The organism is Rheinheimera sp. NSM (genome assembly GCF_052380015.1).
Classification (GTDB): domain Bacteria; phylum Pseudomonadota; class Gammaproteobacteria; order Enterobacterales; family Alteromonadaceae; genus Alishewanella.
This window is the reverse complement of the sequence record NZ_JBQTCI010000001.1, coordinates 632180-689850: the sequence shown is the minus strand read 5'-3', so window position 1 is coordinate 689850 and position 57671 is coordinate 632180. Positions and strand designations below refer to the sequence as shown.

At 51.6% G+C, this 57671-nt stretch carries 58 protein-coding genes (2 of these 58 running past the window's edge); 21 read left to right on the top strand and 37 right to left on the bottom strand.

Annotation, left to right across the window (positions count from 1 at the left end; translation table 11 throughout):
- A protein-coding gene (gorA, locus tag ACTZWV_RS03050) for a glutathione-disulfide reductase (RefSeq protein ID WP_444785118.1) crosses the window boundary here: on the top strand, nt 1-645 show its 3' portion. The gene continues 711 nt to the left of window position 1, outside the view; the window shows 645 of its 1356 coding nt (coding positions 712-1356); its start codon lies beyond the left edge, outside the window; its stop codon occupies nt 643-645.
- On the opposite strand, the gene ACTZWV_RS03045 is transcribed toward gorA, so the two are convergent.
- Genes ACTZWV_RS03045 through ACTZWV_RS03035 form a run of 3 tightly spaced genes read right to left on the bottom strand, consistent with a single transcriptional unit; the run spans nt 632 to nt 3508 of the window.
- Complete coding sequence (locus ACTZWV_RS03045; RefSeq protein ID WP_444785117.1) at nt 632-2041, bottom strand: HAMP domain-containing sensor histidine kinase; 1410 nt, start codon at nt 2039-2041, stop codon at nt 632-634. The genes gorA and ACTZWV_RS03045 overlap by 14 nt on opposite strands.
- Complete coding sequence (locus tag ACTZWV_RS03040) at nt 2019-2696, bottom strand: response regulator transcription factor (RefSeq protein ID WP_444785116.1); 678 nt, start codon at nt 2694-2696, stop codon at nt 2019-2021. The genes ACTZWV_RS03045 and ACTZWV_RS03040 overlap by 23 nt, the downstream gene beginning before the upstream one ends.
- Complete coding sequence (locus tag ACTZWV_RS03035; protein WP_444785115.1) at nt 2696-3508, bottom strand: MipA/OmpV family protein; 813 nt, start codon at nt 3506-3508, stop codon at nt 2696-2698. The genes ACTZWV_RS03040 and ACTZWV_RS03035 overlap by 1 nt, the downstream gene beginning before the upstream one ends.
- Nucleotides 3509-3679: 171 nt before the next feature.
- On the opposite strand from ACTZWV_RS03035, the gene ACTZWV_RS03030 reads away from it, so the two are divergent.
- From ACTZWV_RS03030 to ACTZWV_RS03020, 3 genes are all read left to right on the top strand, one after another.
- Nucleotides 3680-4867, top strand: coding sequence for an efflux RND transporter periplasmic adaptor subunit (locus tag ACTZWV_RS03030; protein WP_444785114.1), 1188 nt, complete (start codon nt 3680-3682; stop codon nt 4865-4867).
- Nucleotides 4868-4880: 13 nt separating this feature from the next.
- Nucleotides 4881-7973 carry an efflux RND transporter permease subunit gene (locus ACTZWV_RS03025; protein WP_444785113.1) on the top strand — a complete coding sequence of 1031 codons (3093 nt, stop codon included), beginning with the start codon at nt 4881-4883 and terminating at the stop codon, nt 7971-7973.
- Between the two features lie 172 nt (nt 7974-8145).
- On the top strand, nt 8146-9117 hold the full coding sequence (locus ACTZWV_RS03020) for a GGDEF domain-containing protein (protein ID WP_444785112.1): 972 nt from the start codon (nt 8146-8148) through the stop codon (nt 9115-9117).
- Nucleotides 9118-9122: 5 nt separating this feature from the next.
- On the opposite strand, the gene ACTZWV_RS03015 is transcribed toward ACTZWV_RS03020, so the two are convergent.
- The 6 genes from ACTZWV_RS03015 to guaB form a co-directional block, all read right to left on the bottom strand.
- On the bottom strand, nt 9123-10118 hold the full coding sequence (locus ACTZWV_RS03015; RefSeq protein ID WP_444785111.1) for an SMP-30/gluconolactonase/LRE family protein: 996 nt from the start codon (nt 10116-10118) through the stop codon (nt 9123-9125).
- 109 nt (nt 10119-10227) lie between these two features.
- Complete coding sequence (map, locus tag ACTZWV_RS03010) at nt 10228-11013, bottom strand: type I methionyl aminopeptidase (protein ID WP_444785110.1); 786 nt, start codon at nt 11011-11013, stop codon at nt 10228-10230.
- Complete coding sequence (locus ACTZWV_RS03005; protein WP_310204840.1) at nt 10994-11212, bottom strand: ParD-like family protein; 219 nt, start codon at nt 11210-11212, stop codon at nt 10994-10996. Before ACTZWV_RS03005 ends, map begins: the two co-directional genes overlap by 20 nt.
- 82 nt (nt 11213-11294) lie before the next feature.
- Nucleotides 11295-11744 carry an SRPBCC family protein gene (locus ACTZWV_RS03000; RefSeq protein WP_444785109.1) on the bottom strand — a complete coding sequence of 150 codons (450 nt, stop codon included), beginning with the start codon at nt 11742-11744 and terminating at the stop codon, nt 11295-11297.
- A gap of 87 nt (nt 11745-11831) precedes the next feature.
- Complete coding sequence (gene guaA, locus ACTZWV_RS02995) at nt 11832-13409, bottom strand: glutamine-hydrolyzing GMP synthase (RefSeq protein ID WP_092789627.1); 1578 nt, start codon at nt 13407-13409, stop codon at nt 11832-11834.
- A 57-nt stretch (nt 13410-13466) separates the two neighbouring features.
- Nucleotides 13467-14936: an IMP dehydrogenase gene (gene guaB, locus ACTZWV_RS02990; protein ID WP_444785108.1), complete on the bottom strand. Its 1470-nt coding sequence runs from the start codon at nt 14934-14936 to the stop codon at nt 13467-13469.
- 140 nt (nt 14937-15076) lie between these two features.
- Between guaB and xseA the strand changes: the two genes are divergently transcribed.
- From xseA to ACTZWV_RS02960, 6 genes are all read left to right on the top strand, one after another.
- Nucleotides 15077-16414: an exodeoxyribonuclease VII large subunit gene (gene xseA, locus ACTZWV_RS02985; RefSeq protein ID WP_444785107.1), complete on the top strand. Its 1338-nt coding sequence runs from the start codon at nt 15077-15079 to the stop codon at nt 16412-16414.
- Nucleotides 16415-16671: 257 nt separating this feature from the next.
- Nucleotides 16672-17073: a DUF4124 domain-containing protein gene (locus ACTZWV_RS02980; RefSeq protein WP_444785106.1), complete on the top strand. Its 402-nt coding sequence runs from the start codon at nt 16672-16674 to the stop codon at nt 17071-17073.
- A gap of 480 nt (nt 17074-17553) precedes the next feature.
- The gene (locus ACTZWV_RS02975; protein ID WP_444785105.1) at nt 17554-18381 is read left to right on the top strand and encodes a MipA/OmpV family protein; all 828 of its coding nucleotides are present in this window, start codon (nt 17554-17556) and stop codon (nt 18379-18381) included.
- Between the two features lie 182 nt (nt 18382-18563).
- Nucleotides 18564-19205, top strand: a complete 642-nt coding sequence (locus ACTZWV_RS02970) for a hypothetical protein (RefSeq protein WP_444785104.1) — start codon at nt 18564-18566, stop codon at nt 19203-19205.
- Nucleotides 19205-19489: a hypothetical protein gene (locus ACTZWV_RS02965; RefSeq protein ID WP_444785103.1), complete on the top strand. Its 285-nt coding sequence runs from the start codon at nt 19205-19207 to the stop codon at nt 19487-19489. The genes ACTZWV_RS02970 and ACTZWV_RS02965 overlap by 1 nt, the downstream gene beginning before the upstream one ends.
- Nucleotides 19486-19875 (top strand): hypothetical protein, encoded by a 390-nt coding sequence (locus ACTZWV_RS02960; protein WP_444785102.1) that lies wholly within the window; start codon nt 19486-19488, stop codon nt 19873-19875. Before ACTZWV_RS02965 ends, ACTZWV_RS02960 begins: the two co-directional genes overlap by 4 nt.
- 218 nt (nt 19876-20093) lie before the next feature.
- Here the strand turns inward: ACTZWV_RS02960 and ACTZWV_RS02955 are convergent, their stop codons facing one another.
- Nucleotides 20094-20855, bottom strand: coding sequence for an abortive infection system antitoxin AbiGi family protein (locus ACTZWV_RS02955; protein ID WP_444785101.1), 762 nt, complete (start codon nt 20853-20855; stop codon nt 20094-20096).
- 241 nt (nt 20856-21096) lie between these two features.
- On the opposite strand from ACTZWV_RS02955, the gene ACTZWV_RS02950 reads away from it, so the two are divergent.
- Both ACTZWV_RS02950 and ACTZWV_RS02945 read left to right on the top strand, forming a co-directional pair.
- Nucleotides 21097-21666 carry a gamma-glutamylcyclotransferase gene (locus tag ACTZWV_RS02950; protein WP_444785100.1) on the top strand — a complete coding sequence of 190 codons (570 nt, stop codon included), beginning with the start codon at nt 21097-21099 and terminating at the stop codon, nt 21664-21666.
- 100 nt (nt 21667-21766) lie between these two features.
- Entirely contained in the window at nt 21767-22555 is a 789-nt protein-coding gene (locus ACTZWV_RS02945; RefSeq protein ID WP_444785099.1) for a ferredoxin--NADP reductase, read from the top strand.
- Nucleotides 22556-22584: 29 nt separating this feature from the next.
- Here the strand turns inward: ACTZWV_RS02945 and ACTZWV_RS02940 are convergent, their stop codons facing one another.
- The 22 genes from ACTZWV_RS02940 to trmJ form a co-directional block, all read right to left on the bottom strand.
- Nucleotides 22585-23469: an ion transporter gene (locus ACTZWV_RS02940; protein WP_444785098.1), complete on the bottom strand. Its 885-nt coding sequence runs from the start codon at nt 23467-23469 to the stop codon at nt 22585-22587.
- A 199-nt stretch (nt 23470-23668) separates the two neighbouring features.
- Nucleotides 23669-25927 (bottom strand): Orn/Lys/Arg family decarboxylase, encoded by a 2259-nt coding sequence (locus tag ACTZWV_RS02935; protein ID WP_444785097.1) that lies wholly within the window; start codon nt 25925-25927, stop codon nt 23669-23671.
- Nucleotides 25928-25938: 11 nt separating this feature from the next.
- Nucleotides 25939-27417 (bottom strand): ribosome biogenesis GTPase Der, encoded by a 1479-nt coding sequence (gene der, locus ACTZWV_RS02930; RefSeq protein WP_444785096.1) that lies wholly within the window; start codon nt 27415-27417, stop codon nt 25939-25941.
- Nucleotides 27418-27489: 72 nt separating this feature from the next.
- Nucleotides 27490-28671, bottom strand: coding sequence for an outer membrane protein assembly factor BamB (bamB, locus tag ACTZWV_RS02925; RefSeq protein ID WP_444785095.1), 1182 nt, complete (start codon nt 28669-28671; stop codon nt 27490-27492).
- A 12-nt stretch (nt 28672-28683) separates the two neighbouring features.
- Nucleotides 28684-29316, bottom strand: a complete 633-nt coding sequence (locus ACTZWV_RS02920; RefSeq protein WP_444785094.1) for a YfgM family protein — start codon at nt 29314-29316, stop codon at nt 28684-28686.
- A 22-nt stretch (nt 29317-29338) separates the two neighbouring features.
- On the bottom strand, nt 29339-30604 hold the full coding sequence (gene hisS, locus ACTZWV_RS02915) for a histidine--tRNA ligase (protein WP_444785093.1): 1266 nt from the start codon (nt 30602-30604) through the stop codon (nt 29339-29341).
- 82 nt (nt 30605-30686) lie between these two features.
- Nucleotides 30687-31790, bottom strand: coding sequence for a flavodoxin-dependent (E)-4-hydroxy-3-methylbut-2-enyl-diphosphate synthase (gene ispG / locus ACTZWV_RS02910; RefSeq protein ID WP_444785092.1), 1104 nt, complete (start codon nt 31788-31790; stop codon nt 30687-30689).
- Between the two features lie 2 nt (nt 31791-31792).
- The gene (locus ACTZWV_RS02905; RefSeq protein WP_444785091.1) at nt 31793-32608 is read right to left on the bottom strand and encodes a RodZ domain-containing protein; all 816 of its coding nucleotides are present in this window, start codon (nt 32606-32608) and stop codon (nt 31793-31795) included.
- Nucleotides 32605-34383, bottom strand: coding sequence for a type IV pilus biogenesis/stability protein PilW (gene pilW, locus ACTZWV_RS02900; protein WP_444785090.1), 1779 nt, complete (start codon nt 34381-34383; stop codon nt 32605-32607). Before pilW ends, ACTZWV_RS02905 begins: the two co-directional genes overlap by 4 nt.
- 18 nt (nt 34384-34401) lie before the next feature.
- The gene (locus ACTZWV_RS02895) at nt 34402-35529 is read right to left on the bottom strand and encodes a bifunctional tRNA (adenosine(37)-C2)-methyltransferase TrmG/ribosomal RNA large subunit methyltransferase RlmN (RefSeq protein ID WP_305552268.1); all 1128 of its coding nucleotides are present in this window, start codon (nt 35527-35529) and stop codon (nt 34402-34404) included.
- A 106-nt stretch (nt 35530-35635) separates the two neighbouring features.
- Nucleotides 35636-36067, bottom strand: coding sequence for a nucleoside-diphosphate kinase (gene ndk / locus ACTZWV_RS02890; protein WP_444785089.1), 432 nt, complete (start codon nt 36065-36067; stop codon nt 35636-35638).
- A 158-nt stretch (nt 36068-36225) separates the two neighbouring features.
- Nucleotides 36226-36639, bottom strand: coding sequence for a phosphate ABC transporter substrate-binding protein (locus tag ACTZWV_RS02885; protein WP_444785088.1), 414 nt, complete (start codon nt 36637-36639; stop codon nt 36226-36228).
- Nucleotides 36640-36648: 9 nt separating this feature from the next.
- Entirely contained in the window at nt 36649-37803 is a 1155-nt protein-coding gene (locus ACTZWV_RS02880; protein ID WP_444785087.1) for a porin, read from the bottom strand.
- A gap of 158 nt (nt 37804-37961) precedes the next feature.
- Nucleotides 37962-38300 (bottom strand): ISC system 2Fe-2S type ferredoxin, encoded by a 339-nt coding sequence (gene fdx / locus ACTZWV_RS02875; RefSeq protein WP_305552264.1) that lies wholly within the window; start codon nt 38298-38300, stop codon nt 37962-37964.
- A gap of 3 nt (nt 38301-38303) precedes the next feature.
- Nucleotides 38304-40157: a Fe-S protein assembly chaperone HscA gene (hscA, locus tag ACTZWV_RS02870; RefSeq protein WP_444785086.1), complete on the bottom strand. Its 1854-nt coding sequence runs from the start codon at nt 40155-40157 to the stop codon at nt 38304-38306.
- A gap of 8 nt (nt 40158-40165) precedes the next feature.
- Nucleotides 40166-40690, bottom strand: coding sequence for a co-chaperone HscB (hscB, locus tag ACTZWV_RS02865; protein WP_444785085.1), 525 nt, complete (start codon nt 40688-40690; stop codon nt 40166-40168).
- Nucleotides 40691-40743: 53 nt separating this feature from the next.
- Nucleotides 40744-41067, bottom strand: coding sequence for an iron-sulfur cluster assembly protein IscA (gene iscA, locus ACTZWV_RS02860; protein WP_173502638.1), 324 nt, complete (start codon nt 41065-41067; stop codon nt 40744-40746).
- 5 nt (nt 41068-41072) lie between these two features.
- Nucleotides 41073-41456, bottom strand: coding sequence for a Fe-S cluster assembly scaffold IscU (gene iscU, locus ACTZWV_RS02855; protein WP_305552261.1), 384 nt, complete (start codon nt 41454-41456; stop codon nt 41073-41075).
- A gap of 30 nt (nt 41457-41486) precedes the next feature.
- Entirely contained in the window at nt 41487-42701 is a 1215-nt protein-coding gene (locus ACTZWV_RS02850) for an IscS subfamily cysteine desulfurase (protein WP_444785084.1), read from the bottom strand.
- A 17-nt stretch (nt 42702-42718) separates the two neighbouring features.
- Nucleotides 42719-43201, bottom strand: a complete 483-nt coding sequence (iscR, locus tag ACTZWV_RS02845; RefSeq protein ID WP_305552259.1) for a Fe-S cluster assembly transcriptional regulator IscR — start codon at nt 43199-43201, stop codon at nt 42719-42721.
- A gap of 104 nt (nt 43202-43305) precedes the next feature.
- The gene (gene cysE / locus ACTZWV_RS02840; protein ID WP_444785083.1) at nt 43306-44115 is read right to left on the bottom strand and encodes a serine O-acetyltransferase; all 810 of its coding nucleotides are present in this window, start codon (nt 44113-44115) and stop codon (nt 43306-43308) included.
- A 3-nt stretch (nt 44116-44118) separates the two neighbouring features.
- Nucleotides 44119-44871 carry a tRNA (cytosine(32)/uridine(32)-2'-O)-methyltransferase TrmJ gene (gene trmJ, locus ACTZWV_RS02835; protein WP_444785082.1) on the bottom strand — a complete coding sequence of 251 codons (753 nt, stop codon included), beginning with the start codon at nt 44869-44871 and terminating at the stop codon, nt 44119-44121.
- 170 nt (nt 44872-45041) lie between these two features.
- Here trmJ and ACTZWV_RS02830 point away from each other — a divergent pair, with 170 nt between their 5' ends.
- The 7 genes from ACTZWV_RS02830 (at nt 45042) to purH (ending at nt 53444) form a co-directional block, all read left to right on the top strand.
- The gene (locus ACTZWV_RS02830; protein WP_444785081.1) at nt 45042-45878 is read left to right on the top strand and encodes a class I SAM-dependent methyltransferase; all 837 of its coding nucleotides are present in this window, start codon (nt 45042-45044) and stop codon (nt 45876-45878) included.
- Nucleotides 45879-45923: 45 nt separating this feature from the next.
- Nucleotides 45924-47210 carry a phosphoribosylamine--glycine ligase gene (gene purD, locus ACTZWV_RS02825; protein WP_444785080.1) on the top strand — a complete coding sequence of 429 codons (1287 nt, stop codon included), beginning with the start codon at nt 45924-45926 and terminating at the stop codon, nt 47208-47210.
- A gap of 5 nt (nt 47211-47215) precedes the next feature.
- Entirely contained in the window at nt 47216-48988 is a 1773-nt protein-coding gene (locus ACTZWV_RS02820) for an ExeM/NucH family extracellular endonuclease (RefSeq protein ID WP_444785079.1), read from the top strand.
- A gap of 134 nt (nt 48989-49122) precedes the next feature.
- Nucleotides 49123-50019 (top strand): phosphoribulokinase, encoded by an 897-nt coding sequence (locus ACTZWV_RS02815; RefSeq protein WP_305552253.1) that lies wholly within the window; start codon nt 49123-49125, stop codon nt 50017-50019.
- 455 nt (nt 50020-50474) lie between these two features.
- Nucleotides 50475-51449, top strand: a complete 975-nt coding sequence (dusB, locus tag ACTZWV_RS02810) for a tRNA dihydrouridine synthase DusB (protein WP_444785639.1) — start codon at nt 50475-50477, stop codon at nt 51447-51449.
- Between the two features lie 17 nt (nt 51450-51466).
- Entirely contained in the window at nt 51467-51757 is a 291-nt protein-coding gene (gene fis, locus ACTZWV_RS02805; protein ID WP_068228306.1) for a DNA-binding transcriptional regulator Fis, read from the top strand.
- 100 nt (nt 51758-51857) lie between these two features.
- On the top strand, nt 51858-53444 hold the full coding sequence (purH, locus tag ACTZWV_RS02800; protein ID WP_444785078.1) for a bifunctional phosphoribosylaminoimidazolecarboxamide formyltransferase/IMP cyclohydrolase: 1587 nt from the start codon (nt 51858-51860) through the stop codon (nt 53442-53444).
- Between the two features lie 59 nt (nt 53445-53503).
- On the opposite strand, the gene ACTZWV_RS02795 is transcribed toward purH, so the two are convergent.
- The 4 genes from ACTZWV_RS02795 to ACTZWV_RS02780 form a co-directional block, all read right to left on the bottom strand.
- Nucleotides 53504-53854, bottom strand: a complete 351-nt coding sequence (locus ACTZWV_RS02795) for a hypothetical protein (protein WP_444785077.1) — start codon at nt 53852-53854, stop codon at nt 53504-53506.
- Between the two features lie 22 nt (nt 53855-53876).
- The gene (locus ACTZWV_RS02790; RefSeq protein WP_444785076.1) at nt 53877-54176 is read right to left on the bottom strand and encodes a HigA family addiction module antitoxin; all 300 of its coding nucleotides are present in this window, start codon (nt 54174-54176) and stop codon (nt 53877-53879) included.
- 34 nt (nt 54177-54210) lie between these two features.
- Entirely contained in the window at nt 54211-54519 is a 309-nt protein-coding gene (locus ACTZWV_RS02785; protein ID WP_331162177.1) for a type II toxin-antitoxin system RelE/ParE family toxin, read from the bottom strand.
- Between the two features lie 65 nt (nt 54520-54584).
- Nucleotides 54585-54992 carry a gamma-glutamylcyclotransferase family protein gene (locus tag ACTZWV_RS02780; protein WP_444785075.1) on the bottom strand — a complete coding sequence of 136 codons (408 nt, stop codon included), beginning with the start codon at nt 54990-54992 and terminating at the stop codon, nt 54585-54587.
- A 268-nt stretch (nt 54993-55260) separates the two neighbouring features.
- Between ACTZWV_RS02780 and ACTZWV_RS02775 the strand changes: the two genes are divergently transcribed.
- The gene (locus tag ACTZWV_RS02775) at nt 55261-56946 is read left to right on the top strand and encodes a serine hydrolase domain-containing protein (RefSeq protein ID WP_444785074.1); all 1686 of its coding nucleotides are present in this window, start codon (nt 55261-55263) and stop codon (nt 56944-56946) included.
- A 7-nt stretch (nt 56947-56953) separates the two neighbouring features.
- Here the strand turns inward: ACTZWV_RS02775 and ACTZWV_RS02770 are convergent, their stop codons facing one another.
- Nucleotides 56954-57436 (bottom strand): SixA phosphatase family protein, encoded by a 483-nt coding sequence (locus ACTZWV_RS02770; protein ID WP_444785073.1) that lies wholly within the window; start codon nt 57434-57436, stop codon nt 56954-56956.
- Between the two features lie 155 nt (nt 57437-57591).
- On the opposite strand from ACTZWV_RS02770, the gene ACTZWV_RS02765 reads away from it, so the two are divergent.
- Nucleotides 57592-57671, top strand: partial view of a sulfite exporter TauE/SafE family protein gene (locus ACTZWV_RS02765; RefSeq protein ID WP_444785072.1) — the start only. It continues 724 nt past the right edge of the window; 80 of the gene's 804 nt are visible here — the first part of the coding sequence; it begins with the start codon at nt 57592-57594; its stop codon lies off the right edge, out of view.

Sequence of the window (57671 nt, the reverse complement as noted above, 5' to 3'; positions counted from 1 at the left end):
GACGGCAGCTTAACGGTGCATTGCGATAACGGCAGCGTATTTACTGACGTGGATTGCCTGATCTGGGCCATTGGCCGCGACCCGGCAACCGATAAACTGAACCTGGCCGCTGCCGGCGTGGCAACCGATAAAGACGGTTATATCCGCACCGACAAATACCAAAATACCAACGTGAACGGCATCTATGCCGTTGGCGATATTACCGGCGAAGCCCAGCTAACCCCGGTAGCGGTAAAAGCCGCCCGCCTGCTGGCCGAACGGCTGTTTAACCCGGCCATGAGCGATGCGCATATGGATTACGCGCTCATTCCTACTGTAGTATTCAGCCACCCGCCAATCGGCACTATTGGTTTAACGGAAGCAGAAGCTATTGCGCAATACGGCGCGGCTAATGTCAAAGTGTACCGCTCAAACTTCGCCGCCATGTATAACGCCATCACTGCACACCGTGCGCTCAGCCGCTTTAAGCTGGTGTGCGCAGGCCCGGAAGAAAAAGTGGTCGGCCTGCACGGCATTGGCGAGGGTATGGACGAAGTGCTGCAAGGCTTTGCCGTAGCAATAAAAATGGGCGCCACCAAGGCCGATTTTGACAACACTGTTGCGCTGCACCCCACCAGCGCAGAAGAGTTTGTTACGCTGCGCTAATTTGCTTACCGGCTTGACTATCACCGTCATTATCAGCAACCAGCTGCAGCCGAAACTGCAGCCCCGGCTGCATTCTGTGTGCAGATAACACCCAGCCATGCGCCAGGGCAATTTCGCGGCAAATAGTCAGGCCCAACCCGGCACCGCTATCCCGCCTGGCTTCTGCGCGCCAGAAGCGGTTAAACAACTGTGGTAATTGCGCTTCACTTACGCCCGGGCCATGGTCGCGCACGTTGATATTGTCGGCGAACACATCTACCGCCACAGTGCTATCTGCCGGTGCATGCTGAATGGCATTTTCCAGCAGGTTTTTCAGCAGGGTAAATAAAGCGCCTTTATCGGCCGGCAATATCAGGCTGGCTATATGCCGCTCCAGGCGCAATTTCACTTGTTGGTTATCAGCCATACGCTGTAAATAGGCGACAACCTCTGCCGCAATCTCGGTGGCGTCAAGCGTTATAAACCTGTAGTTTTGCTGCTCGCTGGCTTCGGCCAGCAGCAATAACTGCTGCACCTGGCGCGACATATAGCGCACATCATGCAGCAGCCAGTTACGCTGCTCTGTTGCCGGCATCAATTCCAGCTGAGCACTGATTAACGCCAGCGGGGTTTTTAACTCATGTGCGGCGGTGGCCAGAAATTCCTGCTGTACCCGATAACCATGCTCCAGCCGTTCAAGGGCCTGATTAAAACTGCTTACCAGCGGTGCAAGCTCGGTAGGCACGCCTTTAACCGGCAGACGAACATCCAGAGAATGAGGAGAAATAGTGGCGGCAGACTGAGAGATATCTTTTAGTGGCCTTAGCGTGTAGCGCAAAGTGATGTAAGCGCATAAACCAAAAGCGAGCAGCAGCACCAGGCTAAACAGGGTAACACCGGTTCCCACCAGCGGCAGCGCAATACGACGATGCATCAGCGTCATAAACCTTGTGCTGGCGATAAGCTGCAAATACCAGACGTTGTCATTGAGCATGACAGGCTCAGTTGCACCATGCATAGTCAAGCCGTCATGCTCAAAATCAAACCGGCCGCGCTCCAGTCTTAGCAGCTCTTTACTCTGAGGCCAGACAGACTCACCGGCCCCCGATTGTAAAACTACGTTACCGGCTTTATCCAGGATCCGGTACGCCGTTTCACGCGGGAAACTTTCAAACAACCATGTCACATCCTCTACCTTCGGCGCAAAGCCAACAGGCGTGCCATCGTCATTGTAGCGGATATCGTCTGCGATCCCGGCCGCTGCATCAGCCAGGTCCATCCTGGCAAGCGTATTATTTTGCAATACCCAAAGCGCAGCCAACACCAGTAGTGTGATGCTCAGCATCATCCCGGCCAGATAAGACAGTAATACCTGCAGTCGCAAACTATTGAAATTAAACATCGTGGCGAAGCGCATAGCCTATACCCCTTATATTTACTATCCGCAGCTGCGAGCCGATAGCCTGCAGTTTTCGCCGGATGCGGTGCAATGCCACATCCAGTGCGTTGGGCGTAACCGCTTCACTAAAGCCCCAGCCGGCGGCTTCAAGTGCACTGTGGCGCACCGATTCATTGCATCTGCGCACCAGTAACAACATAATTTGCAGCTCTGCCGGCGCCAGGATTTCGCATTTATCCCCGCAACACATAAGGCTGTCAGCCGGACGCAGCGTTAAGTCACCGCATTGCGGCTCCAACGCACGTACCTCTGCCGGGCGACGCAGCAGCGCCTTCACCCGCGCCACCATTTCTTCCATGGCAAAAGGTTTGGCCAGATAATCATCGGCACCGGCATCCAGGCCTTCAACCCGATCATTCAGTGCGGTGCGAGCTGTCAATACCAGGCAAGGAACTGTGTTACCACTATCACGTAACCGACGCAACAGCGACAGGCCATCGCCATCCGGCACGCCGCGATCTATCACCAGCGCCTGATACGGCACTTGCTGCAGTGCCACCAGGGCATGATCTATCCGGCTGAACATATCAGCGACTATACCGGCAGGCGCCAGCCCCTCGCATATCAACCGGGCTAAACGCTCGTGATCTTCAAGCAACAGGATACGATTCATCAGAAGCTGTAGCTATAACCGAGAAATACCCGGTTTTCAGTGGAGCGGTCAACCAAAGGGCTGTCTTTTATTTCTGTCGCTAAGCTGGTCAGGCTAACATCCAGAAAAATAATATGCCTTTGCTTAAACATATAGCCGACTCGTGCGCCTGTCTCAATATTCATTCCGGCTTCCCCCTGATAAAATGCCCGCCCTGCGGTCACTTCATTGCTGCGTACACCATAGTAGTAATCTATATGTTTTTTGTCCTGCCAGCTCACCGCTATGCGGGGGGTAAACATATAATGCTGAGCAAAATGCCAGGTTTTCTCTACCGTAAGATTAACTTCGCTGCCTTCACTGTCACCGGACACTTCAGTAACATATTCAGCACTGATATCCGCAATACTGTTTTGCCATTCTGCTTTAAAGCCGGCGCGGAAACCACCATCTCTGTCTGCCATATCATTAAGGATTGGCGCATCACTTTGCTTGTAATCGGTAAAATCGTACTTGCCGATAATACTGAAACTCACGTTATTCGACTCACTAAACTGATAACCCGGTAATTTAACCGCCAGTTCCGGCCCGCTCAGCCGGATGTAGCGGTTTTCATATGACAATATCGGCAACAGCTTATTGTCACGGTCAATACCGGTATAGGCTTTCTGGCTGGTGATAACCGCCACGCCCAAACCCCATGACGACGTGCCGTCATCCGGCTGCTGTGCAGCAACAGTCAAAGGTAAACCGCCAAGCAGCATAACTGCTGTTGCCAGCGTGCGTGTTGCTGTCGCTTCACTATAAGGCAGGGGTGAGATATACGAGCGCATAGATCAGTTCCTTTCAAATGATATTGATGTAAAAGAACTGCCATCATCCATCGCCTGACTTACCTAAAACTTACCGCAACATTTTTTTACTGTTTTTCTGTCAGTAAGTTTGCTGAAAGGCAACTTAACCGACAGTAACGCTGATGCCAGGTAAAATTGAGGAAGCAGAAAATGAAGAGGTCTCACCAGGTTGTTTTCATTGCCGCAGCGCTAGTGGTAGCCGTTACCACCGCAATAATCGTCGCTGCAGACAGCACTGATGCAGTAGCAGATAACACTGCCGTTGCAGCGGCTAAGCCTACACTTAGCGTTACCCTAACCAGGCCGCAAAGGGTTGTATTACCCCTGACTCTGTCGGCCAGTGGCAATATCTGCGCCTGGCAGGAAGCCAGCATTGGCAATGAAACCAATGGCCTGAAACTGGATCAGGTGCTGGTTAATGTTGGTGATATCGTCAAGCGCGGCCAGCTGCTGGCCAGTTTTGCCGCTGATACCGTGCTCTCTGAGCTGGCGCAAAGCCAGGCTGCAGTAGCTGAAGCTGAAGCCTTACTGGCGGAAGCGACAGACGATGTAAAACGCGCTGCAGAGCTGCAAGCCAGCGGTGCGCTGTCGGCACAGCAAATTCAGCAATACAGTACGGCGGAAAAAACCGCTCTGGCCCGGCTGCAGTCAGCCCAAGCCAGCCTGCACAGCCAACAATTACGCCTTGAACAAACCCGGGTGCTGGCACCGGACAACGGCATTATTTCGGCCCGGGATGCCACTGTCGGTGCCGTGCTGCCGCCGGGCCAGCAGCTGTTCCGCCTGATCAGGGGCGGCCGGTTGGAATGGCGGGCTGAAGTGTCTGCAGCAGACCTGGCAAAACTGCAACCGGGCCAGGTTGTTTACGTTACGCCGGTGGGTGGTGAAGCCATTACCGGTTCACTACGCATGGTCGCGCCGGTGGTGGATACCCAAAGCCGTAATGCTTTGGTTTATGTCGACCTGCCTTTGCATCACAGCCTCCGCGCCGGTAGCTTTGCCCGTGGCCGCTTTGAACTTGGCACTGCAGAAGTACTGACTCTGCCGCAAACTGCCGTGCTACTGCGCGATGGTTTCAGCTATGTGATGCAAGTCGGCGAGGATGCGAGAGTCAGACAAACCAAAGTCAGCACCGGGCGGCGCACCGCGGATTTAGTAGAAATCAGCGGCGGTATAACAGCGGCGGACCAAGTGGTGGTAACGGGCGGCGCTTTTCTTGGCGATGGTGATTTAGTGCGGATTGTGCCCCCCCAGCCTGACGCGCAGCCGTCGGCAACAACGGCCAAACTCAGCGCCACAGCAACGGCTTTGGCCGCTCAGTCAGACGACGTGATGTAAACCGGAGTATAAAATGAATTTGAATATCTCTACCCGGGCCATACGCAACCCCACGCCGGTTATCCTGTTGTTTATTCTGCTGACCTTTGCCGGCCTCAGCAGCTTTCGCGCGATGAAAATCCAGGATCTGCCTGATGTTGAATTACCCACTGTTACCGTTAGTTTGTCCTTACCGGGCGCTTCGCCGTCTCAGCTTGAAACCGATGCAGTACGTAAAATAGAAAGCTCTCTGGCTACCATACAGGGCGTTAAACACATTTACAGCAACCTGACCGATGGCGAAGCCGGTATTTCGGTTGAGTTCCGGCTGGAGCGCCCGATACAACAAGCCGTTGATGATGTACGTGATGCGGTGTCGCGCATTCGGGCTGATCTGCCGGCAGACTTGCGCGATCCGGTAGTAAAAAAAGAAGAATTGTCCGGCTCACCTATTCTGACGTACAGTCTTAGTTCTGCGCGGATGGATAACGAAGCCTTGTCGTGGTTTGTCGACAACGATATCAGCAAAACCCTGCTGGCAGTAAAAGGCGTGGGTGCGGTAGCCAGGGTGGGCGGCGTTAACCGCGAAATCCGCGTCGAGCTGGATTTTGCTGCCCTGCTGGCATTCAATACCACTGCCGCCGATATTTCCCGCCAACTACGGCTGGTGCAACAAGAAGCTGCCGGCGGCCGTGCCCATTTTGGCGGCATGGAACAATCGGTAAGAACCCTTGCAACCGTGCAATCGGCAGAAGAATTCGCCGCTATGGAGATCACGTTAACCAATGGCCGTCGTATCCGGCTGGATCAGATAGCCAGCGTATCTGACACTGTGGCAGAGCAGCGTTCTGCCGCTTTTCTGAACGGCGAGCCGGTGGTGGGTTTTGAGATAACCCGCGCTATCGGTTATGGCGAACTTGAAGTGGCCGCAGGGGTAAGGGCTGCTCTGCAACAGCTGCAAGCACAGCAGCCGGATATCAGCATAGCTGAAGTATTTAACCTGATTGACCCGGTAGCAGAGAATTATGCCGGTTCCATGCAGCTATTGTATGAAGGCGCCCTGCTGGCAGTGTTAGTGGTATTGCTGTTTCTGCGCGACTGGCGGGCTACTTTTATCTCTGCGCTGGCACTGCCACTGTCGATCATTCCGACCTTTTTAGTGATCCATCTGATGGGCTTTTCGCTCAATACAGTGACGCTGTTATCGTTATCCCTGGTGATCGGCGTGCTGGTAGATGATGCTATCGTTGAAATAGAAAACATCGAGCGCCATCTGCTGATGGGCAAAACGCCGTTTCAGGCGGCGAAGGAAGCCGCCGATGAAATAGGCCTGGCAGTGGTTGCCACTACCTTTACCTTGATAGCGGTATTTTTACCCACCGCCTTTATGAGCGGCGTAATCGGCAAGTTCTTTGTGCAGTTTGGCTGGACAGCAGCCATAGCGGTACTGTTATCCCTGCTGGTGGCCCGGCTGCTTACGCCAATGATGGCCGCCTATCTGCTGCGCGCCCCTATGCAGAAGCATCAGCTTAAACCGGAACCGGGCTGGATCCGCTACTACCTGAATCTGGCCACCTGGTGCTTACAGCACAAAGGCATAACGCTAAGCGCTGCGGCGGTATTTTTTATCAGCGGCCTTATGCTGGCGATGGCATTGCCCGGTGCCTTTATGCCGGCAGATGATAACCAGCAAACTCAAGTCAGGCTTACTCTGCAGCCCGGCACTAAGCTACAGGATACCGTAGCCCTGGCCGAACAGGCACGGCAACTGCTGCAGCAAAACGTGCAGGTAAAACAAATTTACACCGCTATCGGCAGTGGCAACTCCGGTGCATCAGATGACGGCGGCAGCGCGGCAGCCAGTGTGCGCTCAGCGGTACTTACGCTAACTCTAACCCACCGCAATCAGCGCGCCGGGGTTACCAAACAACAAATTGAACAGCAATTACGCGACACCTTAAGCCCCCTGCCAGGCGCCAGAATTAAAGTGGGCATGGGTGACAGCGAAAACTACCGTTTGGTACTGGCCGGCGAAGACAGCCGTATATTGCAACAACATGCGCTGCAGGTTGAGCGCGAGTTACGGGCAATCCCCGGCATAGGCGCTGTTACCTCCAGCGCCAGCCTGGTGCGGCCGGAGCTGCTGATTAAGCCAGATTTTTCCCGTGCCGCCGACCTTGGCGTTACCTCGTCAGCCATTGCTGATACGCTGCGGGTTGCCACCGCCGGCGACTATGAGCAGGACCTGGCCAAACTCAACCTGAGTGAACGCCAGGTACCGGTAGTGGTGCGCCTGAGCGATATCGCCCGCGAAGATTTCGACACCTTTAAACGCTTACCGGTACCAGGTGCCCGCGGCCCGGTAGCGCTGGAAAATGTCGCCAGCCTGGAAATAAGCAGCGGCCCGGCAGAAATCGCCCGCTTTGACCGGATGCGCAATATCAACTTCGACGTAGAGCTGAATAACCTGCCGCTGGGTGTGGTTGAGCAAGCCGTTATGGCATTACCCGGCCTGCAAAGCCTGCCGCCCGGCGTGTCGCAAACCGCACTGGGCGACGCTGAAATGATGGGCGAGCTGGTCAGCGGCTTCGCTATCGCGATGTTAACCGGGGTGTTTTGTATCTATATGGTGCTGGTACTGCTGCTAAAAGACTTTGTCCAGCCGGTTACCATTCTTGCCGCGCTGATTCTCTCCGTACCGGGCGCCTTTTTGGCGCTGTTTTTAACCAACTCTGCGCTATCGCTACCGGCGATGATTGGCTTAATCATGCTAATGGGCATCGCCACCAAAAACTCCATCCTGCTGATTGATTACATCATCATTGCCAGACGCGATCATCAACTAAACCGTTGGGATGCCATTATCGACGCCTGTCGCAAGCGGGCGCGGCCTATAGTGATGACCACTATTGCCATGGGCGCCGGTATGCTGCCCATAGCTTTAGGTATGGGTGGTGATCCCAGCTTTCGCGCACCGATGGCGATCGTGGTCATTGGCGGCCTTATCACCTCAACCTTTCTCAGCCTGCTGGTCATTCCGGTGGTGTACCTTGTTGTAGATGATGTCGTGCAGTGGCTGAAACCGCGCTTACGCCACTTCTCACCGCTTAATCACCAGCCCGGATAACGGGGCTGCTGCAGATAACGGGCTGATCACGTTGCATCAGCCCTATCCCGCCCGCTAACAGTCTTGTAGCGCTAACGGCTGTACTTGCGGTATCTTTGTTTCGGTTCTTACAACACCTTTGCCCAATGTTGACTAAGCTGATTTGCAGCTGCAACCGTAAACAGGATAAAAAATGGCGTTTATCAATGAGTTACTGAACGGCGACTTTATGCCACATGGCCATTGTTTGCTATGGCGCACAGATTTACTGCTGCTGCATGTGGGTGGCGATACGCTGACATTTATCGCCTATATGCTGATCCCATTGGCCCTGATAAAGCTGGTCAGAGCCAGGGATGATCTGCGTTTTGACTGGATATTTCTGCTGTTTGCCGGTTTTATTTTTTTCTGCGGCGCCACCCATATTCTCGGCATTATCAATGTCTGGCATGGCTACTACTATATTCACGGCATTATTAAGTCGATGACCGGCATTATCTCCATGCTGACGGCGATATTGCTGTGGTACTTGCTGCCGCAGGTGATAAGTTTGCCCGGTAAGCGTGCTATGGAGGCTAAAATTGTCGAGCTGATGCGGGCTGAACATGAACTGGAAGCATCAAACCAGCGGCTGGAAGCTGAGGTAAAAAAGCGCACGGCACAACTGGAAAAAATGGCTACCACCGATGAGCTGACAGAGCTGTTAAACCGGCGCGAAATTATGCGCCTGCTTGAGCTGGAAATTGCCCGCGCTGAGCGTCAGGGCACCGCACTGAGTATTATGATGCTGGACCTGGATCACTTTAAGGCGGTAAACGACAATTTTGGCCATCAGGCCGGCGATCGCGCCTTAAAAAGCGCCGCCGGAACTTTTAAACAACAGATGAGAAAAACTGACTTTATCGGTCGCATTGGTGGCGAGGAGTTTCTGGTTATTTTACCCGACACAGCTATCAGCAGTGCTTACGCTCTGGCAGAGCGCATTCGCTTGACGTTGGAGCAACACACCATTGAAAACCCGTTAACACCAAACTGTACTGCCAGCATAGGGGTAACACAGTGTCGCAGCGCTGACGATCTGCACAGCCTGATCCAGCGTGCCGATGAATCCCTGTATCAGGCAAAATCCAACGGCCGCAATTGTGTGTCTCAGGCGCCGGACTAAAACCGCTACGACCGCAGTTTAATCCGCAGTAAATAACTACTGGCGGTAATATACAGCCAGCTGTTGTCGCTACTTAATGCCACATTGGCCGCCGCGACACCGGTTTGTATTGTGCCCAGGTGTTCGCCCTGCGGCGATAACAGCCAAACCCCGCCCGGCCCGGTGGCCAATAATACGCCTGATGGCAGCACTTTTAAGCCATCGGGTAAGCCGCTGGCGGTTTTGGCTGCTGCTGTAGCATCAAAAAACAACCCTCCCTTGCCCAGGCTGCCATCTTCGTTGACGGCATAGCGCCACCACTGTGCTGCGGCAGGGTCGGAATTGGCGACATACAGCCATTGCTCGTCCGGTGAAAACGCCAGGCCATTGGGGCGCGTTAAATTATCAGCTAATAGCGTGATCTTGCCATCTGCCGCCAACCGGTATACGCCATTTACGCCTTGCTGTTTTTCTGTTGAATCATCGCCGCCTTTTAAGCCATAAGGCGGATCGGTAAAGTAGTAAGCTCCGCTGCTATGCTGCACCAGATCATTCGGGCTGTTTAGCAGCTTGCCGTTAAACTTTGTGACTAAAGTTTGATACTGCGGTACGCCATTGTCGAAGCCATTAAACAGCGCTAAGCGGCGGTCGCCATGCTGCGCCAGTACCAGCTTACTATCGCTATTAAAAATCAGTCCATTGGCGCCTTGCTGCAGGTTGTTCTGTGGATATAAACCGCTATAGCCGGACGGCTGCAAATATACTGTTAAGCCCTGTGCTTTATTCCAGCGGTAAACTTTATTCTCCGGCACATCGGAAAACAGAATATCGCCGCTACCCGGCTCAGCTATTGGCCCTTCGGCCCAGCGAAAGCCGTCGGCCAGTTGCTCCAAGGTGGCATCTGCAGCCACTACCTGTTGCATATCAGGCTTAAGCGTTAATACCGGCTGTGCCGGCAATGGCGGGTTGGCAGCCAGTACAGGGGTAGCCAATAAACACAGTATAAAAGCGGAGCAACGCATAAAAAGTCCATTAAGTCAGGCTAAGTGCTTACAGGCTAGCATTAGTACCCGTTGGAAGAAATGCTCAATTTTGCTGTTGCGGTTATGTTTATTGCTGCAACCAGGCGTGTTACGCCGTAAGCTGCGCTTGTTCTTCCGGCCGCAGTGTCAGCACTTCTGCGCCGTTTTCGGTTACGGCAATGGTGTGTTCCCACTGTGCCGACAGCTTTTTATCGCGGGTTACTACTGTCCAGCCATCTTTTTTGGTTTTTACTTTAGCACTACCCTGGTTCAGCATCGGCTCTATGGTAAATACCATGCCGGGTTTTAACAGCATACCAGTGCCGGCCGCGCCGTAATGCAGTACCTGCGGTGCTTCGTGCATGTCACGGCCTATGCCGTGGCCGCAATATTCGCGCACCACGCTGTAGCCCTTACTGCGGGCAAACTGCTCAATGGCAAAGCCGATATCACCTAAACGAGCGCCGGGTTTTACCGCTTTAATGCCCAGCCACAGCGCGCTATAGCAGTCATCTATCAAGCGGCGTGCCGGCAAGCTTAGCTCACCTATGCCATACATTTTGCTGGAGTCGGCAATAAAGCCGTGTTTTTCCAGCGTAATATCGACATTAATAATATCGCCGTCTTTCAATAGCTGCGTGGCTGATGGCACGCCATGGCATACCACGTCATTTACCGAGGTGTTCAGCACATAGGCAAAACCGTACTGGCCTTTACTGGCCGGCCGCGCCTGCAACTCATCAACTATATAGCGCTCGGCCAACTCATTAATTTGCAAGGTAGACATGCCCGCCACGATGTTGTTATCCAGCATGGCAAACACCTGTGCCAGTAAACGGCCGGCCTCACGTTGCAGCGCCAGCCCGGCGGCGGTTTTAAGCTGAACGGCGCTCATCACTGCCTCCGGCCAGTTTAAACTCTGCCTGCTGTAGCAGCATCTGCACCAACTGCTGATAATTATGCGTGGGATACAGCTCCGCCAGCATGCCCATTTTCAGCCAGAATTCGGCCTGGGCATTAATAGAGCGCGACATAGCGCCGCTGGCTTTACGAATTTCTTCATGCAGTTCATCTGCAATTTTAACAATACCCAAGGTTTTACTCCGCAGCCGGACCGGTGAATATACGAATTATATATAAAGCGCATATCGCCGTAAAGTCGCAGCGGCAGCAGGCTCAGGCTTGCTCAGCTAACAGCTTCAGTTTTTGCAGTGCTTTGGGCCAGGTGTCCTGCATATATTGCTCATACTCAGGCGCTATATCCTGCTCAATACTGACTTCAGTACCGGTTTCTACCGCACGAAAACGGTAGTTTTCATACGCCGGTGCCCAGCTGGTAACATTATCGCTGCTAAAATCATCTTTACCGGCGACAATAAAGCCCAGATGTTTAATCGAGATAAGCTCCAGCGGTTTATGTTCAGCAATAGTCGCCACCATGCCATCACCGGAGGGCGATAAAAACCGTATGGTCTCCCCCTGCTGCCAGCTGCCTTTAAAATACGAGCCTTCGCAAAATGCCGACGTCCAGTTACGGTAACCAACGTCAGACAACATCCGCTGCCACACCGTTTGCACCGGTGCATTAATCACAATACTGAAGTGAAGCTGTTTTACATTACGCATATACAATCCTGAGACCGCTATATTATTGCTGATTAACATAGCAAAAGGCCAGCATTGCGCTGGCCTTTTTTATTTAGCTGGACGGGGTTATTCCCACTCTATCGTCGCCGGTGGTTTACCGCTGATATCGTAAACCACGCGGGATATGCCGTTGATCTCATTGATAATACGGTTAGATACTTTACCCAGCAGCTCGTATGGCAGGTGAGCCCAGTGCGCTGTCATAAAGTCGATGGTTTCTACTGCGCGCAGTGATACTACCCAGTCGTACTTACGCGCATCGCCCATTACGCCTACCGATTTCACCGGCAAGAATACGGCAAAGGCCTGGCTTACTTTGTGGTACAGCTCAGCTTTGTGCAGCTCTTCGATAAAGATCGCATCGGCGCGGCGCAAAATATCGCAGTATTCTTTTTTGATCTCGCCCAGTACGCGCACACCTAAACCCGGGCCCGGGAACGGGTGGCGGTACAGCATGTCGTAGGGCAGGCCGAGCTCTAAACCGACTTTGCGTACTTCGTCTTTAAACAGCTCACGCAGTGGCTCTACCAGGCCCATTTTCATATGTGCCGGTAAGCCGCCAACGTTGTGGTGCGATTTAATCACGTGCGCTTTACCGGTGGCCGAGCCGGCTGACTCGATCACGTCCGGGTAAATAGTACCCTGCGCCAGCCACTTGGCGTTTTCCAGTTTTTGCGCCTGCTCGTCGAACACTTCAACAAACACGCGGCCGATAATTTTGCGCTTGGCTTCCGGCTCGTTTTCACCGGCTAAAGCATCCAGGAAGCGCTGTTCGGCGTCTACTTTGATAATGTTCAGGCCGAAATGGTCACCAAACATATCCATTACCTGCTTGCCCTCGTTTAAGCGCAGCAAGCCGTTGTCAACAAACACGCAGGTCAGGTTTTTACCGATAGCACGGTGCAGCAGCATGGCCACGACCGAGCTATCAACGCCGCCGGACAAGCCTAAAATAACCTGGTCATTACCAATCTGCTGCTTTAAGCGGATGATGGCGTCTTCAATAATCGTCGCTGGTGTCCACAGTTTGTCGCAACCGCAGATATCCACCACGAAGTGCTCCAGCATACGCTGACCCTGGCGGGTGTGGGTAACTTCCGGGTGGAACTGCACACCGTAGAACTGGCGCGCTTCATCTACCATACCGGCATGCGGGCAAGTGGTGGTGCTGGCGCAGGTAATAAAACCGTCCGGCACCTGTACTACTTTATCGCCGTGGCTCATCCACACATCTAACAGCGCATTGCCGCTGCTGCCGACATGATCTTCAATTTTGGCGAATAAATCGTTAGCGGCTACCACTTCTACCTGAGCATAACCAAACTCGCGCATATCCGAGCCCTGCACCTTGCCACCCAGTTGCTCGGCCATGGTTTGCATGCCGTAGCAAATGCCCAGCACAGGTACACCGGCTTCAAACACATATTGTGGCGCCCGTGGTGAGTTGGCTTCGTGTACGCTTTCCGGGCCGCCGGATAAAATAATACCGGTGGGGTTAAAGTCACGAATTTGCGCTTCGGTAACATCCCAGGCCCACAGCTCACAGTAGACGCCAATTTCGCGCACGCGGCGGGCAATCAGCTGGGTATATTGCGAACCAAAATCGAGGATTAAGATGCGGTGGTGATGAATGTTTTTGTTCATAGCGACCTTTAAAAAGTAAAGCGGCTGGGGTGAGCCAGCCGATGAAACCGAAACTGTTTAGCCTAAACGGTAGTTAGGGGCTTCTTTAGTGATCTGCACATCGTGCACGTGCGACTCGCCCATACCGGCTGAAGTTACCCGGACAAACTCCGGCTTGGTGCGCAGCTCGTCGATGGTTGGGCAACCAGTTAAGCCCATGGCGCTACGCAGGCCACCCATTTGCTGGTGAATAATATTTTCCATCGGGCCCTTGTAGGCCACACGGCCTTCGATGCCTTCCGGTACCAGTTTCTCGGCATTATTGCTGCCCTGGAAATAACGGTCTGACGAGCCATTACGCTGCGCCATAGCGCCCAGTGAACCCATACCACGGTAAGATTTGTAATAACGGCCCTGGTACAGCTCAACTTCGCCCGGCGCTTCTTCGGTACCGGCAAACATCGAGCCTACCATCACCAGGTTAGCACCGGCCACTAAGGCTTTGGCGATGTCACCGGAGAAACGGATACCGCCATCGGCAATAATGGTGACATCAGTGCCGGCCACGCCCATCGCTGCTTCAGAAATGGCGGTAATTTGCGGCACACCACAGCCGGTCACAATACGGGTAGTACAGATAGAACCCGGGCCTATGCCCACTTTCACCGCGTTAGCGCCGGCTTCAGCCAGCGCTTTAGCGCCGGCAGCAGTAGCGACGTTACCGGCGACAATTTGTAACTCCGGGTACTGGGCGCGGGTTTGTTTTACCCGGTCAATAACTCCCTGCGAGTGACCGTGCGAGGTATCGATCAGCAGAATATCTACGCCGGCTTCTACCAGCGCAGCAATACGCTCGTCAGTGCCTGGCCCTACGCCTACGGCCGCGCCTACGCGCAAGCGGCCTAACTCGTCTTTACAGGCGTTAGGCTTACTGGCGGCTTTGTAGTAATCGCGTACAGTGATCAGGCCTTTTAATTTAAAGTCGTTGTCGACCACCAGCACTTTTTCAATCCGGTGCTGGTGCATCTTTTTAAAGGCTTCTTCACGCGGCGCCGTTTCCAGCACGGTGACTAAACGCTCACGTGGCGTCATCAGGCTGGAGACAATTTCATTATTGTTGGCTTCAAAGCTCATATCACGGCTGGTTAGCATGCCCACCAGATTATTGCTGGCATCCACCACCGGGAAACCGGAGAAGCCGCACTGCTGTGCTAAGGTCTGCACTTCGCGGATACTCATATCCGGCGTTACCGTTACCGGGTCTGACACCACACCGCTTTCGTACTTTTTAACTTTACGAACGTTAGCGGCCTGCTCTTCGATGGTCATGTTTTTATGAATAAAACCCAAGCCACCTTCCTGCGCCAGCGCTATGGCTAAGCGGGCTTCGGTTACTGTGTCCATAGACGCAGAAACCATAGGAATATTCAGCGTGATGCTTTTAGTCAGTCGGGTGCGTAAATCGGCTGTATGAGGTAGAACACTGGAGTGTGCCGGTACCAATAACACGTCGTCAAAGGTAAGGGCTTCTTGTTTGATCCTGAGCATTGCAACAATCTCGCTGTGGCTGAAAAGATAGGGAATGTTGCGGCGCAATTTTAACGGTTTTGCGTGCGTATCACAAAGCTTTTTTTGTTTTATGTTACTCTAGCGTTTTCGTTGTCAGGCCAGCTGCTGGTACGTTTTTTATGCAAAACCCCGATATCTATAGCGTTTCCCGGTTAAACAGTGAAGTACGCCTTACGCTGGAGCTGCAGTTTCAAACGCTGTGGCTGCAGGGCGAAGTGTCAAACTTTGTCGCTGCCGCCAGCGGCCACTGGTACTTTTCGTTAAAAGACAGCGCCGCCCAGGTAAAATGCGCCATGTTTAAAATGGCTAACCGCAATAGCAGCTTCCGGCCGCAAAATGGCCAGCAGGTACTTATTCGCGCCCGTATCAGCGTGTACGAGCCGCGCGGCGAATATCAGCTGCTGGCCGAATTTATTGAAACCGCCGGTGCCGGTTTATTAAAGCAGCAGTTTGAACAGCTAAAAGCGCAATTGCAGGCCGAGGGTTTATTTGACCAAGCGCGGAAAAAACCTCTGCCCACGCAGGTGCAGCGCGTCGGCGTAATTACCTCGCCCACCGGTGCTGCCGTGCGCGATATCGTTACCGTGCTGAACCGCCGTGCGCCGGGTATTGAAGTCATAGTTTATCCGTCCCAGGTGCAGGGCGAAACCGCTGCGGCACAGCTGAGAAATATGCTTAGCACAGCAATACGGCGCAATGAGGTAGATGTATTAATTATCGGCCGTGGTGGTGGCTCGTTAGAAGACTTATGGTGTTTTAACGATGAAGCCTTATGCCGTGCCGTAGCCGCCTGCCCTATTCCGATTGTCAGTGCCGTCGGCCATGAAATCGACTTTGCCCTCACCGACTTTGTTGCCGATATGCGCGCAGCTACGCCCTCTGCTGCGGCAGAATTAGTCTCGCCGGATCAGTCGCATCTGTTAGATCGCATATTGCAGCTAAAAAGCCGCCTGCTACAAGCACAGCGCAGCCGCATGCAACAGATCGCGCCTAAGCTGTTAAATTTAAGCCAGCGCCTGTTAGCCTTGCACCCAAAACGCCGTTTACAGCAACAGCAACAACGCCTCGACGAGCTGCAACTGCGCTTAACCGCCAGCGCCAAACGGGCGGTGCAGGCTGCGCAGCAACAGCAGCAATATTTGGATAAAAGCTTGCGCCAGTTATCGCCGGCTAAAACCTTATTGGCGCATACGCAGCATATTAACCAGCTGGAGCGCCGGCTAATCAACGCCCAGCAGTTGCAGTTAAAGCAAAGCAAACAACTACTGGCGCAGTTAAGCAGCCAGCTGAACACCGTTAGCCCACTGGCAACCTTAGCGCGCGGTTACAGTATTACCTTTGACGATAAACAGCAGGTGGTAACCTCTGCCGCGCAGCTAAAAGCCGGTGATAAGGTAGCAATTAAACTGGCGGAGGGCGGTTTTGATGCGCAAGTGACAAAGCTGAGTGGCGGTTAGAAGCCGCCTGGCACTGGCTTTAAGTTTTGCCACCTTATCCTTTATTACTGGCACTCTGCCGGGGGTGGTGGCAGACCTTGAGACGATAAAGCCCTAACCCGCGCCAGTAGCAATTGGACCTGCTCCGACCGCCAAAAATAAAATAAATATTTGTTGACACCTAAGATACACCAGAATAACTTCAATGCAAAAATCCACCACATTCATAACATATTGGTCTATTTACAATGATAAGGATATCCCGCGCATTAACCCTATTGTTGGCACCCTTAGTCATCGTTAGTGGTTACACAGAAGCCACTATTTACACATGGGTTGATGATAAAGGTGTAACGCATTACTCACAGATTAAGCCAAATGAAGTGAGTGTCGCTGAAGAGATTAAAATTAAGCAAACCAATGCATTTACATTTGAAGATGTAAAAAAACATCAAGCTGCGATTAAAGCTAAAGAAAGCCAAAACAAGACAAAACAAGCAAAGACATCTAACAAATCATCTGATGAGTGTTGGAAAAAAGGTAACAGTCTCGGGTTTTTAATCGCTGCAGCAGATGAGCTCTCAGGTAAAGAAAAAGCTGAATATGTGAAAATGCTCAGCGATCAAAAGCGAGCATTAGAAAAAGAATGTGGTAAAAACTCAAATGCCTGGAATAACTAACCAAATAGACGTTAAGGCTGAGCTGACAACTGACCCGCACTTAGGACCAGTGAGGTCAATTCTCCCGAAACGCTGCCTTAAACCATGAGTCAGTCTTTGACCCATTGTTCTAATGGCAATCAAAGTGGTGCATTTTCCTGAAGACCTAAGGGGTAAGACCTAAGGGGTCAGAGTCGTTGATATCTCAGCTGTTCAAAGACCTAAGGGGTCAGAGTCGTTGATATTTCAGCTGTTCATATGTCTTAATCCAAGATCAATGACACTGACCATTTTGATTCTTTTGATTCACAGGTGCTTAATCTCTTACCCTAATAACTCTTGCTGTGCGCGCAGTAGCAACCGCTATACAGCGCTACACGCGATTAATTAGCTACGCCCCCCTCTTTCTGAGATCTATTGTTCAAGGTTACACGTAATAAAGCCCAACTGAAGAGCTTACTCCCGCGTGCCTTCTATCCGAACTCATACAAGAGGTTTTATATGAAAAACTTTACCGGTTTACTGTTGGCCATTTTAATACATGGTTTTTTCCCTCAAACCGCATTAGCGCAAGACGATAAAGCAGCGCTGGTACCTTTGCCTTCAGTTGATGACTTTACTAAAGGTAATGATGGTTGGGCTTTCGGGCTGGGCTTAGGCATTGAATATGAAACCGCCTACGAAGGCTCAGACGAATTTGGTGTAGAAATACAGCCAGCGGGCGCTGTGCAGTGGCGCCGCGGTGATGATATTTTCTACTTTGCCGGTGAAGCACTGGGCTGGCGCGGCCTGCGCTCTGACACCTGGTTACTCGAAGCCTTAATAGGCTTTGATGAGGGCCGCGAAGAAAACGACTCTGACGATGGTCGTCTGGACGGGCTGGGTGATAACGAAGAGGGCTTTGAATTAGTATTGCAAGCACGACGGGCGTTTAGCAACGACTGGCGTTATTGGTTGGTAAGCCGGCTGGTGAGCGGAGACAACGGCAACCTGGGCTTGTTTGGCGTGGGCCGCCGCTTCGGCGATAAAACCGACGGTTCGGGTTCTGAAATTAATGTCGTGGCGGTGTTTCACGACAGCAAATATGCCAATACAGGTTTCGGTATAACTGCAGAGCAGTCGCTGGCATCCGGTTTAGATGAAACCAAGCTGAGTGGCGGCTTGCGCTCAATCGGGGTTGATTACAACTACCGGCATAATATCAACGACAACTGGCAGATTTTCGCCGAGGCACTGTATGAGCATTTCAGCAGCGACGTGCGCAATAGCCCCATCGCCCGCAGCAACTATGAAGCCGAAGTAGGCATCGGGTTTATTTATATATTCTAGCCCGACCCTGGCTTGCGCAAGGGACCGGTTTTAGACGGTCCCGGACCTACGGGGTCAAAAATCAATGACACTGATCCTTCTGATTTGACTGCACGCCAAGCAAAAAACAAACAATTACTTTACATAAAAAACATTTTACGGTTAAATTCTCCACGAACTTTATATTCGCAAAGGAGAATGTGATGAGCAGAACCGTTTATGTCGCCGCAGAATACAAGGAAGACCCGCTTGGCTTTCTGATTAAATTGATGGATCTAACCCAATACGCTGCTGAACTAAAAGGCCTTGCAAACGGCTTATACCTGTTAACTGGTATTCTTACCTTCAGAAGCCTTAACCACATGGACCGGATGAAAGTTAACAAAGCCATTCTTGATTTACCACGAGGTTACCTGCTGGCCAAGCTGGCCCCCATGACCGGACAAATGATTGCAAACCCTTACTGGTTTAGCTGGAGCTTGTCTGATGATGAGTTAAGATCCTATTACAAGTTGAACAATAACTTTGCGCGTTCAGTTGAAAAGTTAGGCTTAGACTTTGGCTCATTAACTGCAATATCTCTTGGTGGCGCTCTTTTGGCAGCAAGCGAATCAGGTGTGAAAACCGCTATCGTCAATGCAGCTAAGCAAAGTACCAATTCAAACTTAGCCGGAGCAGCTGCGCAAAAATTTGGTGTCAGTGGTGTAAACGTCCAAAGAGCGGGTGTCGCTGCCGCAATTGTTACTATTTTTGCAGGATGCATGCATGCTTTAACGTCTACAGGTGCTAACAATGCAAAAAAAGAACTTGCGATGCGCGGCTTACTGAAACTTGAAGACTTTTGATGTTATTGCATATTTTAAGCACGATCATTTCACTTGGCATAATGGCGGTTTGCTTGTACTTCGCCATTATGATTGATGCAAAATATCAGGATGCAACCCAAAGCAATACATCGCGCACGGGACTGGCTAAAGTGGCGCTTTACAAAACGCTACCATTAGCGGGTGCCTGCATAATGGCAATCAAAGCGGTTCATTTTCCAGTAAGTTATCTGATGGCTTCGGCTGTGTTTAGCTGTATATTTGTGTACGAGTTTTTTCGCCTCAAGGTATCTACAAACACATGAGTGCCTTAATAGCTTTGTTAGTGCTGACAACCTCGACTAACTCCACTGGCTTTACCGAACATGGTAGAGCCTTTGTTACATTACTTACCTGCGCCGAGCATACTATTGGTTTTACGGATCCGGAAAACCAGCGGCTGATGAACCTAGCGTTTGATCTGTCCGATGGTGCCAAAGCGCTGGCAAGTGAAGATGACCTGAGTTTTGTAATGGGCATGACTGAGCAGCAGGAGCTGTTAGCTGAAAAAGCCGCTAAGGCGCAAAGTTACACTTACAATAGTGTGAATGCGCAGGTGTCCGCTTACTTAGGCAAGGATGTCTGCTTAGCCACAGAACAAGATGCTCAGGCCTTGTTGCAAACACTTAATAAGCGGCTGGAGAATAGATAGTTAAACCATTGATAAAGTCGCTCTTTATTCCATCCTGTTCATAATCTTTTTGGAAAGGCAAAACGCAAGACCTGACCCTGATGTCCAAAATAAGCCGATTTTATCGTGATCGTTGCCGTGTTAGGTCAACCACAGCTACCACAGGATCATCTGACATAGGACTTGAGAAAAAGGGTCAACGTTAATTAGCTGTACTAGCTACGCCTCATTTTCCCGAACTACATGTCTGTGACTATTTGCTCAGTAGTCAATATCCTAGTCATAAGTCTTTCTATGTCATTATATGAATACTTATTACCCTTTGCCCTACGAAGCAAATCTAAAAATTCAGAAATTTCATTGTCATTCTCAATTATGATGTATTTAATGTCATTCGGCTGAAAATCAAGAGTGATATTTTTTAATTTATCATTAGCATCAGATATGTATTTTATATCTTCATCATCATTACTACCCAAAATGTCAGCACCAATGATCATTGGAATATCTTCTGAGTAACAAGGAACAAAACGCCACTCTCTTTCATCAGAAAAGCGATAGTCTTTTAATACTTGACCACGGCGAACAAGGTCGGACTGATAATTTTTAACGTACCTGAAAATATCAAAAACTGCCTTATTTTCATCAAGCAAGTCTTCCAACCCCCCTTCGGGAGCATAGACAAAATGGTCGTAGGCCTTTTCTAGACTTAGCCCTAACCTAGAATTCTTTTCTAGATATAGAACAGGGTTTAGCCCGTTCCTTTCTGCCCACTCCCTTGTTAGGCCAATACCGTAACTCCCATACTTGATAATATGATCTTTTACCTCTGAAAGAGGGATGTCACAGAAGCTAACCATTGGCACTCCTATAAGGCTAATCCCTTCTGTTGTTTCTATTTGTTCTTTACAATATTTCAACTTAAAGTTACTTTCTAAAATTCCTTTCAGCGCATCCTTTGTATTTGTAAAATGAATTATGGAATTAGAACTTAGTGCCATGGAAGATCCTTCATAGTATTCATAATGCTTATCAGGCCGAAAAATCCGTACTTAAACACGGACTTTTCCGCCTTTGTAAACTTAGTGTTTATGACATTACAGCGGTTCTGGATTATTTACAACGGCTTATAGGTACATCCCGGTTTAGTCATGCCGACAAATACGGAAATCTCCGTCTAATAAAGACTTTCGCTGGTCGCTGCTTAAAAATACAATGTTGTTTTTGGCTAAACAGAGCGTTATGTCACATAACACCATTTCCCTGAATAAACAGCGCCAGCCGTTGGATCACCTCGACTCTGTTTGGTTGTTTGGTTATGGCTCGCTGATTTATAAAACCGACTTTGAATATCTTGACGCTAAACCAGCCTGCATTTATGGCTGGCAGCGGCGGTTTTGGCAGGGCTCGCATGATCATCGTGGTACGCCGGAGGCGCCTGGCCGGGTGTTAACGCTAATTGCAGCGCCCGGCGCGCGCTGTGTGGGTATCGCGTACCAGGTAACGCCGGATACCTTTGAGCATTTAGACCATCGCGAGAAAAACGGTTACCTGCGTGTATTTACACCACTACATTGGCTTAATGAGCCTGGCCAGACTGAAGGCGTGCTGTATTTAGCCAGTGCCGATAACGAGGCGTATTTAGGCCCTGCCAGTGACGCTGAAATTGCCGCGCATATTGCCAGAAGCCGTGGCCCGAGCGGCCCGAATAGTGAATACCTGTTAAAACTGGCGCAGGCACTACGTGATATGAACGAGCATGACGAGCATGTGTTTGCCATAGAGCGGCAGTTGTTAGCGCTATCGCCGTAACAGCATTGGCGGCAGCAAGTATCATTTGCGCAAATGATAACTATTATCACTTAATGCACTGTGGCATAATTGCGGCCAGGGCCATTAAGTAAGGACTGTCATGCGTAATACTATCAATGCCATTGTTACCGATGTTCATCACTGGAATGACACGCTGTTTAGCTTTAAAACTACGCGGGAGTCGTCTTTTCGCTTTGAAAGCGGCCAGTTTGTTATGCTTGGGCTGGAAGTTGCTGGTCGCCCGTTAATGCGCGCATACAGTATTGCCAGCCCACATTATGATGAAGAGCTTGAGTTCTTCAGCATCAAGGTGCCCGACGGCGCGCTGACATCAAGACTGCAGAACATTAAAGCCGGCGACCAGATTATGCTAACGGTAAGGCCTGCCGGAACCCTGGTACCCGGCTACCTTATCCCCGGTAAACATTTGTATTTATTAAGCACCGGTACCGGGCTTGCGCCTTTTATGAGCATCATACGCGACCCTTTTATTTATGAGAGCTACGATAAAATTATCCTGGTGCATGGCACGCGCTGGCGCTCAGAGCTGGCATACCAGCATGAAATTGAACAGGTATTACCGGCCAACCCTTACTTTGGTGAAGAAGTTCGCGAAAAGCTGATTTACTACCCCACAGTGACACGGGAAGACTATGTCAGAAACGGCGTGCCACACCAGGGGCGTATTACCGATTTGCTGGACAGTGGTAAGTTACTTGCAGATATCGGCATGCCGGCACTTAACCCGCAGCACGACAGATTTATGTTATGCGGCAACGATGCCATGTTGCAGCAGCTGATGGGTATGCTGGATCAGCGCGGCTTTGCAAAAGCCAATTCACGCACAAGGGGCCATTACGTGATTGAACAAGCTTTTATCGAAAAGTAGAGCAGTAGCATCCTTAAGGTCAAAGTCCGCTATTTTCCACGTTTTTTTCTGGCCGGCTTTACCGGCGTATCGGGTGCGGTGCATTCTTCGTCGAGCCAGGTGCCACAGCGCTTGCAATAAAGGGCATCGTACTCATGCTGATGCACGCCGCAGCCCGGACAAGCTTCATCAGAGTAACGCTCTTCACGCAAAGTACGGATAACCTCGGCTGAAAATACCCCTGCCGGCAGCGCAATGATAGAGTAACCCGACAGCATGATCATAACCGAAATAAGCTGGCCCAACGGCGTAACCGGCACGACATCACCATAACCGACAGTGGTTAGCGTAACGATACCCCAGTAAATGGACTTCGGAATGCTGGTAAAACCAGACTCTCTGGGCTCTATCAGATACAGCATGGACGAAAATACAATTACCAGCATCAACACGGTAAACAGAAACAGCAGTATTTGGTCCCGGCTGCGTTGCAGCGCCCCCAACAGCAATTTGCCCTGCCCAACCAACGCCATCATTTCGAGCACCCGGAATAAACGCAACGTACGCAGCAAACGCAACACTATCAGCGTTTGTGCGCCAGGTATTACCAAAGCCAGCCACGTCGGCAAGACGGCGAGCACATCAATAATGCCGTAAAAACTCTTCAGATAAACCTGCGGCTTTTCCAGGCAGTAAATGCGCAACCCCAACTCAATGGTAAAGAGCAAGGTGATAGTCCATTCCGCATAAAAGAAAATTGCCCCAAAGCGTTGATGATACTCCTGTACGCTGTCGAGCATGATGACAATGACGCTGAAAAATATCAGTGCCACCAACAGCAGATCAAAGCCTTTTCCCAGAGGGGTGTCAGATTCAAACACAATCTGGAAAATACGCCCTCTGATGCCAATTTTAGCCGGTTTTAATCCGGACATACTGGCAGCTTCTTCATAGTCTTAGTACTGTAGTTCACGTTTTAGCCTTATCCTTTACTACGCTAACGGCGCAGAAGATCGTATAACTGCCGTGAATGAACTGTGCGGCCGGCAGGGGTCAATGCAATGTAATCCACTGTAATAATAGCTAAGAATAGCTAAGACAGAAAAAAAGGCCGCTGTCAGCGGCCCTTTCAGCTCAGGACTCCTTTACCACATCGATAAAGTACTTCAGCTCGCCGTCTACCATTTCGCGCACTAAGCCGTGCACGTCGGTTTCAAAGCCCGGGAAGGCGCTGTTAAAGGCGCGGGTGAACTGCAGATAATTAACGATAATTTTATTAAAGCGCTCGCCCGGCACCATCAGCGGTATGCCAGGTGGATACGGCGTTACCAGCATGGCGGTAACACGGCCTTCAATTTCGTCAATGGAAACCCGCTCAATATCACGGTGCGCCATCCTGGCCCAGGCATCGGCCGGCGTCATCGCCGGTTCAATATTCGATAAGTACATTTCGGTAGTCACTTTGGCGACATCGAACTTACGGTACATATTGTGAATTTGCTGGCATAGATCACGCAGGCCAACTTTTTCATAGCGCGGATGCTTTTTCGCGAACTCCGGCAGCACGCGCCACATCGGCAGGTTTTGGTCGTAATCGTCTTTAAACTGCTGCAGCTCGGTTACCATGGAATTCCAGCGGCCTTTGGTAATGCCGATGGTAAACATAATAAAGAACGAGTACAGGCCGGTTTTCTCGATAATAATACCGTGCTCGGCCAGATACTTGCTGACAATAGCCGCCGGTATGCCCTGCTCATCAAACTGTCCGTGCAGGTTTAAGCCCGGGGTAATAATGGTAGCTTTAATCGGGTCGAGGATATTAAAGCCCGACTCTATCGCGCCAAAACCATGCCAACTGTCTTTAGCGTGCAAGGTCCAGTTATCTCGGGTGCCTAGGCCTTCTTCCGGTAACTCGTCCGGGCCCCAGACACGGAACCACCAGTCGTCATCACCAAATTCATCATCCACCTTGCGCATAGCACGGCGAAAATCGATGGCTTCCATTAAGCTCTCTTCTACCAACGCGGTACCGCCGGGTGCTTCCATCATCGCAGCGGCTACGTCGCAGCTGGCAATAATGGCATATTGCGGGCTGGTAGAGCTGTGCATCAGGTAAGACTCGTTAAAACGGTGCGTATCCAGGTTACGGTTCTGCGCGTTTTGCACCAGAATTTGCGATGCTTGTGACAAACCAGCCAGCAGCTTGTGGGTAGACTGGGTAGCAAATACCAAGGTTTCTTCTGAGCGTGGCCGGTCTTTGCCTATCGCATGCATATTTCTATAGAAATCATGGAAGCTGGCGTGCGGCAGCCAGGCTTCATCAAAATGCAGCGTATCGATAGTTGAACCCAGCTCCTGCTTAATCTCTTCCACGTTATACAAGATACCGTCGTAGGTACTTTGCGTAATGGTTAAAATACGCGGCTTTTTGTTTTTCGCGTTACGGGCAAAGGGGTTAGCCTCGATTTTCTTCGCTATCGCTTCAGGTGAAAACTCGCTTTTCGGAATAGGGCCAATAATGCCGTAATGGTTACGGGTAGGCATTAGAAACACCGGTATAGCGCCGGTCATAATAATCGAGTGCAGTATCGATTTATGGCAGTTACGGTCGACCACGACGATATCGCCCGGTGCGACTACCGAGTGCCACACCATCTTGTTCGACGTAGAGGTACCGTTGGTCACAAAGAACAGGTGATCGCAGCTGAAAATACGCGCGGCGTTTTGCTCACTTTGCGCTACCGGGCCGGTGTGATCGAGCAACTGGCCTAATTCATCTACCGCATTGCACACGTCGGCGCGCAGCATGTTTTCGCCAAAGAACTGGTGAAACATCTGGCCGACCGGGCTTTTTAAAAACGCCACGCCACCGGAGTGGCCGGGGCAGTGCCAGGAGTAAGAGCCGTCAGAGGCGTAATCCATCAGCGCATTAAAAAACGGTGGTGCCAGGGCATCGAGGTACTTTTTCGCTTCGCGGATAATGTGCTTGGCAACAAACTCCGGCGTGTCTTCAAACATATGGATAAAGCCATGCAACTCGCGCAGTACGTCATTGGGTACATGCCGGGTGGTACGGGTTTCACCATACAGGAAAATCGGAATATCGGCGTTACGCTTACGCACTTCTTTAATAAAGGTACGCAGCTCTTTTAACGCCAGCGCCACTTCGTCGGCGCTGCCGCTGCCAAACTCTTCATCGTCAATCGACAAGATAAAGCACGATGCCCGACTGGCTTGCTGGGCAAAGGCGCTTAAATCGACATAGCTGGTGTAGCCTACCACTTCAAAGCCGTGGCTGCTGATAGCCTGCGCCAGGTCGCGAATACCGGAGCCGGAGATATTCTCCGAGCGGAAGTCTTCATCGATAACAATAACCGGGAAACGAAAATTCATGCGATTGGTCCTTATTGGTCCAGTTTTTTACGCGCTTTCATCAGCCGCTCGCGCTTGTATTTTTGCAGCGGCGTTTCGGTGTTCTTTTTATTCGGTGCAAACGGGTTTTCACCTTCGCGGAATTCTATCCGGATTGGCGTGCCCATCATTTGCAGCGTTTTACGGTAGTAATTCATCAGGTAGCGCTTGTAGGAATCGGGCAGATCGTCGACCTGATTACCATGAATAACCACCAGTGGCGGGTTATAACCACCAGCATGGGCGTATTTCAGTTTTACCCGACGGCCATGTACCAACGGCGGCTGGTGATCTTCCTGCGCCATCTTCATGATCCTCGTTAACAAGGCAGTGCTGTGGCGCTTGGTCGCCGAGTCAAACGCTTCTTCCACTGACTCAAACAGGTTACCCACGCCGGAGCCGTGCAACGCCGAGATAAAATGCAAGCGGGCGAAATCGATAAAACCGAGGCGGCGGTCCAGCTCGCGTTTTACTTCATCTTTAATGCTGTCGTTTAAGCCATCCCATTTATTCACTGCAATAACCAGCGAGCGGCCGGAATTAAGCGCAAAACCGAGGATGCTTAAGTCCTGGTCGGAAATACCCAAACGCGCGTCCAGCACTAAAATCACCACGTTGGCATCTTCAATCGCCTGCAGCGTTTTAATCACCGAGAACTTTTCTACCATATCATCGATTTTGCCGCGCCGGCGTACACCGGCGGTGTCGATAAGGGTGTATTCGCGCTCGTTGCGCTGCATCGGAATATAAACAGAATCGCGTGTGGTACCGGGCATATCAAACACCACCACCCGCTCTTCACCGAGGATGCGGTTAGTCAGTGTTGACTTACCTACGTTCGGCCGGCCGACTATCGCCAGTTTAATATGTTCACTGCGCAGCCGCGCCGCTTCAGCATCGGCTTCTTCTTCGGTCAGGGTTTCAAGTGCCGGGCCTTCGGCCTCGTCAACTTCACCGGCCAGGCGTTTTTGCTGCTCTTCGCTTAACAACGGAATAAGTGCATGGTTTAACAGCGACGACACGCCACGGCCATGGGCTGCGGCTATGGCATACACGTCACCTAAACCTAAACTGTAGAAGTCAGCAATGGCAGTATCGGCATCAAGACCATCGGTTTTGTTGGCAACAACAAACACCTTTTTCTCTACTTTGCGAATATGCGCTGCTATGGCTTCATCGCCTACGGTGGCGCCTACTCTGGCGTCGACCATAAACAACACCACATCGGCTTCATCTATGGCTTTTAGCGATTGCTCAGCCATTTCCACTTCAATGCCCTGCTCGTTGCCGTCGATACCGCCGGTATCCACCACAATAAATTCCAGCCCTTCAAAATTAACCGAACCGTATTTACGGTCCCGTGTCAGGCCGGGGAAGTCCGCAACCAACGCATCACGGGTGCGGGTTAAGCGGTTAAAAAGTGTCGACTTACCGACATTGGCTCGCCCTACAAGGGCAACGACAGGCAACATTATGTGAACCTCAAAAATAACAAAACAGGCCCGGTACAGGCCTGTTTAAAAACTTCAACCGCTAAGCCCGGTTTAAGGCGTTTGTAATAAGACTAGCTTACCGTTACGGCTTTGCACCAACACATAGGCACCATTGCTTACCGCTTCAGTATAAAAACCGGAACCATCCATACTACGACGGGCAACAAAATCGCCGGTTGCACGGTTAACCCAGTGCAAATTACCTTTGTTGTCGCCGATCACCAGGTAGTCTTTGTATACCGTTGGTCCGGTCAGGTAATGTTTGTTCAGGCCAAACTGTGACCAACGCTCGGTGCCGCTGGCCGTATCCAGCGCATAAATACGGCCTTCAGAGTCGACCACGTACAAAATGCCGTCGGCCAAAGCCATATTGCGGAAACTGGCGTAATCGCGCTTCCAGATTTGCCGGCCGGTGCGCAGCTCTTGTGCAATCAGCGATCCGTTATAAGCAATACTAAATACCGTGCCCCCCTGGATTACAGGTTTAGCATCAACATCCACCAAGCGGGATAAATCGGTAGAGCCCGACGGCACAGCGATGGGTTCTTCCCACGCCTGATAGCCACGATCTGCAATCAACACGCCCAAATGGCCGCTACCGGAACCGTAAATAACGCCACCGGCTTCAATAACCGGCTCACTGACACCGCGCAGCGTTAACGCCGGTTGTTCATTCTCAAACTGCCAACGCTGCTCGCCGCTGTCCGGGTGTAACGCAATTAAGGTACCGGCACCGGTTGCCACTACTACCAGGCCTTCGCCCACAGCAGGTCTTGCCAACACTTCGCCTTTAACCATTACCCGCCATACCAGCTGGCCATCCGCCGACAGAGCAACAACATCACCGTTTTCGGTGCCGAAATACAGCTTGTCGTAGCCAAAACTGATACCACCGGAAATACGGGCGTTATCACCGGACCACACATCACTGATGCCTTGCCAGAATGAGCTGCCGGCCGGTTTGCGCAGGTCAAACTGCCACTTACGTTTACCCGAGTTAAGGTCAAACGCCGCGACCAGGCCTTCACGGCTGGCGGCGTACACAGTGTCTTTGACAATAATCGGCGTTAGCTGCGATTCGTAATGCTCAACGCCGGAGCCAACGCTTTTGCTCCAGACCACATCGGGGTCTATGCTGTTTTGCACCGGTGGCAGTACCAACTTCTCTTTCGAAGAACAGCCCGCCAGCAGCACCGCAGTAAACAATAAAGCCTGTTTTAACTGTAATTTCACGCTTACCTCTATTTATACTGCAGTGACGTGAGCCAGCTCATCCAGCTTAATTTTCAATAACTGCTGATTCTGACCGGCAGCAGCCAATGCCTGCTGGTAAGCGGCTTTCGCTTCAGGCAACTTATCTGCCTGCATTAAAATATCGCCTTTCAGTTCAGCCTGAATAGCAATAAAACTGTCCGGTACCGGCTGTGCTAACGTGGTTAAGGCCGCATCAAAGTTGCCTTGCTCTTGCTGTAACCGTGCTAAACGCAATTGCGTTACGGCCAGCAATGCCGGTTGTTTGCTGTTAGCCAATACCCAGCTCAGTTGTTCTGCAGCCTTGTCGTATTGTTGCAGCGTTACAGCATCTTTGGCGGCCAGTAAAGCCGCCATAACGGCATAATTGTTGGCATCAGAGGTTGCAACAAAATCTTGTGCCTGTGCCAGCCAGTCTTCACTGCCGGCAGCGCCGCGTTGCTCAACTAAACGGCTGAACTCGGTTGACGCGGCCTCAGCAGTATTGCGCTGCTCGGCCTGATAGAACCGAAAGCCATATAACGCTGCCAAACCCAGTACCACACCGGCCAGAATAGCTTTACCGTATTCGTGCCAGAAACGTTTAATGGCTTCTACCTGTTGTTCTTCACTGCTGTAAATTTCCACTGCGTTACTCCGTCAATGCTGCTCAGGCCAGAAGGCCGGCCAAATCAGTTAATAAAATTGTTTGTTGCGGTTTATCTTGCCGCAGCCACTTAACGCTAATTTCGCCGCGTGCCAACTCATCTTCGCCGATGATAAGGCCAATGGCCGCGCCGGATTTATCAGCGCGCTTTATTTGTTTCTTTAAATTGCCGCCGCCACAATGCACCATAATGCGCTGCCCGGGCAAGTTGTTGCGCAGCCTTTCGGCAACAGAAAGTGCCGCAAGTTCCGCCTGCTCACCCAGTGCCATCAGGTAAATATCCGCTACGGCCGGCAATTGCGGCAGTAACTCTAACGTTTGCAACAGCAACACCAGCCGTTCTAACCCCAGCGCAAAGCCCACCGCCGGTGTGGCCTTGCCACCTAATTGCTCAACTAAACCATCATAACGGCCACCGGCACATACAGTGCCCTGGGAACCCAGCTCAGTGGTAACCCACTCAAACACGGTTTTGTTGTAGTAATCCAGCCCGCGCACCAACCGCGGGTTTACCGTGTACTCAATACCCGCCAGCGTCAGCAACTGCTGCACACGGGCGAAGTGAGAGGCTGAATCCTCATCCAAATAGTCTGCCAGCTTAGGCGCAGCAGCTAACATATCGGCCAGCGCCGGGTTCTTACTGTCCAGCACCCTAAGCGGATTAGTGTACATACGGCGCAGGCTGTCTTCATCCAGCACAGCTTTATGCTGCTCTAAATAGGCCACTAACGCATCGCGGTAAGCCGCGCGGGCTTCGCTTGAACCAAGCGAATTAAGCTCCAGCTTAACGTAAGGCGTTAACCCCAGTTGCTGCCACAACCGCGCGCTTAGCATAATTACTTCTGCGTCGATATCAGCGGAGGCGATGCCGAAGGCTTCCAGACCAAACTGATGAAATTGCCGGTAACGGCCTTTTTGCGGCCGTTCATGGCGAAACATCGGCCCGGTGTACCACAGCCGCTGTTCCTGATTATATAACAAGCCATGTTCATTGCCGGCGCGCACGCAGCAAGCCGTGCCTTCCGGGCGCAGCGTTAAACTGTCACCGTTGCGATCGGCAAAGGTATACATTTCTTTTTCAACGATATCGGTCACTTCGCCGATAGAGCGCTTAAACAGTTCGGTCATTTCCACGATAGGAAAACGGATCTCACTGTAGCCATAACCGGCAACCGTTTGGCGCAGCACCTGCTCAACATATTGCCAGGCCGGCGTATCCTGCGGCAGACAATCGTTCATGCCGCGAATGGCCTGAATTTGCTTCGACAAAATTAAACTTCCATCGGTTTGAGTTAAAAAACAGTGGCGATTATAGGCGTAACACGGCTAAACACCAAGCTTGTTGCCGGGCTTAATCCAGCTGGCGCACCGCAATTTTTTGTTGCAGGTAGTCGCGCACCTGTTGCTCTAACTGATCGGCAACCTGATCATTGTCCAGCCGCAACTTTTGCCGTTGGCCGTTAATGTAAAAGCCACTTTTTTTGCTGGCACCGGCCACGCCTAAATCAGAGATAAGGGCTTCACCCGGGCCGTTTACCACACAGCCAATTACCGATACTGTTAAGGGCTCAATCACATCTTCCAGCCGCTCTTCAAGCTGGTTCATGGTTTTAATTACATCAAATTCCTGCCGCGAGCAGCTGGGGCAGGCAATAAAGTTAATGCCGCGCGAGCGGATGCGCAGCGACTTTAAAATATCAAAGGCTACTTTGACTTCTTCTACCGGATCCGCAGCCAGCGATATACGCAGTGTATCGCCAATGCCTTCAGCCAATAACATGCCCAGGCCAATAGCCGATTTGACTGCGCCGGCACGGGCACCACCGGCCTCGGTAATACCCAGGTGCAGCGGCTGCTTAATTTGTTTAGCCAACAAACGGTAAGCGCCAACCGCTAAAAACACGTCTGATGCTTTAACGCTGACTTTAAATTGATCGAAATTCAGCCGGTCGAGAATCTCGACATGCCGCATCGCCGATTCTACCAGGGCTTCGGGCGTTGGCTCACGGTATTTTTCCTGGATATCGGCTTCCAGTGAACCGCCATTTACGCCAATGCGGATCGGAATATTGTAATCCCGCGCACAATCTACTACGGCGCGAATACGGTCTTCGCGGCCTATATTGCCCGGGTTAATCCGCAGGCAATCTACGCCGTACTCGGCCACTTTTAAGGCAATGCGGTAATCAAAATGAATATCTGCCACCAATGGGATCGGCGATTGTTGCTTGATCAGCTTAAAGGCCTCTGCCGCTTCCATGGTAGGTACCGACACCCGCACCAAATCAGCACCGGCTTTGGCAATAGCCTGAATTTGCGCCACGGTAGCGGCGACATCTGTAGTGCGGGTGTTGGTCATCGACTGCACTGCTATCGGCGCATCACCGCCAATCAGCACGTTACCAACACGAATTTGCGTACTTTGACGGCGTTTAATTGGGTTTTCTGCAAACATGGTTATTCAGACTCAGGAATAGAAAATTTTGCCACTCTGCCAGCCGGTAACGCTGACATATCAAAAGGTTGCTGATTGTAACTGATTTGCACTACACCAGGGTTACCCAAGGTAACCACAAAGGGCGCTTTACCGGTAAGCTGCATAACATAGCCAGCCTGTTTAGTGCCGTAAGCCACACGGTTACCTTCAGCATCCACCACATCGACCCAGCAGTTTGCACTAAAGCGCATTTCCAGCTGATCCGGCAGCAATTGTGCTTCAGGCTCCGCTTCCGCCGCAACGGGCTCAGCAGATGGCATTAACTGATCCAGCAGTTCATGTAGCTGCTCCGGCGTTGCCACCGGCGCGACTTCTGCAGCGGCTGTTTCAGGTATGGCCACCGTTTCAACCGGCGCAGGCACACTGTCAGAAACCGGCCGCGCTGTTTGCCACCACCAGATAAACAGTAACAACAACAACAAGGCGATAATAGCGTAGGTTAACCACATAAAGCGGTTCTCTGTTGCTTGCTTCGCTTCGCGGTTAGAAAAAGTGCGCATCGGTTTGGCGCTGCTGGCGACACAACCGGTTTGCCGGCTGAATGCAGCCATCAGCTCAGCTTCAGGTAACTTTAATAAGCGACCATAAGCCCGTACATAGCCGCGGGCAAAGGTTTCTAACATAGAGCCGTCAAGTTGATCCTGCTCCAGCTGCTCCACCTGCAACGGTTTTAAATTCAACTGCACTGCAACCTGCTGTACGCTGAGTTGACGTTGCTCGCGGGCCTGGCGTAATAACTGGCCCGCACTGATGACGGCTGCGGGTTCTGTACTCATTGTGCAATACTGGCCGGGTCGACAACGTACACTTGCTGGCCTACCTTTAAGGTGCTGCTTTCGGTAAGGTTATTCCAACTGAGAAAGCTGGATAGCCGCACGTTGTAACGGTACGAAATACCAAACATGGTTTCACCGGCAGCCACCAGATGATACGGGCTTTGCGCACTAACCTGCGGCCGGGCTTCCAGGCCGGCCGCAACTACTTTTTGCTGCGGCGTAACTTTTTGCTGCTGCGTTACTTGTTGTTGCGTAACTTCGGCCAACCAAATTTTTTGCCCGGTTTTTATCACTGCTTCCGGGGTTAACTGGTTCCACTGCATCAGACTTTGTAAACGAATATTGTGCTTCACTGAAATTGCGTATAACGACTCGGCTGCCTGCACTATATGAAAAGGCGCATCAGCGCTATCGTCTGCCACTGTTTGTGTATCAGCTGCAGTTGCAGTTAACACTTGATCAGTGCCGGCAGCTTCAGAGGCCACGGCTTGTTCTGCCGGTTGCGCTGCTGACTGCTCAGCAGGCAATTCAGCTACTTGCTCAACTTGTTCTGTTGTAGCCGTCTCAGTCGCGGCATCAGTGTCCACAGCAGGCTCTGCAAGCTGCGCGGCTTGCATTTGCGCTTCTGCTTCAGCTGCCATGGCTGAGTTTGTGGTTGCGTTGTCAGATGGCGTAGCTGCGGCTTGCGTTACAATAGTTTCAACCGGCAAGGCTGCCGGCACGGTCGCCGACGCCACCACCGCCGTTTGCGCCGGTACAGTCAGGCTGCCAGCTATAGCGCTGGCAGTATTGCTCAGTACCGCAGCACTGTTGGCGACCGGTTGCGCTGTATTTGTTATTGCGCTGTCAGCGCTTTTACGTTTCACGACTTTTAATTTCGGGTTGGCCACCGGTGCGGAAGGCCGCTCAGCAGATACAGTCTCATCCGGTAACACTATATTTGCCATCAGGCTGTCTTTGTAACGCTCACGCAGCTGTTCAAACTCGGTATCCTGCAATTTGCCCTGTAACAACAACCGCGTTTCCGGGGTGTCAGTATAGAGTGTCAGCAACAGTTGCTCAGCGTTACGCATGGTTTCACGATCACCGCTTTTTTCCGCAATTAAATAACTAAGCAGCACTGTGCGGGCCGACACCCGACCCAATCGCTGAATGCGATCTAACAAGCTTTTGGCCTGACGATTATCGCCCATAGCGTAAGACAAACCGGCGGCCATGGTTAGCGAAGTAATACGGGTGCTATTGTGGCTCAGTGAGTTATCGAGATAGGTTTTAGCTTTAGCAAAGCTATTTTGCTGCAACTGACACAGCGCCAGGTTTTCGTAGCTCTCGGCTACGCGGATATAACCCGGCCGGCTGATGGCTTTGAGCAGCAATTGCTCCGATTGCTCATAACGGCCGATCTGGCATAAAAAAGCGCCGTAGTTATTGTAGGCATCGGCATAGTTGTTGTCTTTAGCAATGGCCTGCTTAAAGTACTCTTCGGCTTGAACATTCTCGCCAACGCTTTGGTAGTAGTACGCCAGGGCTCCGTACACTTCGGCAGAGTTAGGCGCAAAGCTGCGGGCGCGTTCCAAATTATACTTGGCTTGCGACGTATCGCCGCGGCGCAGGTAATTCAGCCCCAGTGAAATGCGGGTGCGGGCTGCCTCTATATTGTCAAAGGTGCGGTCAGAAACCGGCTTATCGCTGCCTTTATAGCTTTGCTCTGACACACAGGCTGTCAGCAGCAGCACACTACAAAGTGACAGACCAATGAGAACTTTTTGCTTCACCACACCTGCTTCCTTGATTTACTGCAGCATTTTAACCGCGATCGGCTGGCCTTTTTGCTGCTTCTTAATCAGCCTTTTTGTTCTGTCGATGACATCGCCCACTAACTGGCCACAGGCTGCGTCGATATCGTCACCACGGGTTTTCCGTACAATAACAGTAAAGCCGTATTCTTGTAAGACTTTGTTAAATCTGTCAATCCGTGAGTTGCTCGAACGCTTGTATGGCGACCCCGGATAAGGATTAAACGGGATCAGGTTAATTTTCGACGGTGTATCTTTCAGCGCGTGCGCCAATTCATGCGCCTGCTCCATACTGTCGTTCACACCATCAAGCATCACGTACTCTACTGTGACCTTGTCATTGGCCTTAGAGTTCGCCACATAACGCCTTGAGGCTGCTAAAAATTCTTCCATCGGGTACTTACGGTTTACCGGCACCAGTTCGTTACGCAATTCGTTGTTCGGTGCATGCAGAGAAATAGCCAGCGCTACGTCGATTTTATCGCGCAATAAATCCAGCGCCGGCACTACGCCGGAGGTACTTAAGGTAACGCGGCGTTTGGATAAGCCAAAGCCGAAGTCTTCCAGCATTAATTCCATGGCCGGCACTACGTTGTTCAGGTTCAGCAGCGGCTCGCCCATGCCCATCATTACCACGTTAGTGACAGGTTTGTCACCGGTATCGCCGTAACTGCCGATGATTTGCGCCACCCGCCATACCTGGCCAATAATTTCAGCCACGCTGAGGTTACGGTTAAAGCCCTGCTGCGCGGTGGAACAAAACGAGCAATCCAGTGCACAACCGACCTGAGAAGACACACACAAAGTGCGGCGATCTTTTTCCGGGATCCACACCGTTTCTACTTCCTGGCCGCCGCTTAAGCCCATGACAAACTTAATGGTGCCATCCGTGCTGTCTTGCCGCGTAACTACCACAGGGGCTTCAATCACGCAGCGTGCTTTTAGCTTTTCCCGCAATACTTTATTGATATTGCTCATCTTATCGAAATCATCGATACAGAAGTGGTAAATCCATTTCATTACCTGATCGGCACGAAACGGCTTTTCGCCCATATCGACGAAAAACTGCTGCATTTGTGCGCGTGTTAAATCAAGTAAATTAATTTTGTTATGCTGCTCAGTCATTTGCAGAGCGCTCCTTACCACAATAAACAATAGCCATAAAACACTGTACCAACATGCACTAAGGGGGCTGCTGCCCCCTTAGTCCGTTACCGCAGGCGATTAACGCTTAACGGGTACGGGCACACAGCTCGGCTTCAGTGAAGAAGTAAGCAATTTCACGTGCGGCAGAAGCTGCAGCGTCGGAACCGTGTACCGCATTCTCATCGATGCTGGCCGCGTAGTCAGCACGTAAAGTACCGGCTAAGGCTTCTTTCGGGTTAGTTGCACCCATGATTTCACGGTGCTTACGTACAGCATCTTCGCCTTCTAACACTTGTACCATTACCGGGCCTGAGGTCATAAAAGACACTAAAGCGCCGAAAAACGGACGCGCGCTGTGCTCAGCGTAGAAACCTTCAGCCTGTTCACGGCTTAAGTGTAGCATTTTAGCCGCTACGATACGTAAACCGGCAGACTCAAAACGGTTGTAGATAGCGCCAATAAGGTTTTTTGCTACTGCATCCGGCTTGATAATTGAAAAAGTGCGTTCTAACGCCATAACAGGCTCCTGATTAAGTTGGTTTAAACTAAATGATTAAAATTTAAGGCGGCAAATTATACGCTAGTTGCAAAAAAAAACCTATTTTTGCTGATAAAAAAGCCGCGAACTGCAGTAGCAAAACCCCAGTATCGCGGCTTTTTATGACAATAACGTGGTTAGAAGCTGGCCACTACCTTAACACTGCCATCCACGCTGGCACTGCTGATATAACCTATAGCTGTGGCATCAGCCGCTACAGCGGCTTTTACCGCCGCGTCATCAGCCAATTCTTTTGGTGGTGTGCCTTTGCCGGTAAACACCAGCTTGGACCAATAAGCTTTAAGCTGTGCGGCAGAGCGGTTTAGCACTTTGCTGTCAAACTCGTCGCGCCCGGCCTGGCCTTCAGCAAGGTTTAGCGGTGTGGCTTTGCTACCATCAGCGAAGCTGCTGCTGCGGCCTAAAAACAACCGGTTTAAATCATCTGCCGATACCGCATTAGCATTGGCCGGATTAACTACAACAGCAATATCTGCAACTACAGCTCCGGATAACAGGGCACTAAGTAACAAAGCGGTTTTCACTATACGCATAATGCCTCCTTAAAATACTAAATCTACGCCAAACGCCAGCACATCCTGACGTAGATCCGCGATTTCATTGTCTTCAGAGCTGTATTGCACTTTAAACGCCGCCGAAGGATGGAAGTCATAGCGTAAACCAACATTGTAAGTTGTTGCTTCACGGGCCTGACTTTGCACTATGCCCGCTACCGGCAACAACAACTGCGGTGGTAAGGTGGCAAGGTAGGGTGTGTAAATTTCTGTTTTTGCGTCATTATCTTCTTTTTCATAGGAGATATAGGGCGTGATGCTGTCAAAGCGGCGACCGACTGATACATAAAAGTTTTTCTGATCAGCAATAAAGCTGTTGTCCACTTTAACCAGAGTGTACTCGGCCACTAACAACCAATCATTTTTATCGGCGGTAAAACCCAGACCAAAAAAGGCGCCGTCTTCTTCATTGATATCTATTTCATTAACCAAAGCAGCAAAACCGGCACCTGATAAGCTGGTAAAGAAATCGCCGAAAGTTACACCAGGTTGCAGTTGCACCGCTTCTGCGCCGACACTGACCTCGCCGATAAGGTAGGCTGCGCGCACGCTATACCAGTCCCGACTTAGTTCCCAGGTTACACCCAGAACATTTTGAATTTCCGCAGTAACATCTGTACCGCTGATGCGGGCGTCACCATCGTAAGCACCGGCAACCAACTGTAAGCTGGAATCAAAATTGCCTAACTGAGTGGTGTGATAAAGTGATATACCTTCAATATTGTCAAAACCCAGGCCATACACGCCTTGTGGTACCCGCAGCCAGTCGTAGGCATAGCCGACATCGCGAAAATCTGAGTACTTATAAAACGGTGTGCGTAAGCGGCCGGCGTTTATGCGCACATTGTCGCTAAGCTGATAACTGATAAAAGCCCATTCAAACTCTACGTCAAAATCATCCGCACCACGGCCCATCAACTGCGCCGTAACCGACAACTTCTCACCCAGGTCAGACATCAGCTGCACGGCGAACAGGCTTTCATTTTTAAAATCCAGGTCGTCATTGTAGCCATATAGCGTATCGTCGCTATCCAGTGTCATGCCGGCTTTAATCGAAGCAAAACCGTTGATGGTCAGGTCGGCATAAGCCGGTGCAGCCAACAGCGTTGACAGCGTTACCGCTATCAGAGATTTTTTTAACATAATTACCCCGTCTGTTATCGTTGTCTTTGTGATCTTAGCTGAAGATCCACCTTACTCCAGCTAATATTAGTTTTTTATCAAGTTGGATCAGTGAATTAGCATAAAAAAACGGCCACTGTGGGCCGTTAATATTTCCAGCGACATAAATAAGCAAAAACTTAATGACCTTCGCTAACGATATTGACGGTGTATTTCGGAATTTCCACCACCAGGTCTTCATCAGCAATACGCGCCTGACAGCCCAGACGCGACTCGCTTTCGAGCCCCCAGGCTTTATCCAGCATATCGTCTTCTAACTCATCACTTTCGTTTAATGAGTAGAAGCCTTCGCGTACTATGACATGGCAGGTGGTACAAGCGCAGGATTTCTCACAGGCATGCTCAATGGAAATACCGCTGCGCAGGGCCACATCCAACACCGTTTCACCGGCTTTGGCTTCCACTGCCGCGCCATCGGGGCACAGTTCAGCATGGGGTAAAAATACAATCTGTGGCATCTGTTATACCTCGTCCACGTTATGGCCTTTCAACGCACTGCGGACCGAAAGATCCATGCGCCTGGCGGCAAAGTCGTCAGTTAATCTGTTAGTTTGCTCAATCGCGGCCTTGATCGCCGCAGTATCGTCACCTTGCTTTACCGCCGCCAGCGCTGTCAGCGCTTGTTTAATGTCAGCCAGCTCCGCTTTGCTTAACAAGTCAGCATCGGCGTTAAGGGCCTGCGACACCGCTTCCAGTACGCGTTCAGCTTCAACCTGCTGCTCACGCAATAAGCGCAGTTGCATATCCTGCCGTGCATACTGCATCGAGCTTTTCAGCATAGTGGCAACTTGATCATCGCTTAAACCATATGATGGTTTTACCTGAATATTGGCCTGCACACCGCTGGATTTCTCCTGCGCGGTAACACTTAACAAACCATCGGCGTCTACCTGAAAAGTAACGCGAATATGAGCGCCACCGGCCGGCATTGGTGGTATGCCACGCAGCTCAAACCGGGCTAAAGAACGGCAGTCGTCTACCAGTTCGCGCTCGCCCTGCACCACATGCAGTGCCATGGCGGTTTGGCCGTCTTTAAAGGTGGTAAATTCCTGCGCCCGCGCTACCGGTATTACCGTGTTACGCGGAATAATTTTTTCCGTTAAGCCGCCCATGGTTTCAAGGCCGAGTGATAACGGGATCACATCCAGCAGCAGCGTATCACCGTCGGCTTTATTACCTACCAGCACGTTGGCCTGAATAGCGGCGCCTATGGCCACCACTTTATCCGGGTCGATAGAGGTAAGCGGTTCTGTAGCAAAAAATGCCGCCACTTCACGGCGCACCAGCGGCACCCGGGTAGAGCCCCCCACCATCACCACTTTAACAATTTCATCATTGGTTAAACCGGCATCGCGCAGTACCTGACGACAGGCACGGATGGTTTTCTTTACCAGGGCGCCAATCAGCTGTTCAAAATCCGCTTTGCTCAGCGTACCGTCAAGCACACCTTTAGCGGTTGGCAGGCTGAAACTTACCGTATCGCTGTCAGTTAACTGCTCTTTAATGCTGCGTGCGGTGGTTAAATATTGCCGCATTGCCTGGTGCGATAGCTGTGCTTCACCGGTCTGTTGCTGCAGATAACCGACAATAACATGGTCAAAATCATCGCCGCCCAGCGCAGAATCACCGCCGGTGGCCAGCACTTCAAACACACCACGGCGCAGGCGTAATATCGAGATATCAAAGGTGCCGCCGCCCAGGTCGTATACCGCAATAATGCCTTCCTGGCCGGAGTCAAGGCCATAGGCCAGCGCCGCGGCAGTAGGTTCATTGAGTAAACGCAGCACATTTAAGCCGGCGAGTTTGGCCGCGTCTTTGGTGGCCTGGCGCTGAGCATCATCAAAATAGGCCGGTACGGTAATCACCACACCATTTAGCTCGCCGCCTAAGGTTTCGCTGGCGGTATTAGCCAGGGTAGCCAGAATTTCAGCCGAGACTTCAACCGGGTTTTTAATGCCCTGAGCCGTGTTAATCGCCACTAAACCTTGCTGGTCAATCAGCTGATACGGCACCTTGTCTTTTAGAGCCAGGGTTTCGCTGTAGCCTTTGCCCATTAAACGTTTAACCGACACTATGGTGTTATCTGCATCTTCCACCGCCGCAGCCATGGCGGCGTCACCGACAATAACGGCATCGCGGGTATAACGCACTACCGATGGCAGCATATCGCGGCCCTGTGCATTAACCAGGGTTTTGGCTTCGCCGCTACGCACTGTGGCGACCAGAGAGTTGGTGGTGCCCAGGTCAATACCGGCCGCCAGCTTGTGCTGATGCGGCGCAGCGCTTTGTCCGGGCTCTGCGATTTGTAATAGCATAGTGTTGTTTAGTCTTGTAGTTGCTGTTCTGTCAGCTCCAGCTCTTGCTGTAGCTTAAAGAAAAATTTTAGTTTACGGATCAGGTCGGCTGCCTGTTGATCCTGCTCAGCAGTTTGCGCCTGCAGTGCTGCAGACAACTGCTGCAGTAACTGTTTTTTGTGCTGCTGCAATTGCCGCTCTATGCTGTCAATTACCGCGTCGGCATCGTCGCTTTGTTCAATTTCGGCTAACTGCTCACGCAGTTCCATTTGTTGCATTAAAAACAACGGATCGGTAAAGCTGCGCTGTTCATGGCTGATTTTCAAACCGCGCAGCGCCAGCAGATGCTCTGCCCGCAGCAATGGCTGCTTCAAACTGTGGTAGGCATCGTTAATATTGGCCGTTTGTTGCACCGCCATCAGCCGATCACGCTCCGAACCGGCGGCATGCTGGTCGGGGTGAAAACGGCGCTGCAGTTGTAAGTAACGCGACCCCAACTCAGTTAAGTCGAGGTCGAACTGCGCCGGCAGGTTAAACAGCTGAAAGTAATTCATCCGGCCCTTAGTAGTTACATTAAGTGCTTAAGTTAAGTGGCTAAATTAAGTGCTTACACTGTGAAGCTTTCGCCACAACCGCATTCACCGTTTACATTCGGATTATTAAACTTAAAGCCTTCATTCAGGCCTTCTTTGACAAAATCCAGCTGGGTGCCGTCGATATAGACGAGGCTTTTACCATCGACAATTAACTTTAGATCGTCGTGCTCAAACACCTCGTCATCGTCGTTCAGCGTATCGACAAACTCCAGTACATAAGCCAGGCCCGAGCAACCGGTGGTTTTAACGCCTACCCGCAAGCCCACACCCTTGCCACGGTTTTGCATAAAGCTGCGCACCCGTTCGGCGGCTGCCGTTGTCATCGAAATAGCCATAACGCTTAGCCCCCGTGCTTTTGCTTGTAATCAGCAATAGCCGCTTTAATGGCATCTTCCGCCAGGATAGAACAGTGAATTTTCACCGGTGGCAAAGCCAGTTCCTGAGCGATGTCGGTATTGCTGATTTGCTGCGCTTCAGCCAGGCTTTTGCCTTTTACCCACTCGGTAACCAGCGAGCTGGACGCAATAGCGCTGCCACAGCCGTAAGTTTTAAACTTAGCGTCTTCAATAATGCCGTCGGCATTCACTTTAATTTGCAGCTTCATTACGTCGCCGCAAGCCGGTGCGCCTACCATACCGGTAGCAACACTGGCGTCGTCTTTGTCGAACGAGCCAACGTTACGCGGGTTTTCGTAGTGGTCGATTACTTTATTACTGTAAGCCATGATAGTTACCTCAATGTGCAGCCGGCGCGCTTAGTGCGCAACCCAAGCTACAGTGTTTAAATCAACGCCGTCTTTGTACATGTCCCACAATGGCGACATAGCGCGCAGTTTTTCAATTGCCTGATGCACAATTTTAATAGTGTGATCAATCTGCGCTTCGGTGGTGTAACGGCCGATACTGAAACGGATAGAACTGTGCGCCAGCTCATCGCTCATGCCCAGCGCACGCAACACATAAGACGGCTCCAGGCTGGCAGACGTACAGGCAGAACCGGACGATACGGCAATGTCTTTCAGTGCCATAATCAGCGACTCACCTTCAACATAGTTAAAGCTGATATTGGTGATATGCGGCACGCGCTGTGCACGGTTGCCGTTTAAAAACACCTGCTCAATATCTTTCACGCCGTTTAGTAAGCGGTCGCGCAAAGCAGTAATACGCTTAATTTCGTCATGCATTTCCAGCTTGGCAATACGGAAAGCTTCGCCCATCGCGACAATCTGGTGCGTTGGTAAAGTGCCTGAACGCATACCGCGCTCATGGCCGCCACCGTGCATCTGCGCTTCTAAGCGGATCCGCGGTTTACGCCGCACAAACAACGCACCAATGCCTTTAGGACCATAAGCTTTATGGCCGGAGAACGACATTAAATCGACTTTCAATGTTTGTAAGTCGATATCGACTTTGCCGGCCGCCTGTGCAGCATCAACATGGAAAATAATGCCTTTGCTGCGGCACAGCTCGCCAATAGCGGCAATATCCTGCACAACACCAATTTCGTTGTTAACAAACATCACGCTGATAACAGAGGTATCGGGGCGGATAGCGGCTTCCAGCATCGCCAACGTTACCAAACCATCGGTTTGCGGCTCAAGGTAAGTTACCTCGTAGCCTTCACGCTCCAGCTGACGCATAGTATCCAGCGTAGCTTTATGTTCGGTTTTAACCGTGATCAGGTGCTTACCTTTTTTACGGTAAAAATCGGCAGCGCCTTTAATGGCCAGGTTGTTCGATTCGGTGGCGCCGGAGGTAAACACAATTTCACGCGGGTCGGCGTTTACCAGCTCAGCAATCTGGCTGCGGGCAATTTCTACCGCTTCTTCTGCCTGCCAGCCAAAACGATGCGAACGCGACGCCGGGTTACCAAACTCGCCGTCCATTGTTAAAAACTGCATCATTTTCTCTGCTACCCGGGCGTCGACCGGGGTAGTTGCAGCGTAATCCAGATAAATAGGTAGCTTCATTCTTTGCTCCGTGTTGCCTACAGCTGGCAGCTGACTTCAATATCAGTTGCCGGATTCTTTACAATACGGCTGTTCTGCCGCTTTGCCAGGTGTTGTACATCTTGCTGGTTTACCAGCTCGCCCAGCGTAATGCCGGTAAGAAAATCTTCAATGCGGTGACTTAAGTCGCTCCACAAGGTATGAGTTAAACAACGGGTGCCACTGTGGCAGTCAGATTTACCCTGACAACGGGTAGCGTCTACTGACTCATCCACTGCGCTGATCACGTCTGATACCGAAATACTGCCAGCCTCACGGCCCAGCTGATAACCGCCGCCCGGCCCGCGCACACTGCTGACCAAACCTTGTTTACGTAAGCGGGCAAACAATTGTTCAAGATACGACAACGAAATACCCTGGCGCGCAGAAATATCGGCCAGTGGCACCGGCCCGGTTGCTGTGTGTAAGGCAACATCCAACATTGCTGTTACGGCATAGCGGCCTTTCGAGGTTAATCTCATAGTTTGCTCCCTGAAAACACTGGCGCTATTGTACATTCCCGACTGTTTTAGTCAAGTATTAATAACCTACTGCATTAGTCAAGTATTAGTGTTTCAGGTTCAACTTAAATGTTCGGATCAAAGGCTTCAACGTCACGTTTACGTGCCTCTGCCGCACGCTTTTCCGCTAACTTAAAGTCTTCCTCGTCAATATTTACTGTCGGCACTTCTTCACAGACATTACCGCCCAGCTGATTCACACTGTGGCATAACTCGCCTACTTTGTTATCCAGCAGCTGAATATGGTCCAGCATACGGCCAATAGCATTAGCCACAGGGTCGGGGTTATCTGCCGCCACTGCATAGGCATCGAAGCCGAATTTTTGCGCCAGTTGCTTGCGCTGTGCGCTTACTTCAACATCGGCTTTAGCAACAATGCGGCCCGGGATACCTATTACGGTAGCGCCGGCCGGCACATCTTTTACCACTACAGCATTGGAGCCGATGCGGGCATTTTCGCCCACCATTAAGGGGCCCAGCACCTTGGCGCCGGCACCAATCACCACACCATTAGCCAGGGTAGGGTGGCGTTTGCCCGGGTTCCAGCTGGTACCGCCGAGGGTAACGCCATGGTACAGGGTTACGTCATCGCCAATTTCAGCGGTTTCGCCAATTACCACACCCATGCCATGGTCGATAAAAAAGCGCCGCCCGATCTTTGCGCCCGGGTGAATTTCCACCCCGGTAAGCCAGCGCGCTATAGTGCTTAAAAACCGCGCCAACCATTTCCAGTTAGCCCGCCACAGTTTATGGCTAACCCGGTGCCACCAGATTGCATGCAGGCCCGGATAATTGGTAAGCACCTCAAAACTGCTGCGCGCAGCCGGGTCCCGCTCAAACACACTTTTGATATCTTCTTTGATACCGGCAAACATGCGCTACTCCTTCTCGCCCTGCGCCTTGCGGCCATAACGCTGCACTGAGGTTAAAATGCCGCGCAATATATTGTATTCGGCTTCTTCCGGCCGTGCGCGGGTAAATAAGCGTTTGAGCTTGGTCATCACAACACCGGGGTGTTGCTTAATAATAAAGCCGGTGTCGTTCAGTGTCTGCTCCAGATGCTGATAGAAATTGCTCATTTGCTCGCTGCTCGGGTAAGCCACTTCATCAACAGTTGGCACTGCGGCTTGCTGTTGCGACGCTTGTTGCAACCAGGCCATGCGCACTTCGTAGGTCACAATTTGCACTGCCATTGCCAGATTCAGCGAGCTGTATTCCGGGTTCGCCGCTATGCAAACATGGTAATTACACAGTTGCAGCTCTTCGTTAGTTAAACCACTGCTTTCACGGCCAAACACCAGCGCTACCGGCTGAGTGGCTGCCTCCTGCACCGCTTTAACACCGCATTCGCGCGGCTCCAGCATCGGCCAGCTTAAAGTACGTGAGCGCGCACTACTGCCCACCACCAGACTGCAATCGCTGATGGCTTCTTGCAGCGTATCGAACACTTTAGCATTGGCCAAAATATCGCTGGCTCCGGCTGACAGCGCGTAGGCCTGGCCGTCCGGCAGTTCTTTCGGTGCAACTAAATACAGCTTTGATAAGCCCATGGTTTTCATGGCGCGGGCCACCGAGCCAATATTGCCGGTATGGGTTGTGCCCACAAGAATGATACGGATCTGGTCTAACATAAGGCTTCCCGCGTTAAAGGGCTGGCATTCTAGCATAGCGCGCAGCATTTGTTGACGAGAAAATAGCAGTCTGGCCATCTGAATAAAGCAGATTAATCCGCCGCTGCAACCTGCTTTTTTAACATTGTTTTGCTACACTAGCGCCACTTTTACCACAGGGAACCACGAAGATGAAAACCATAAAACTCGCTGTTGCGCTGTCTGCTCTTCTGTTAAGCCCACTGGCTGTTGCCGGCTCCAATGATAAGCAGCAAGCTGAAGCCTTACAACTGGCGGTAGATCACCAAAGCCGCAGTCCGGCCAATGTTGCCCGCGATAAGTACCGTAATCCGGTTGCTACGCTGCAGTTTTTTGACGTAACCCCGGCCAGTACTGTGGTAGAAATTGCGCCGGGCGCCGGCTGGTATACTGAAATTCTGGCGCCGTTACTGGCCGCACACGGCACCTACTATGCCGCACATTTCCCGGCCGACAGCACATCTGATTATTACAAACGTAACCGCGCTGCCTTTGTCGAAAAGCTGGCGGCCAACCCTGTATATAACCGTGTACAGCTAACTGAATTTGCCCCGGGTAACAGCAGCGGCATTGCCCCGGCCGGCAGTGCTGATGTGGTACTGACCTTCCGTAACCTGCACAACTGGTATGGCAACGGCGGTGATGCCGGCATGTTGGCGATTTTTAAAGACTTTTATACGGCATTAAAACCGGGCGGCGTGCTGGGCGTGGTTGAGCACCGCTTACCGGCAGATAAAATCAGTGGCGATTGGCAAAAAAGCGGTTATTTCCCGCAAGCACTGGCGGTAAAGCTGGCAGAGCAAGCCGGTTTTGTGTTTGAAGCAGAAAGTGATGTAAATGCTAACCCGAAAGACAGCGCCGATCACCCGGGCGGCGTCTGGACCTTGCCGCCGGTATTGCGCTTAAAAGAGCAGGATAAAGACAAGTATCTGGCGATAGGTGAAAGCGACCGTATGACACTGAAGTTTCGCAAGCCTGTAACTAAGTAAGTTTGTACTAAATAACCTTTTATAGAATAACTAACGGAAAGCTAAATGAACGTATTGGTAATTGGCGGCGGTGGCCGCGAGCATGCACTGGCGTGGAAAGCAGCGCAGTCACCTCTGGCCGGCAAAGTATTTGTAGCGCCCGGCAATGCCGGCACCGCCCGCGAAAACAACCTGACCAATGTCGCTATCGCTGCGGATGACGTACCGGCGCTGCTGGCCTTTGCCCAACAAGAAAACATTGCGCTGACCATTGTTGGCCCGGAAGCGCCGCTGGCGAAAGGCGTGGTAGATGCGTTTCGCGCCGCCGGGTTAGCCATTTTTGGCCCGACTAAAGCCGCCGCACAGCTGGAGAGCTCCAAAGCCTTTGCCAAAGACTTTTTAGCCCGGCATAACATCCCCACAGCGGCTTACCAAACCTTTACCGAAACAGCGCCGGCCAAAGCCTTTGCCGCAACGCTGGGCACACCGGTAGTGATTAAAGCCGACGGTTTAGCGGCCGGCAAAGGCGTAATTATTGCGCAAACGCAGGATGAAGCCGCCGCCGCAATTGACGATATGTTATCCGGCAATAAATTTGGCGATGCCGGCAGTCGCGTGGTGGTAGAAGAGTTTTTAACCGGTGAAGAAGCCTCGTTTATTGTGATGGTGGATGGCACTACGGCGCTGCCGTTTGCCTCATCGCAGGATCATAAAGCGCGCGACAACGCCGATAAAGGCCCGAATACCGGCGGCATGGGCGCTTATTCGCCGGCACCGGTAGTGACCCCGGCGGTACACGATTGGGTAATGCAACACGTTATTTACCCCACCGTGAACGGCATGGCGGCAGAAGGGACGCTATTTACCGGCTTTTTGTACGCCGGCTTAATGATAGCGCCGGATGGCAGCGCTAAAGTGCTGGAATTTAATTGCCGCTTTGGTGACCCGGAAACCCAGCCGATTATGCTACGGTTGGAATCAGATCTGGTTGAGCTGTGCCTGGCGGCAACCAAAACTGAACTTGCCGGTAAAGCTATTCAGTTTACTCCGCAAGCTGCGGTAGGCGTGGTGTTGGCGGCCGGTGGTTATCCGGACGCTTATGCCAAAGGCAGGGTTATCAGTGGTCTGGACGGCGCCGATAGCAGCACGGCCAAAGTATTTCATGCCGGCACTGAGCTAAAAGACGGCAATGTAGTCACCAACGGCGGTCGGGTACTGTGTGCTACTGCGCTGGGTGCCAATGTTACAGCTGCGCAACAGGCGGCGTACAAACTGGTAGATAAAATCAGCTGGGATGGCATGTTTTGCCGCAGCGACATTGGTTATCGCGCTATTGCCCGCGAGCAGAAGTAGTTATTATGCTTAACTCGTTTTACCTGTCCGGCGCGCTGCTGCTAAGCAGCGCCCTGGCTGGTGTTGCAGCAGCTTGTAACACGCCGTACACGCCGATACAGCAAATTCAGGGCACAGGCGACAGCAGCCCGCTGCAAGGCCGGCAGTTAGTTACCCGCGGCGTGGTTACGGCAGTGGTGTACCCGGACAGTGCCGCAGCCGGCTTAGTACTGCGCGCCATTGAACCAGCCGATAGCGCAGCATCCGGTAGTGTGTTTATTGCCGACACTACAGCTGCGGCTATTTATCAACCCGGCCAGCAGTTGCAGATAAGCGGTACAGTAGCGGAGATTAACCAGCTTACCAGCCTGACTCAGCTAACTGATATCAAGCTATGTGAAGGTAGCGCCGCAGTAGCGCCGCTAACGCTGCGTCTGCCTTTGCCGGCAGAACAAAGTTGGGAGCAACTGGAAGGCGCATTGCTGCGTTTTGAGCAAACACTCACGGTAAACGATACCTATAACCTGGGCCGCTACGGCGAAATTATCCTGGCTGATAAACGCCTGCTGACAGCCACCGAAATTATGCTACCGGGTAAAGACGCGGCCGCACTTAGCGCAGTGCAACAACAACGACATATGCTGGTGCTGGATGATGGCAGCTATCAGCAAAACCCTGACCCGGTGCGTTTTGGCGAAACTCTGCTAACAGCAGCCAGTACCTTGCGCATTGGTGATAGCGTAAGCCGGGTAGAAGGCGTGCTACTGCAGGATGAGCGCGGTTACCGGCTGGTGCCAACCAAAGCGCCGCACTTTGCTGCCACTAACCCGCGCCCGGCCGCGCCGCAAGCCAAGCCGGCCAAAGCGCTGCGTATCGCCAGCTTTAATGTGCTGAATTATTTTAACGGCGCCGGCCAAAACCCGGCCTTTCCAACGCGGCGCGGTGCCGGCAGCGCCGCTGAACTGGCCCGCCAGCAAGCGAAGATTGTCAGCGCCCTGGCCGCACTGGATGCCGATATCATTGGCTTGCTGGAGGTAGAGAATAACGGCTACAGCCAGCAAGGTGCACTGGCTAACCTGACCGCAGCGTTAAATAAGGTGGCCGCCAAACCCTATCGTTTTATTATCACCACTGAGCAGCCCGGCAGCGATGCAATTAAAGTGGCTTTGCTGTACCGCCCCTCTGCCGTTAGCGTGGAAGGTAAGGCTGCTATGTTGCTGGCCAAGCCATTCGACTGGGGCAGCCGGCCGCCACTGGCGCAAAGTTTTCGCCATCTGGCTTCCAATGAGCTGGTTACCGTAAGCATTAATCACTTTAAATCCAAGGGCAGCTGCCCGAAGGACGCCGCCACCAAAGATGCTGATCAAGGCGACGGCCAGGCCTGCTGGAATGCACTGCGGGTAACCTCAGCTAAAGCACTCAGCGACTGGCTGGCCAGCCAGCCTACCGGCGTAAAGAGCGACAAGCAGCTGATATTGGGCGATTTAAATGCCTACCGGCTGGAAGACCCGGTAACCACCCTGGAACAGCGTAACTGGCACTACCTCAGCGCCGCTGCTGGCAGCCAATACTCTTATGTGTATCGCGGCCGCACCGGCTCACTGGATCATGCCTTGGCAAGCCCGGCACTGGCCGCGCAGTTGCACAGCATGCAGCACTGGGCCATCAATGCCGATGAACCGGTATTGCTGGATTACAATGTCGGGTTTAAAAGCGATAGCCTGCTGCAACAATTGTACGCGCCAACACCGTACCGCTCATCGGATCATGATCCGCTGATTGCCACCTTTCAGTTTTAACGCGGTTTTACTGCAGCCGGCAAGTTAATTCAATAACTTACCGGCTGTAACGACCACAATAGCAGAAGAAACAGTTGCACCTGCTTTAGCAGTTGCTTTAAGGTGAGGTTCAGTTAACCTAGCGAGCCGCGCCCATGTCACATAAAAACCCGATTATTGCTATTACCGGTTCGTCCGGTGCCGGCACCAGCACCACCTCGACGGCGTTTCAGCATATTTTCCGCACCCTGGGCATAGATGCGGCCTTTGTTGAGGGTGACTGTTTTCACCGCTTCAGCCGGCCGGAAATGGAAGTAGCGATTCGTAAAGCCAAAGAAGCCGGCAAACATATCAGCTACTTTGGCGCCGAAGCCAACGATTTTGGCGCGCTGGAAAACTTCTTTGCCAGCTATGGTGAAACCGGCGGCGGCAAAATACGCCACTATTTGCACACCTTTGACGAAGCCGTGCCTTACAACCAATTACCCGGCACCTTTACCCCGTGGCAGGATTTACGCGCCAATACCGACTTATTATTTTATGAAGGTTTGCACGGTGGCGCAGTAACCGACGAGCATAACGTCGCGCAGCACGTCGATTTACTGATCGGCATGGTACCGATAGTTAACTTAGAGTGGATCCAAAAAATTATCCGCGACACCTCCGAGCGCGGCCACAGCCGTGAGGCCGTGCAGGCCAGCATAGTGCGTAGCATGGATGACTACATTAACCATATTACGCCGCAGTTCTCGCGCACCCATATAAACTTTCAGCGTGTGCCTACGGTAGATACCTCCAACCCCTTTAGTGCCAAAGATATACCCTCGCTCGACGAGAGCTTTGTGGTGATCCGCTTTCGCGGTATTAAGCATGTGGATTTCCCCTACTACCTGCAAATGATTAACGGCGCCTTTATGTCGCGGGTTAATACCCTGGTGGTGCCGGGCGGCAAAATGGGCCTGGCGATGGAGCTGATTTTAACGCCGCTTATTGAAGAGTTGATGATTAAGCGACGCCAGGCACGCGGCCAGGTCGACTGGCTGGGTACTTAGGCGGCAGGCTCAATACTCTGGCAGCAAAAGCGGTATGCCCTAAACCAACCGTTGAAGGCATGGATGCTGACAAATTCGCCGGGAGCGAATTTGAACAGCTGTGCTGGTCCGCAGGATAAACTTCATGGATGAAGTTTATAATCGAGCCTACAGGGACGTATTTACGGCGTGTTGGTGTGGGCATACCGCTTTTGCGTTTACAACGGAACTACCAGGATTGCTATCAAAACTACATCATTTCCCTGGTCACAAAACCAACAGCGTTACAATTTTCATTTTCGCCACCCCGCATACTACTGTTGTCTCAGCTTTACAAAACACCAATTTTCAGCCGTTTAGCGAATGTCAAGACCGCAAAGGCCGGTAAATTTACACTTTTGTTTAAATAATAGCCTTTGCTTTGCCGGAAAAAATCCGTAAACTTAGCGCCCCTTACGGGTAGAGCCTTGGATTCAGTGGTGCGCATAGGTCCATATCAATTAGCGAACAAGGTAGTTTGTGCTCCGATGGCCGGAGTAACCGATCACACTTTTCGTGAGCTCTGCCGGCGTTTTGGTGCAGCCTTAGCTGTGTCGGAAATGCTGTCGAGCAACCCGTTGGTATGGCAAAGCGAAAAATCACAAAATCGCATGGGCCACCGGCAGGAATCCGGTATCCGCTCGGTACAAATTGCCGGTGCGGACCCACAGCAAATGGCTGAGGCAGCGCAATACAATGTTGATATAGGTGCCGATATTATCGACATCAACATGGGTTGCCCGGCGAAAAAAGTGAACAAGAAGCTGGCCGGTTCTGCACTGCTGCAGTATCCGCAGTTAGTGGAACAAATTGTGCGCGCTGTGGTCGATGCAGTTAAGGTGCCGGTGACGTTAAAAATCCGCACCGGCTGGGATCCTGAGCACAGAAACGGTATTCAGATCGCCCGTATTGCGCAAGATAACGGCATACAGGCGCTGGCGGTACATGGCAGGACACGTGCCTGTATGTACAAAGGTGAAGCGGAATATGACACCATCCGCGCCATTAAACAAAGTGTTTCTATCCCGGTAATTGCCAACGGCGATATTACCGGAGCGGAAAAAGCGCGCCATGTGCTGGACTACACCGGTGCCGACGCCATTATGATTGGCCGCGCGGCACAAGGAAGGCCATGGATTTTCCGCGAAGTGGTGCATTACCTGGCCACTGGCGACAAACTGGCGCCACCGGGCATTGCCGAGGTACGTCAGATCATGCTGGAACATGTGCAGGGTTTACACCAACTTTATGGTGAGCTGGCCGGTTCCCGTATTGCCCGCAAGCATGTGGGCTGGTATTTAGCCGAGCATGACACGCTCGGACAGTTTCGTAGTGAATTCAATGGTATTGAGTGTGCTAAGCAGCAGCTTGACACCTTAAATGACTATTTTCATCAACTAGCAGCAACCTAACGTAAAAGAGAAAAGCAATGTTTAATTCGAACGTTACTTCGCCATTTATTACTAACGCCCACGTACAAACGCAGGAAAAGCCACAAGCTTTAAGCAACGCCGCGCAAAAAGCCGTGGCTAACTACCTGCAGCAATTAAACGGTCAGGACGTTAACGACTTGTATGAACTGGTATTATCTGAATTAGAGCGTCCGTTACTGGAAGAAGTGATGAAATATACCCGCGGTAACCAAACCCGCGCCGCCAACCTGATGGGCATCAACCGCGGTACGCTGCGTAAGAAGCTGAAACAGTACGGCATGAGTTAATGCCACTGCGGGGCCAGCGCCCCGCCACTAAGCACCTTCGGGTGCTTTTTTATTGGTTAGGTTAAAATCTGATTTCTGCAAGCTACAAGAGAGTCTAAGCATGACGACATTAAGACCCATCCGCCGCGCACTGCTGAGTGTGTCAGATAAAACCGGTATTGTAGAATTCGCCCGCGCGCTGGCCGCGCAACAGGTGGATATTCTCTCTACCGGCGGTACTGCTAAACTGTTAGCCGAACAAGGCATTAAGGTTACAGAAGTGTCTGACTACACCGGCCACCCGGAAATTATGGACGGCCGGGTAAAAACCCTGCATCCGAAAATTCACGGCGGTATTTTAGCCCGTCGCGGCGTGGATGAAAGCGTAATGGCGGCCAACAATATCGGCCCTATCGACTTAGTGGTAGTAAACCTGTATCCGTTTGCCAGCACTGTGGCCAAGCCCGGCTGCACGCTGGAAGATGCGGTTGAAAATATCGATATCGGCGGCCCGACTATGGTGCGCGCGGCAGCGAAAAACCACAAAGATGTAACCATTGTTGTTAATGCAAAAGACTACGACAGCGTACTGGCAGAAATGCAGGCCAACGGCGGCGCTACCACTCACGCCACGCGGTTTAGCCTGGCGATCAGCGCTTTTGAACACACCGCGCAGTACGATGGCATGATAGCCAACTACTTTGGCGCCATGTTACCAGCCTACGATACACCGGCAGAACCGGCGACTAAGTTCCCGCGTACTTTCAACAGCCAATTCGTTAAAAAACAAGACTTACGCTACGGCGAAAACAGCCACCAAAGCGCGGCGTTTTATGTGCAGGACGGTGCCACTGAGGCCTCTGTATCTACCGCTAAGCAGTTACAAGGCAAGGCGTTGTCATACAACAATATCGCCGATACTGATGCGGCACTGGAGTGCGTAAAAGAGTTCAGTGAACCGGCCTGCGTTATCGTTAAGCACGCTAACCCGTGCGGCGTGGCCATTGGCGATTCGATTCTGGCGGCGTATAACCGTGCCTACCAGACCGACCCAACCTCAGCTTTCGGCGGCATTATTGCCTTTAACCGCGAGCTGGATGAAACTACAGCGAAAGAAATTGTCAGCCGGCAGTTTGTTGAAGTGATTATTGCGCCTTCTGCCACCGACGCAGCCGCAGCGGTGGTTGGCACTAAGCCGAACGTGCGCCTTTTGGTATGTGGTGAGTTCAGCGCTGCAACTACTGCGCTGGATATTAAACAAGTCAACGGCGGTATGTTGCTGCAGGATCGCGATCAGGCCAAAGTTACTGCGGATGATTTAAAAGTCGTCACCAAACGCCAGCCTACCGAACAAGAGTTAAAAGACTTACTGTTCTGCTGGAAGGTGGCCAAGTTTGTTAAATCCAACGCTATTGTGTACGTAAAAGACAGCATGACCATCGGCGTTGGCGCCGGCCAGATGAGCCGCGTCTACAGCGCCAAAATTGCCGGTATTAAAGCCGCCGATGAGAAGCTGGAAGTAAAAGGCTCAGTAATGGCCTCAGACGCCTTCTTCCCGTTCCGCGACGGTATCGACGCTGCAGCCGCAGCCGGTATTACTGCCGTAATTCAGCCGGGTGGTTCAATGCGCGACGCCGAAGTAATCGCCGCCGCAGACGAGCACGGCATGGCCATGGTGTTTACCGGCGTAAGGCACTTCCGTCATTAAAAGCAGCCATTAAGCACCTGCAGTAGTTATAAAAAAGGCCGCATTGCGGCCTTTTTTAATTACAATCTCACCCAACCAATACTCAGCAAATAACGGCTGCCCTGCTCTACTTTACTTACCGCATGCTCGCACAAGTCCGGCCGGAAAAATTTAATGCGGGAATTTTGATAAATCGGTGTGGCGCAGATAAAGTCGCCGCCCTTCTTCGCCTGTTTTAATACTATATTCAGCCGGTAATGCCGGCCACTGCTTACAGCATCTTTATGTGGTGGCACTTCGCAGCCTTGCGGAAAATGCAACAGATAGCAGTCGAATTTAAATGGCCAATATGCGCCTGCCAACAGCATTTTATCGTAACCGCTTTGCTGGCGGCCTTTTTGCCAACGAAACAGCTGTTTTAGTATGCTCAAGACATCCGCCTAATCATAACGTTCAGGCAGCGCTGTTCAGTATCAGCTTTTCAACTACCGGCTGCTCGCCGTGCTCAGCCTGCCAGGCATCATAATTGGCCTGCAGATTAATCCACAACCCCACATTGCTGTCGGTTGCCAGCGCAATACGCTGCGCCAAATCAGCTGAGCACGGTATATGTCCATGGCAAAAATTGCTCATAGTAGTGCGGGAAACACCCAGTGCTTTGGCAGCTTTGGTCACTGAAATACCATGTTCTTCCAGTATCTGAACACGAAAAATCAGCCCGGGATGCGTGGGGCAACGCGTCATTTTTTCCATAGTATCCTCCAGATTGTTACCGACATTACATGTGCTATTTCTGAGCGCGGATTTGCTTACCGTGATAGTCGCGATAGTCTAATAACACCGCACCATCGTCTTCCAGTTCAAACGTCACACGCCAATTGCCGTTGACTTCAATTGAGTAAACACCGGTACCTGAACCTACTTTTTCCGCGAATTTCGCCTGAAAAAGCGCGCGTAAGTCTCTTGGTTGATGTGATGCAGCAATGGCATCGAGAATTATCGTAAGCTTTACAGCGTGTTTTGGTTGCACACCGCTATGGTCGCCATGCAGAAAAAGCTTCTTCAGACCTTTATGCTTAAAGTTCTTTATCGCCATGCTGCTCCCTCATCAATGACGAAAGTGTAAAGCATTTCTTTACACTTATCAAATAACCATGGAATTTACTGCGCGATTTTATCAGCCAGAAAATCGCCGCTTTGAATTAACCTGAGCCCCTTAGTGCTGCGGTTATACACATACACCCAGGCAGCAATACTGTCGCCATTCTCCAGCACTACACTTTGTTGTTCACGCCGATACTCCTGCGGCTGCGCAAAGCCCGGGCCGCATTCTTCATAGTTATCCAGCGCGCTTAGCAGATGCTCCGGCTGTATCAGCTGATACAGCTCTCCTACTACCTGGTCGGCGGCATTATTGGATGGCACTGCGCCCGGGTAATAATCTACCTGATACAACCTGGCCTGATAATGTGCCATAGCAACAAAACAGCTATGTTGTACCAGTAATTGGTGCATGGGGTGGTGGGCATTTTGCCGCAGGGTGCCGTAAACAAATAAATAATGCTGCATAGCCGCAACTATAAGTAATTTTGTTTACTGTGCCGTAGCAGTATCACAAAGACAAGATCTGCGCTAAACCTCTGAGGTGGCAAATTCACTAACGCTTGGGCAGATAAACCTGCTTTTTGGTTTTATCACCAGCGGCCTCTTGCCAACAACAAGTTAATCATATGATTTAGAACAATAAAAAAATCATGGCCTTATTTTTGCCTGTTTCGCCTGTGTTTGCAGCCACGCTGCATGGAGTATCACGTCATTCTGATAACAAGGAGCAATTATGTTAAAAAAGCTGATGTTAAAACCGCTGTTGCTGGCTACCACATTGTGCTGCGTCGGCACCACTGCGATTGCCGCTGATACGCTACCCGATGCCCAAGACGTAAGCCGCTATGCTACACAGCTGTTACAGCAACAACAGATAGACAGCAACGGCCCTGGCTTAGCGGTGTTGGTGGCACGCGGTGATGAGCTGTTATTTAAACACGCTTATGGCAAGGCGAATATTGAACTTGACGTGCCGTTGAGCCCACAGCACAAGTTTCGTATCGGCTCGGTTACCAAGCAGTTTGCTGCTACAGCACTTCTGAAACTGATAGATGAAGGTAAGGCAGCACTTACTGATCCGCTGAGTAAATACCTGCCCGACTACCCTAATGCAGAAGCAATTACGCTGTTGCAGTTACTGAACCATACCTCTGGTGTGAAGAGCTACACCGGCATTCCGGGCTATATGCATAACAAAATCCGCTACGAGTTAAGCACGGCGGAACTGATTGCTGAGTTTAAAGATCTACCGGTCGATTTTGCCCCGGGGGCAGAATTTAAATACAACAATTCCGGTTATGTATTGCTGGGCGCCGTTATTGAAGCCATCAGTGGTAAAAGCTGGCACCAGTATATTAACGATGCCCTGCTGCAACCGCATAAGCTGAGTAATATTGTTTACCCCGGCGAGCAAAGCATTATTGCCGGCATGGCCGGCGGTTACAGCCTGCGCCCCGGGCAGGATGTGACTCAGGCCGCCTTGCTGAGCATGACCCAACCGCATGCCGCCGGCGCGCTGGTTGCCGATGCCGATGCACTGTGGCAATGGAACCGCCTGCTGCACAGCGGTAAGTTGCTTAAAGCAGACACTTACCGGCAAATGATTACACCCACCGGTGCTGCAGCTAAAAATGATAGCAATTATGGCTTTGGTATCCGCAGCGACACACTGCGTGGTATGCGGGAGCTGCAACATGGCGGTGGCATTAACGGCTTTGTTTCGTTGTTGGTTTACCTGCCACAGCCAAAGCTGACAGTCGTAATGCTGCGTAACAGCGACGGTCCGGGCCCGGATTTAAGCTATTTAAGCCGTAAAATTGCGGCCTATGCCAGCGGAAACCCCTACCCTGAATATCCGCCGGTTTCGTTAACAGAGGCTCAGCTACGCAGTGTCAGCGGCATCTATAGCAAAGGCGAAGACAGCCGCACGCTTGAGGTACGAGATGGTAAGTTGTTCTCAACCCGCGCCGGCGGCCGGCCCTTTGAACTGATACCGCAAGCTAACGACAGCTTTGGCTTTGCTGACAGCGTAACCCGATTGGTAATACTGCGGGATAAAAACGGTAATGCGACCGGCCTGAACATGTTTTATGACGGCGAAGGTAAAGCCGAGCTGTGGCAGCGCAGCAGCGATGTAACGCAAAAAGCCGATATCCGCTTAAGCCAACAGCAACAGCTGGCATTGGTTGGTGACTATGCCTCAGATCAACTGCAGTTGAAAATTTTTCAAAATGACGCTGGTGATGGCTTACTGGTGCAGGTCACCGGGCAACCGGCGTTTGACTTAAAGGCCGCCGGCGAGCGCAAGCTGTACCTTACTGTGGTGGATGCCACGCTGGAGTTTGCCCCCGCCACTGGCAGGGCGGCTCAGGTTACGCTGATACAAGGGGCTGGCCGTTTTGTGCTGACACGGCAATAAGGCAGCGTTACATAAAGCGCGCCGGTACCGACCATTGCAATTCCGCTTGCTTAGTGTCGCTGCAGTAGCCGACACAGCTTAGCGACGCTTTGCGCACATTAAGCAGGCCGGTTTCACTGCCAAGCAGCAGGCTGATTAAGCTGGAGAAGTCCGGCTCGTGCCCTACCAGCAAGCTGTGTGGCGGTAAATCCGCCAGCAGTTGCTGTAACTGTGCCAGCGCAGCATGGCTGTCGTTGCCTAATGCCAACCAGGCTAATTCCTGTACCGCGCCAAGCCCTGCTTCTTTGGCCACTATGGCAGCGGTTTGCATAGCGCGCGGATAGGGGCTGCTGCATACCGCTGTTGGCGCAATAGCGTGGCGCTGCATAAAAGCCGCAACGCGACGCGCCTGCAGCCGGCCTTTTTCTACCAGACAACGGTCGATATCCAGCTGATTAGGCCGGATAATTTCCGCGGTGGCGTGACGTAAAAAATATAAGTATTTATCCATAGCGGGCGCAGTTATAGCATGGCTATAAGGCAGAATTATGACTAAGTACGCCCTTTATTGCCAAACCAGCTCAACTGCAGTTTGCCAGCACATTTTTTTGCCAGTTGTGCCAAATCAAGGTATGTTGCCAGCCAGTTTTTATACGGAGGCCGCAGATGGCAATTGAATGGATACTGGCTTTTTTGGCTTTGGGTGGCTTCGCCGGTGTTATGGCTGGTCTGTTGGGCATTGGCGG

Coding starts and splice junctions, on each gene's coding strand:
- ACTZWV_RS03045 (WP_444785117.1), bottom strand. CDS start 2,041: ATGCGCTTCGCCACGATGTTTAATTTCAATAGTTTGCGACTGCAGGTA.
- ACTZWV_RS03040 (WP_444785116.1), bottom strand. CDS start 2,696: ATGAATCGTATCCTGTTGCTTGAAGATCACGAGCGTTTAGCCCGGTTG.
- ACTZWV_RS03035 (WP_444785115.1), bottom strand. CDS start 3,508: ATGCGCTCGTATATCTCACCCCTGCCTTATAGTGAAGCGACAGCAACA.
- ACTZWV_RS03030 (WP_444785114.1), top strand. CDS start 3,680: ATGAAGAGGTCTCACCAGGTTGTTTTCATTGCCGCAGCGCTAGTGGTA.
- ACTZWV_RS03025 (WP_444785113.1), top strand. CDS start 4,881: ATGAATTTGAATATCTCTACCCGGGCCATACGCAACCCCACGCCGGTT.
- ACTZWV_RS03020 (WP_444785112.1), top strand. CDS start 8,146: ATGGCGTTTATCAATGAGTTACTGAACGGCGACTTTATGCCACATGGC.
- ACTZWV_RS03015 (WP_444785111.1), bottom strand. CDS start 10,118: ATGCGTTGCTCCGCTTTTATACTGTGTTTATTGGCTACCCCTGTACTG.
- map (WP_444785110.1), bottom strand. CDS start 11,013: ATGAGCGCCGTTCAGCTTAAAACCGCCGCCGGGCTGGCGCTGCAACGT.
- ACTZWV_RS03000 (WP_444785109.1), bottom strand. CDS start 11,744: ATGCGTAATGTAAAACAGCTTCACTTCAGTATTGTGATTAATGCACCG.
- guaA (WP_092789627.1), bottom strand. CDS start 13,409: ATGAACAAAAACATTCATCACCACCGCATCTTAATCCTCGATTTTGGT.
- guaB (WP_444785108.1), bottom strand. CDS start 14,936: ATGCTCAGGATCAAACAAGAAGCCCTTACCTTTGACGACGTGTTATTG.
- xseA (WP_444785107.1), top strand. CDS start 15,077: ATGCAAAACCCCGATATCTATAGCGTTTCCCGGTTAAACAGTGAAGTA.
- ACTZWV_RS02975 (WP_444785105.1), top strand. CDS start 17,554: ATGAAAAACTTTACCGGTTTACTGTTGGCCATTTTAATACATGGTTTT.
- ACTZWV_RS02970 (WP_444785104.1), top strand. CDS start 18,564: ATGAGCAGAACCGTTTATGTCGCCGCAGAATACAAGGAAGACCCGCTT.
- ACTZWV_RS02965 (WP_444785103.1), top strand. CDS start 19,205: ATGTTATTGCATATTTTAAGCACGATCATTTCACTTGGCATAATGGCG.
- ACTZWV_RS02960 (WP_444785102.1), top strand. CDS start 19,486: ATGAGTGCCTTAATAGCTTTGTTAGTGCTGACAACCTCGACTAACTCC.
- ACTZWV_RS02955 (WP_444785101.1), bottom strand. CDS start 20,855: ATGGCACTAAGTTCTAATTCCATAATTCATTTTACAAATACAAAGGAT.
- ACTZWV_RS02950 (WP_444785100.1), top strand. CDS start 21,097: ATGTCACATAACACCATTTCCCTGAATAAACAGCGCCAGCCGTTGGAT.
- ACTZWV_RS02945 (WP_444785099.1), top strand. CDS start 21,767: ATGCGTAATACTATCAATGCCATTGTTACCGATGTTCATCACTGGAAT.
- ACTZWV_RS02940 (WP_444785098.1), bottom strand. CDS start 23,469: ATGTCCGGATTAAAACCGGCTAAAATTGGCATCAGAGGGCGTATTTTC.
- ACTZWV_RS02935 (WP_444785097.1), bottom strand. CDS start 25,927: ATGAATTTTCGTTTCCCGGTTATTGTTATCGATGAAGACTTCCGCTCG.
- der (WP_444785096.1), bottom strand. CDS start 27,417: ATGTTGCCTGTCGTTGCCCTTGTAGGGCGAGCCAATGTCGGTAAGTCG.
- ispG (WP_444785092.1), bottom strand. CDS start 31,790: ATGTTTGCAGAAAACCCAATTAAACGCCGTCAAAGTACGCAAATTCGT.
- ACTZWV_RS02905 (WP_444785091.1), bottom strand. CDS start 32,608: ATGAGTACAGAACCCGCAGCCGTCATCAGTGCGGGCCAGTTATTACGC.
- ACTZWV_RS02895 (WP_305552268.1), bottom strand. CDS start 35,529: ATGACTGAGCAGCATAACAAAATTAATTTACTTGATTTAACACGCGCA.
- ndk (WP_444785089.1), bottom strand. CDS start 36,067: ATGGCGTTAGAACGCACTTTTTCAATTATCAAGCCGGATGCAGTAGCA.
- ACTZWV_RS02885 (WP_444785088.1), bottom strand. CDS start 36,639: ATGCGTATAGTGAAAACCGCTTTGTTACTTAGTGCCCTGTTATCCGGA.
- ACTZWV_RS02880 (WP_444785087.1), bottom strand. CDS start 37,803: ATGTTAAAAAAATCTCTGATAGCGGTAACGCTGTCAACGCTGTTGGCT.
- fdx (WP_305552264.1), bottom strand. CDS start 38,300: ATGCCACAGATTGTATTTTTACCCCATGCTGAACTGTGCCCCGATGGC.
- hscA (WP_444785086.1), bottom strand. CDS start 40,157: ATGCTATTACAAATCGCAGAGCCCGGACAAAGCGCTGCGCCGCATCAG.
- hscB (WP_444785085.1), bottom strand. CDS start 40,690: ATGAATTACTTTCAGCTGTTTAACCTGCCGGCGCAGTTCGACCTCGAC.
- iscA (WP_173502638.1), bottom strand. CDS start 41,067: ATGGCTATTTCGATGACAACGGCAGCCGCCGAACGGGTGCGCAGCTTT.
- iscU (WP_305552261.1), bottom strand. CDS start 41,456: ATGGCTTACAGTAATAAAGTAATCGACCACTACGAAAACCCGCGTAAC.
- ACTZWV_RS02850 (WP_444785084.1), bottom strand. CDS start 42,701: ATGAAGCTACCTATTTATCTGGATTACGCTGCAACTACCCCGGTCGAC.
- iscR (WP_305552259.1), bottom strand. CDS start 43,201: ATGAGATTAACCTCGAAAGGCCGCTATGCCGTAACAGCAATGTTGGAT.
- cysE (WP_444785083.1), bottom strand. CDS start 44,115: ATGTTTGCCGGTATCAAAGAAGATATCAAAAGTGTGTTTGAGCGGGAC.
- trmJ (WP_444785082.1), bottom strand. CDS start 44,871: ATGTTAGACCAGATCCGTATCATTCTTGTGGGCACAACCCATACCGGC.
- ACTZWV_RS02830 (WP_444785081.1), top strand. CDS start 45,042: ATGAAAACCATAAAACTCGCTGTTGCGCTGTCTGCTCTTCTGTTAAGC.
- purD (WP_444785080.1), top strand. CDS start 45,924: ATGAACGTATTGGTAATTGGCGGCGGTGGCCGCGAGCATGCACTGGCG.
- ACTZWV_RS02820 (WP_444785079.1), top strand. CDS start 47,216: ATGCTTAACTCGTTTTACCTGTCCGGCGCGCTGCTGCTAAGCAGCGCC.
- ACTZWV_RS02815 (WP_305552253.1), top strand. CDS start 49,123: ATGTCACATAAAAACCCGATTATTGCTATTACCGGTTCGTCCGGTGCC.
- fis (WP_068228306.1), top strand. CDS start 51,467: ATGTTTAATTCGAACGTTACTTCGCCATTTATTACTAACGCCCACGTA.
- purH (WP_444785078.1), top strand. CDS start 51,858: ATGACGACATTAAGACCCATCCGCCGCGCACTGCTGAGTGTGTCAGAT.
- ACTZWV_RS02790 (WP_444785076.1), bottom strand. CDS start 54,176: ATGGAAAAAATGACGCGTTGCCCCACGCATCCCGGGCTGATTTTTCGT.
- ACTZWV_RS02785 (WP_331162177.1), bottom strand. CDS start 54,519: ATGGCGATAAAGAACTTTAAGCATAAAGGTCTGAAGAAGCTTTTTCTG.
- ACTZWV_RS02780 (WP_444785075.1), bottom strand. CDS start 54,992: ATGCAGCATTATTTATTTGTTTACGGCACCCTGCGGCAAAATGCCCAC.
- ACTZWV_RS02775 (WP_444785074.1), top strand. CDS start 55,261: ATGTTAAAAAAGCTGATGTTAAAACCGCTGTTGCTGGCTACCACATTG.
- ACTZWV_RS02770 (WP_444785073.1), bottom strand. CDS start 57,436: ATGGATAAATACTTATATTTTTTACGTCACGCCACCGCGGAAATTATC.